Here is a 57,671-nt window from a genome sequence, read left to right on the forward strand (position 1 = left end):
CTTACCCAATGTTGGCCAGAAGCCGTTGAAGGCTTCCTCGAACAGGCCTCATACATAGATGCAACCGGGTAGCAGTGTTCAAAAAGCAGGTTGAACGTGGGGGCGAGTCCATACATAGCAGCTGGCGAAGCCTGCGTTCGGCTGCGCAGCAGTCGTAAAATCAGACGATGCGGTGTTTCAGACAAACCTCGCACTCAGGTTTTACGACTGCTGCGCAGCCGAACGCAGCCTTCGGCAGCTGCTACAAAGAATGCGTCGCGGCTGAAATTGTTTAAGTGAACAGCATTACGAACCAGTCGGGGCTTTTCCTTTCTCAGCCTTGCATCAGGCCTCGGTAGCGCAACCAATCATCAGAAAATGTTGATCGGGTAATCCACGAACACACGCACTTCGTTACCGCTGGAGTTGTACTCACTCGATTTCTGCGAGACACGCAGGATCGAGCTGCGCAGTTTCACGCTCAGGTCTTTGGCCGGGCCGCTTTGGACGACGTACTTGAACTGGTTGAAGATTTCGCGCTCGGTACCGCCTTCGCTGGTGGAGGTGGTGATGTTGTCGCCGCGCACGTAGGCGAAGTTATAGCTCAAGCCTGGAACACCGAAGGTGCTGAAGTCGAGGCCGTAGCCCAGCTGCCAGCTGCGTTCGTCTTCGGCGTTGAAGTCGGACCAGTACGAGTTCGCCAGGTAGATGGTGTTGCCGCCGTCGCCGACGCGACCTTGATCTTTCTGGTAGCCGCCGTAGGCGTAGCCCAGGTTGCTGTCGCCGGTGCTGCGCTGGTGGGCGAGCGTGAACGAGTGCGCGCCGGTGGCGAATGTGGCGGCCAGGCTCCAGATTTTGTTGTCGTCGCCGGTGGCACCGCTGTCGCGGACGTAGGAATCGTCCAGCTTGGTGCGGTAGCCGTTGAAGTCCAGGGTCAGGGACTGATCCTTGTCGATCGGGAACACGTAGTTGGCGTTCACGTATTGCTTCTTCAGCACGTCTTCGACGTCGGAGGCGTACAGCGCAGCCTTGAACTGTTCGGTGAACTGGTAACTACCGCCCAACACGTTGATCGACTTCAGGCCGCCGCTGTCACGGCCTTCAGCGCTTTTGCGCGATTCAGCGGTGAAGCGACCGGCGTTCAGCTCCAGGCCTTTGATCTCCCTGGAGGTGATCAGCGTGCCGGTGTAGCTTTCCGGCAGCAGACGCCCGTTGTCGTAGCTCAACACCGGCAGTACCGGCATCTGGTCGCCGTAAGTCAGAACGGTGCTGGACAGGCGGAATTTTACCGCGCCACCGGCTTTGGCCAGATCGCCGGCCGGGTTACCGCTGTCGCCTTCCTTGAAGAAGTCGATGCCTTGGCCGCCGCTATGGCTACCACGGTCCAGACGCAAGCCGTACAGACCGAAGGCATCAACGCCTACGCCGACGGTACCTTGGGTGAAGCCCGAGGTGTAGGTGCCGATGGCAGCCTGACCCCATTCACGCTGATCGTCGTTGCCGTCTTTTTTGTCGCGATTGATGTAGGCATTGCGCAGCAGCACTTTGAGGCTGCTGTCTTCAACAAAACCCTTGGATTCGGCCTGGTCGTTAGCCATGACCTGTGTAGCGCTCAACATCCCCAGAGCGATCAGGCTGATTCGCTTGTTCAACATTTTGTTCTTTTCCTTATGACCGTTGATACGCGCTGTGTCGAACGGCTGAAACGGCGCTATCGCACTCTTTTTTCACCCGAAACAAAAAGGCCCGCGCACGAAGAAATCGTGGCGGGCCTTTTTGTTATTTTATGGGTCATGGCGGTTAGCCACAGGCGTGGGGCGAATCCTAGCCGCGCCCTTAACGATGTGTCAATTTCATGAATCGTCTGTAAATAGGCGAAAAACGTCTAAGAAATCACTTGCCGCCGTCAATCGGCGCAGCCGTTCAGGCCACAGGCTTGAAGCTCCGATGATGACGCTTGTGCAGGAAGCGACTGACTCAGCCATGCCACGAAGGCTTGCGGCTTGCCGAGCCACGGGCTGATATCGATCAGGGTAAATTGGCCGTTGTGTTCCAGGGCGAAGGTCGGGAAACCCTGGCCGCCGACTTCGGCCAGGAATGTTCGACTGTCCTTGATGTGGCGATCGGTTTCAGCTGCTTTGAAAGCAGCCTGGAACGCTTGAGGTTCCAGACCGATGTCTATCGCGAGTTCTAACAACACAGCTTCATCGGCAATGCGTCGACCTTCCTCGTAGTGAGCACTCTGCAAACGTCCCAGTAACTCCAGTCCGCGACCGGCGATCTGCTCGGCTGCCAGCACCGCGGCAATCGGCGGTGCGGAATCGAAAACCGCCGTCTCATCGCGCAGCAATACTTCGAAATACGCCTCGCCAAACGGCTGACCGGTGTACTCGGCAATGCGACGGTCGTGGGGTATCACGTAGTTGCGCAGTTGTGGCGAGACGGTCTGGCGATTGGCGCCGGTCATCATGCCGCCGCCGTGGGCGATCACTGGCAACACAGCCTGGGCGGCTTGCACCAGCGGTTTTGCGCCGTAGCACCAGCCGCACAACGGGTCATAAATGTAGTGAAGGATCATGGGAAGACTCCGGCAAAAGCGTAGGAAAACGAGATGCCGGCAGATTAGTCCTCAGCCCGTTTCTGAAAAACGCTGGAATGGCTTTCAGTCTGTTTCATGAATCGGTCGAATGGCCTCACGGCCCACTGTAGCCATCTCGACACAATTCGAAATAATCAAACAGCGAAACCTTTCAAGAATAATTAACAGAAGTAAATAGCAAGCATTACCATTCGCACCCTCGAATTACTCCACCCTTCCGGATGCGCTTCAGATGCCTGCCCCCTTTCGCCTCACGCCCGTCACCCTTGGGCTTTCTGCATTTCTCTCTGCCGGTTTTGCCTGCGCCGCCACCACCGTTTTACCCGAGACGTCGATCAGCGCCGAAGCTGAAGCCGATGACCCGCGTGTGAAGGAAACCAGCACCGCGACCCGCACCGCCACGCCGGTGCGCTACGTTCCACAAGCCATCGACTCGATCAAAACCGCGAACGTCGTGGATTATGGCACCAACGATCTGGGCACCGCGCTGAGCGGCATCCCCAACGTCAGCAGCGGCGCCGACACGCGCTTCGACAGCCTGCGCATCCGCGGTTTCGACGCCAGCAACGACTTCTATCTCGACGGCATCCGTGACGACAGCCAATACGTGCGCGATTTGCACAACATCGAACGCATCGAAGTCCTCAAAGGCCCGGCCGCTGTTTTGTATGGCCGTGGCAGTCAGGGCGGGATCGTCAATCGGGTCAGCAAACTGCCTGAATTCGGTCGCCGCTCGACCCTCGAGGCCCAGGGCGGCAGCGATGATTTGCGCAGCCTCTACGCCGACCTCAGCACCGACCCGAGCGAGAACATCAACCTGCGCCTGAACATGGGCAACATGGATCAAAACAGCTTCCGCGATGGCGTGAGCGGCAATCGCCAACTGTTCGCTCCGTCGATGAGCTGGCAACTGACGCCGGACCTGAACTGGCTGGTGCAGTACGAATACAGCCGCTACAACCGTACGCCGGATCGCGGTATCCCCGGTGTAAACGGACGCCCGGCGGACGTAGGACGGGATACGACCTACGGCAGCGAACACGATTTCATCGACGACAAGTCGCAATCCCTGCGCTCGAAACTCAGTTATGAGCTCAGCGACAACTGGCAACTGCGCCACACCCTGGGCGTGTTCAAGCTCAACAGCGATTTCGACAACACCTACCTGACTGGCTACACCCCGGCGACCAACAAGGTCACGCGCCAGCACTGGCAACAGGACCTGACCACCCGCAACGTCTACAACAACGTCGAACTGGAAGGCGGTTTCGACACGTTCGGCCTTGAGCATCGTTTGCTGACCGGCATCGAAATCGGCAGCCAGCGGCGCGACCCTACGTTGTACAACGCGGCCACCGGGCGCGGGACTCAGCCTGTACCGGCACTGGACCTGTACAACCCCGACCGCAATTTGCGCCATACCGGACGGATGCAAGTGTCCAGCAGCACTCACACCGAAGTCGAAAGCCGTGCGGTGTACGTGCAGGATCAACTGCGTCTGAACGATCAATGGCAACTGCTGGCCGGCTTGCGTTACGACACCTTCGACATCGAGTCGACCAACAAGCTGCGGGACATTTCCGAAGATCGCGACAGCCATAGCACCAGCCCGCGTGTAGGACTGGTGTGGACGCCGCTGCAGAATCATTCCTTCTACGCCTCCTGGACCAAGACTTTTTCCCCGGTCGGCGGTGGTTTGATCGGTATCACCCCAGGCGCCGCCGGCAATAGCAACGACCTGAGTCCCGAGCTGACCAAGCAAAAGGAAATCGGCGTGAAGAGCGACTGGCTCGATGACCGCCTGAGCACCACGTTGGCGATCTACGAACTGGAACTCTACAACCGCCGTACCAGCGATCCGAATGATCCGAGCGTGACCTTGCTCACTGGCGTGCAACGTTCCCGCGGGATCGAGCTGACCGGGACCGGCAAGATTGCTGGCAACTGGTACGTGCGCGGTGGCGTGGGTGTGCAGGACGCGACGGTCGAAAAGGACAACAACGGCTTTGAAGGCAAACGTATCAGCAACGTGGCCAAGCATAACGGCAGCCTGTTCCTGACCTGGAAACCGGAAATGGGCTGGTACGCCGAAACCGGTCTGACCCTGGTGGGCCAGCGTTATGCCGACAACCTCAATACCACCGTGCTGCCGGGTTACGGTCGTTGGGATGCATTGGCCGGGTTCCGGCAGAAGGATTGGGATTTGCGCGCGGCGCTGAACAACATCAGCGACAAGACCTACTACTCGTCGGCCACCAGTGCGGCGCAGATTCAGCCGGGTGAACCGCGCAGCGTGGTCGTGACTGGCACCTACAGTTTCTAAATTCACTGCGATCCAGTGTGGGAGCGGCGGTGCGACGATTCGACTTGCTCGCGAAGGCGATCGATCATTCAACATTAATGTCGACTGACACACCGCCTTCGCGAGCAAGCCCGCTCCCACACTTTTGATCTCCAGTGATCACAAAAACCTTCGCCCATAAAAAAGCGCCGCCATCCCGGCAGCGCTTTTACCAATCCGTTGTTTTTTCTTCTTATCCTTCCATCACATCCCACAACGCTTCCAGCTCCGCTTCGCTGAATAAACCAGCGGGGTAGCGTTCGATCATCATCCGGCGCGGATCAGGTTCTCTGATCTGACGCGTTCCATTGGACTTCAACCAGTGCGCCAGGACCTGGAGCGATTCGCTGTTTACTGCCAGGGGATGCAACGCCCGCTCGCTCACAACATTCATTTCGGCGTTCATTTCCGCGCTCTCTCCTGGTTTGTGAGCGGCTAACTTATCCAAGGTTTATGACAGAACATCGCAGTTCTCCCCCTCCCTGTTTACACCATGAGAGATACAAGAGCTGTGCCAAGGTTTCGCAACTGTCGACAAGTGGATACAAAAAAGCCCGCAGTCCTGATGGACTGCGGGCTCTCTACAAGACAGGAAGGCAAAACGCTTGCCGAATCGATTCTGCAATCAACTCAAGCTGTTACAACCTCACTCACTCCTTGTGCGGTGCTGGCTGTTGTTGGGTAAGGCAGTGGATGTTACCGCCTCCCAGTAACAGTTCGCGGCCGGGCACCATCACCACTTCGTGCTGCGGGAACAGTGCCTGCAAAATCTCTTTTGCCGGGCCATCCAGCGGGTCGTCAAAGCTCGGCGCGATGATGCCGCCGTTAACGATCAGAAAGTTCACGTAGGAACCGGCCAGACGCACGGTCGGATTACGTTCCTGAGTCCCGTCCACCGGGTCAACACCCGCGCACTCTTCTTCGGTCGCATACAGCGGCCCCGGAATCGGCATCTTGTGCACCGTGAATGGGCGACCCTTGGCGTCGGTGCTGCTTTCCAGCACTTTCATAGCCGCCTGGCAGCGCGGGTAGTTCGGGTTCTGCGGGTCATCGGTCCAGGCCAGCAACACTTCGCCCGGACGCACGTAGCAGCAGAAGTTATCCACATGGCCGTCGGTTTCATCGTTGAACAAACCGTCCGGCAGCCAGATGATTTTATCCACAGCCAGATTCGCACTGAGCACCGCTTCGATCTCTGCACGGTTCATGTGCGGATTGCGATTGCGGTTAAGCAGGCACTCTTCGGTGGTGATCAGCGTGCCTTCGCCATCGACGTGGATCGAACCGCCTTCGAGCACAAAGCCCTCGGTGCGGTAGCGTTGACTGCGCTCGATCTCGAGGATCTTGCCGCCCACCTGCGAGTCGCGATTCCACGGCGAATACAGCCCCCCGTCGAAACCGCCCCACGAGTTGAAGTCCCAGTTCACACCACGGACTTCGCCACGGTTATTGATGACAAACGTCGGGCCGGTGTCGCGAACCCAGGCGTCGTCGCTGGACATTTCCACCACACGAATATTCGGCACGTCCAGACGGGCACGGGCGTTTTCGTATTGGCCGGCGGAAACCGCCACGGTCACCGGTTCGAAACGTGCAATGGCTTTAGCCACCGCGACGTGCGCGGCTTGCGCCGGTTTGCCGCCCAGGCGCCAGTTGTCCGGGCGCTCGGGCCAGATCATCCAGGTCTGGGTTTGCGGCGCCCATTCGGCCGGCATGTAAAAGCCGTCGGCGCGCGGCGTGCTGTGCAAAGTGGTCATAGCGATCAGGACTCCAGGGATCCGTCGAGGGTCTTTAGTGTGCCATACAGGTTCGGGCGACGATCACGGAACGAACCCCAGGCGCTGCGGATGTGTTCCAGTTCGTCCAGGTCGAAGCTTTGAACCAGCACACCTTCTTCGGTTTCATTGAGCTCTTGAACCTTCTCGCCGAACTGGTTGGCAATGAACGACGAGCCGTAGAACGTAATGTCGTAGCCGTCCTGCTCTTCGTTGCCGATGCGGTTGCTGGCGATCAGCGGCATCAGGTTGGCGCCAGCATGGCCTTGTTGCACGCGTTGCCAGTGATCGCGGGATGAAATGGTCTTGTCGTGTGGCTCGCTGCCGATCGCGGTCGGGTAGAACAGGATTTCCGCGCCCAGCAACGCCATGCTGCGCGCGCATTCCGGGAACCACTGGTCCCAGCAGATGCCCACGCCGATTTTCGCGTAACGGGTGTTCCAGACTTTGAAGCCGGTATCGCCCGGATTGAAGTAGTACTTTTCGTGGTAGCCAGGGCCGTCCGGGATATGGCTTTTACGATAAATCCCGAGGTTGCTGCCGTCGGCATCGATGATCGCGATGCTGTTGAAACGCGCGCGGCCCGCCAGTTCGTAGAAGCTGATCGGCAAAACGACTTGCAGTTCTTTGGCAATTTTCTGGAAGTGCTTGATGGCGACGTTGTCTTCAACGGTCGTGGCCAGCTGCAGGTAATCCGGGTTCGGCTTCTGGCAGAAGTACGGAGCCTCGAACAGTTCCTGGATCAGGATGATCTGCGCGCCTTTCGCCGCGGCCTCACGGACCAGCCGCTCAGCGGTCTCGATGTTGGCTTCAAGATCCCAGGAACAGGCCATCTGGGTGGCGGCGACGGTAACGATACGGCTCATGAATCATCTCCGGGGCAATTGCTTGAGGGTCGAGTGTGGCATCGACCAATGACAGAAATGGGAAGCTCCGGGTGTGGTGAGCCCACACCGGGGCAGTGGCGACTTTATAACCGATAAAAATCGGCTTTTAAAGCGACAAATACTCCACCCGTCTAAATTAACTCAATTAACCCAGATAATAATCGAACTTCAACGCTATCCCTGTGGGAGCGGGCTTGCTCGCGAAAGCGTCAGATCAGTCGACATCGATGTTGATGAGCGACCGCTTTCGCGAGCAAGCCCGCTCCCACAGGGGATGGGTGTTTACAGACCTTCTGCGAGAACCTTCGACAGCATATCCACGAAGAAATCCACGCTCTGACGCGAGGTCACCATCGGCGGTTTGATCTTGAGGATGTTCAGGTAATCGCCGGTCGGCTGCATGAAGATCCCCAGTTCGCGCAACCGATCACACAGCGCCGTGGTTTCTTCGGTCGCCGGTTCCAGGGTTTCGCGATTGCGGATCAACTCGACGCCCAGATAGAAACCGGAACCATGCACCGCGCCCATCAGCGGATGAATATCGATCAGCGCTTCAAGCCGTTCCTTGAAATACCCACCCACGACCTGAGCATTTTCCCAGAGCTTTTCTTCCTCCATCACATCCAGCACTGCCATGCCGATCTGGCAACTGACCGGGCTGCCGCCGGCCGACGAGAAGAAGTAACCCTCGGCTTCCAGCGCTTCGGCGATTTCCCGACGGGTGATCACCGCGCCCAACGGCTGGCCGTTGCCCATGCCTTTGGCCATGGTGATGATGTCCGGCACCACGCCTTGCTCTTCGAAGCCCCAGAAAAAGTTGCCCATGCGGCCGTAACCGACCTGCACTTCGTCGGCGATGCAGACACCGCCCTGGGCACGAACCAGCGCATAAACCTGCTTCAAATACCCTGGCGGCAGCGAGATACCGCCGGCATTGCCGTACACCGGCTCGCAGATGAAACCGGCCAGCTGACGCTTCTGCTCGGCAATTTTCGCCAGGTTGTGTTCGACGCTGCGCACGTAGTCCGGCGCGCTATCCGGTCCACGGAATTCGCCGCGATAGGTGTTCGGCGCGGTAACCGGATGCACCCAGTCCGGACGGCTGCTCAAGGCCTTCGGGTTGTCGGCAATCGAGGTCGAGACCGCGTCCGCGCCCACTGTCCAACCGTGATAGGCCTCCAGCACGCTGAGCATGTCGCGACCGCCGCTGTAGGCCCATGCCAGGCGGATTGCCAGGTCATTGGCCTCGCTACCACTGTTGACCAGAAACACTCGGTCCATGGAATCCGGCGACAGTTTCAGCAAACGCTCGGAGAACTCGGCAATCGCCGCGTAGTTGAAGCGCGAGTTGGTGTTGAGCAGCGACCACTGACGGCTGGCGACAGCAGCCATGCGCGGATGACCGTGGCCCAACACCGCGACGTTGTTGAGCATGTCGAGGTAGGAGCGACCCTGCATGTCGATCAAGTGATTGCGCCAGCCACGTTCGATGCGCGGCGGGTCGACGTAATAGTGCTTCTGGGTACGGGCGAAACTGGCGTCACGACGCGCCAGCAACGTCTGCGAATCGAGTTCTTCTTCGGCGTCACAGGCCAATCCCAGCAGCACCGCCGGTGACGGGCACAACGCTTGCCAGGCAGCCGCGCGGGACGGCGTGCAAAACAACGGCGCCGTGAACGAAGCGCCCCGGCACAACTGCACAATCAACGGCCCGCTGACGGAACCCAGCACCTGGCCTTTGACCAGCGCTGCGCCCGTGTGCAGCGACGGAGTCACGCCCCACAGGCGCACGCTCAATTGCGGGCCATCCAGTTGCAGCACGCCTGCCGCCGTCTGATGCAGCACCCCGGCAAATGGTGACTCGACCACCGTGCCGCGGGGCACTCGTAATTCGACGTGCAATGGGCAAGTGTCGGGTTCAGTGGCGCTGTCCGGTCGGGTGCGGGACAAGCGATATTGCCCATAACGACTGGCTGCCAGACCATGAGCCGCAGCAGCTTCGGTCAACAGACGTTGATCGATCCCCTCCTGCTCCCAGTTGCCGGCCTCAAAATGCGGACTGAGCACGCCCAGATCGATCAATGCAAACTCACGCCCCACCAAGCTCGGCAGCAGCGGCGCGAAGCCTTCGCTACCGATGCTCGGCAGACTCTGGCCGACCGAGGTAAGGATCGCCGCTTCCATCAACGCCAACGGCACCGATGTGGCGACACGGAAAATCTCCCATTCGTGGGTAAGATTGTCGCGGCTGTATTCATTGCCCGGATCAATGTTGACCTGCTGTTCGCCGCTGAGCACCAACACCGCCGCACGGGCGACGATCAGCGGCCAGAGCGCCAGTAGCTCTTCATGCGTGAGCGGATTGACAGCGTGATAGGCCTGGACCGCCGGCAAAATGTAGAAAGGATCGCCATCGGCGTGGTGCAGCAGCGCCGCACACGTCACCGACAGATCAGTGATGCGCCAGGTACGGACCAGGTCGCCGAAATCGATCACACCCTGCAATTGCCACTGGCGTTGCGAATCTCGCTGCCACACCACGTTGTCGTCGGTGATATCCATGTGAATGGCTTGCACCGGCAGCTTATCCACTAGCGGCTGCAAATGACGCTCGGCCTGTTCAGCCGCATCGGCAATCAGCCGGCGTTGCAGGTCGTCGTTGATGACCGGCAGCAAATGCGCGATCAGCGCGTTGGCGTGGCGGGCGTCCCATTGAAGGGTGCGCTCGAGGCCCGGATGGTCGAAGCCGGCCAGGGCCAGGTCCATTTCACCGCAGAGCCGACCGAAACCGGCCACCACTGAACCGGGCAGATGATCCAGGTGTGTGAGCGACCGGCCTTCGATGTAATCGAGCAGGCGCACATGCACCGGTTGGCCGCCGACTTCCAGGGAGAGAAGGTCTGCACCGTTTTTAGCGGGAATCACTCGCGGCACATGCACATCAGGGTGTTCACCCAAATGCTTGAGCCCGGCGTGCTGGGCGTGCAGCTCCTGCGCCGAGTAATCGCCACGGCAGATTTTCAGGACAAAACGCCCCTCGTCGCTGTCAACCAGATAGTTAAGATCCTGCTGGCTACCAAGGGCCTGCAACCTTCCACTCAGCCCGTAATGTCCCTTCAACAGCTCAAGCGCTTGCACCGCAGACACTTGCGGGCTGGGCAAACTGGCGCGATGAATCAACGTGGCGAGCGGCATACAACGACCCCTGAAGTTTTATTAGGCGCTTATATCGCCACTGCTTGGGGCGATACGCAACCCCCCTTCAAGCCTGCAACCTCTCTATTGAACTTTCCTAATCTCGGATTGCCTTCCACTGGGGGAAACAAGCTACATCGGCTGCACGAAAAGAATGCGCCCGGCAGATGATCAACGTAGCCTTCCTGACAAGGCCTTTTTTCATCGTGGATAATGAAATTTTATTCACGTCAATGAAAACGGACGGACAGTGCCTATAGTCCAAGCACTGGTACTTCGGCGAAGCGAATGTAGCGAACGATGGCTCGGATTAAGACCATTGGAGATACAAAACCTTCAGCACCTGAATCACGGCCCACTCGCGCCCGCCGCCACTTTGCGCAAGAATGACGCCCATCAACGCCAATTGCTGGAGAAAGACCATGAAAGTAGTCACCACCGATCTGCCCGGTGTTCTGATCATCGAACCCAAGGTATTTGGTGACGAGCGCGGTTTCTTCTATGAAAGCTTCAATGCCAAGGCTTTCAAAGAAATGACTGGCCTGGAGACGAATTTCGTTCAAGACAATCATTCCCGCTCGCAAAAAGGCGTATTGCGTGGCCTGCATTACCAACTGGAAAACACTCAGGGCAAATTGGTTCGCGTCACAGCCGGTGAAGTACTCGACGTGGTGGTGGACATTCGCCGCAGTTCGCCACATTTCGGCAAGTGGGTGGCCGTGCGTCTGTCCGCCGAGAACCATCGTCAAATGTGGGTCCCGGAGGGTTTCGCCCACGGTTTCGTGGTGCTGAGCGAGTTCGCCGAATTCCTCTACAAAACCACCGACTACTACACCCCGTCCGCCGAGCGCAGCATTCGCTGGGACGATCCGGACCTGGCCATCGATTGGCAACTGGATGAAGCACCGCAACTGTCCGGCAAAGATCAGGCTGCCGCGTTCTTCAAGGACGCTGAAGTCTTTTCCTGAAACACCGTCTGAATCTTCGCCGCACAGGCGTACCTGACCCACGGCGCGCAGACTGCGCCCGCAAGCCTAGGCATAATGCGCCTGTACCCACAGGCGCTCGATGCTCATGACTCCAACCCTCCCCCGCAGACCCCGCTGGCGCAGCCTGGCCCTGCTCGCACTGTGCCTTGCGCCGTTGCTGTGGCCGCTGGAGCATCTGGCCGAGCGTTACTACCGCAGCGAGCTGGCCGGGCAGAACCGTCAGACGCTCGACCTTTACGTCGCCAACCTGCTGGGCACCCTGCACCGTTATGAAGTGTTGCCGCAGATCCTCGGCGATCTGCCAGCCCTGCGAGCCGTCCTCGGCGCGCCCGACGATGGCGTCACCCAGGGCAACGCCAACCGTTTATTGAAAAACATCAGCGCCCAGACCGGCGCCGAAGTCATGTATCTGATGGACACCACGGGCAAGACCCTGGCCGCGTCCAATTGGGACAAACACGACAGTTTCGTCGGGCGTAATTTTTCTTTCCGGCCGTACTTCAGCGAAGCCATGGCCGGGCGACTTGGGCGTTTTTTCGGTTTGGGCACGACCTCGGCCAAGCGCGGCTATTTCTTCGCCGCCGCCGTGCGTAACGGCGAAAAGATCATCGGCGTGCTGGTGGTCAAGGTTGACCTGGACCACACCGAAAGCCTCTGGGGCAAAACCCCGGAACAACTGCTGCTGACCGACCATAACGGCGTGGTCATTCTCACGTCGCGGCCCGAGTGGCGATTCCGCTCGACCCGCCCGTTGGGCGAAGAGGAACGCAAGGCTATTACTGCGATTCAACCTTATCCGACCCGTGATCCCAAACCATTGCGGCTCAACCCCAACGCCTGGCTGACACAAACCCAGCCCATCGCAGAAACCGGTTGGAACGTCAGCATCCTCGCCCCACGCACTTTGATCGATCGCCCGGTACGCACGGTCGTCGCCATCGGCGGCGCGACGTTGTTGGTGTTGATGTTGCTGCTGGGTCTGATGATGCAGCGACGCCGTCATTACCTCGAACGAATCGCCTTCGAAGCCAAGGCCCGTCGCGAACTGGAAGGTCGGGTAGCCGAGCGGACCAGCGACCTCGAAGGCCTCAACCGTCGATTGAAACAGGAAGTGCTGGAGCGCGAACAGGCCCAGCAAGAGCTGGTTCGCGCTCAGGATGATCTGGTGCAGGCCGGCAAACTGTCGGCCCTTGGCACCATGTCGGCGAGCATCAGCCACGAACTCAATCAACCGCTGGCGGCGATCCGCAGCTACGCAGAAAACGCCGAAGTACTGCTCGATCATCAGCGCACCGATGATGCGCGCGGCAACCTCAAGCTGATCAGCGAACTGACCGGGCGCATGGCCTCGATCATCGCCCACCTGCGCGCCTTCGCCCGGCGCGATCGCCACGCCCCGGAAAGCGTCGCCCTGCAACCGGCGCTGGACGATGCGCTGGCGCTGCTGGCCAAGCGTCGACGCAGCATGGAGGTCGAGCTGATCCGCGACTTGCCGGCCGCCACCCTGTGGGTCGAGGCCGGGGAAACCCGTCTGCGTCAGGTGCTCGGCAATCTGCTGGCCAACGCCCTGGACGCCCTGACGGAAAAAGGCCCGCCGCGTAAGCTCTGGTTGAGTGCCCAATCCACTGCCGACGGCGTCAATCTGTACATTCGCGACAATGGCCCCGGGTTCTGCCTGGAGGCACTTGGCCGCGCCAGCGAGCCCTTCTACACCACCAAGACCCGCACTCAGGGGCTTGGGTTAGGGCTGGCGATTTGCGAAACCCTGATGCGCGCCTTCGGTGGTGAACTGTCGTTCTCCAACCACAAGGAAGGTGGCGCCCTGATTACCCTGAAGCTGCGTGCAGGCGCACCGGGTGTGAGCCTGCAACCGTCCGAGGACCGAAGTGCATGACCATCGACAACCGCATCCAGGTCGTGCTGATCGACGACGATCCGCACCTGCGTCAGGCCCTGGGCCAGACCCTGGACCTCGCCGGCCTGAAAATCCTGCCACTGGCCGAAGCCAAGGGCCTGGCCGCACAACTGGAGCGCGACTGGCCCGGCGTGGTGGTCAGTGACATCCGCATGCCGGGCATGGACGGTCTTGAACTGCTGACTGAACTGCATGCCCAGGACCCGGAACTGCCGGTGCTGCTGATCACCGGTCACGGCGATGTGCCGCTGGCGGTGCAGGCCATGCGCGCCGGGGCTTATGACTTTCTGGAAAAACCCTTCGCCAGCGACGCCCTGCTCGACAGTGTGCGCCGCGCCCTGGCCCTGCGCCGGCTGGTGCTGGACAACCGCAGCCTGCGTCTGGCCCTGAGCGATCGCAATGAACTGAGCACCCGATTGGTCGGGCAATCGGCGCCGATGCTGCGCCTGCGCGAGCAGATCGGTGCATTGGCGGCGACCAAGGCCGATGTGCTGATCCTTGGCGAAACCGGCGCTGGCAAAGAAGTTGTCGCACGTGCATTGCACGATCTGTCTAGCCGTCGTAACGGTCCGTTCGTGGCGATCAATGCCGGCGCCCTGGCCGAGTCGGTGGTAGAAAGCGAACTGTTCGGTCACGAGCCCGGCGCCTTTACCGGCGCGCAAAAGCGCCGCATCGGCAAGTTCGAATTCGCCAATGGCGGCACGTTGTTTCTTGATGAAATCGAAAGCATGAGCCTGGACGTGCAGGTGAAATTGCTGCGCTTGCTGCAAGAGCGGGTGGTCGAGCGCTTGGGCGGTAATCAGCTGATCCCGTTGGACATCCGCATCATCGCCGCAACCAAGGAAGACCTGCGTCAATCCGCCGATCAGGGCCGCTTCCGTGCCGACTTGTATTACCGTCTGAACGTCGCACCGCTACGTATTCCGCCGCTGCGTGAGCGCGGCGAAGATGCGCTGATGCTGTTCCAGCATTTCGCCGATGAAGCCAGCGCTCGTCACGGTCTGCCACCCCACGAGTTGCAACCGGGCCAACGCGCGCTGCTGCTGCGCCACACTTGGCCGGGTAACGTGCGGGAATTGCAGAACGCCGCCGAACGCTTTGCCTTGGGCCTGGAACTGGCATTGGACAATAACGCAGCGGATGGCGCTGTCGGCATGACGGTCGACGTGGTCAGCGGCGGTCTCAGCGAACAAGTGGAAAACTTCGAGAAGAGCTTGATCGCCGCCGAACTGGCACGCTCTCACAGCTCGGTGCGCAGCCTCGCCGAAGCTCTTGGCATCCCACGCAAGACCTTGCACGACAAACTGCGCAAGCACGGGCTGAACTTCGCCGACAGTGGCAGCAGCCACACCGACGAACCCGATTGAGCTACCGTCAAAACATCATCTTCAAAAAAGAGATCCGTGCATGAGCCGCGACAGCCGTCATCTGGAATCAGTCCTCCATCGCGACATTCCCCTTACGCGGGACATGGGCCTCAAAGTACTCGATTGGCACGACCAGCAACTGCGTTTGCACTTGCCGCTGGAGGCCAACGTCAATCATAAAAGCACGATGTTTGGCGGCAGCCTGTATTGCGGCGCGGTGCTGGCCGGTTGGGGTTGGCTGCATTTGCGTTTGCGTGAAGAAGGGGTTGAAGGCGGGCACATCGTGATTCAGGAAGGACAGATCAGCTATCCGCTGCCGGTGACCATGGACGCGACAGCGATTTGCCATGCGCCGAGTGCAGCGGTGTGGAAGAAGTTTTTGGCGATGTATAAGCGATATGGACGGGCGCGGTTGACACTGCATTCCCGGATCGTAAATACGGACAGTGATGACGATGCGGTGAAGTTTACGGGGCAGTACGTACTCCACCGCTAAAGCAAAAGATCGCAACCTCGTTTCACTCGACAGCTCCTACAGAGAAACGCGTCCCCCTGTAGCAGCTGTCGAGTGAAACGAGGCTGCGATCTTTTGATCTTTACGCCCGCGCCAACGCCAACAGTTTTTCCCGCCACGCAGCCTTCGCCGGCAGCGCCAGGAAAAACGCATTCAACAACGATTCCCGCGCCGGATAACTAAACGGCGCACCGCTTAAATCCAGCACCTCACCGCCAGCCCCTTCCAGCACGCCTTGCGCCGCCGCCGTGTCCCACTGCGAAGTCGGCGCCAAGCGCGGATAACAATCCGCCGCCCCTTCCGCCAACAAACAGAACTTCAGCGAACTGCCGATATTGGCCAATTGCAGTTCACCCAGACTGTCGCTCAACCCGGCCAGCAGGCGCTCCTGCTCAGGACTCGAATGCCGACGACTGGCAACCACCGTAAACGCCTCACCTGCGGCTGGCACGTCGCGAACCTGAATCGGCGAAGGCGCCGCGTCTTTATCGCCACGCCACGCCCCCAGCCCCGCACCACCGACGTAGAAGCGCCCGTTGGTCGGCATCGACACCACGCCAAACACCACACGCCCCTGCTCGATCAGCGCGATGTTGACGGTAAATTCTTCGCTGCCAGAGATGAATTCCTTGGTCCCGTCCAGCGGGTCCACCAGCCACCAACGCTGCCACCCAGCGCGCACGCTCTGGGGAATGTTGGCGTCTTCTTCGGACAGCACCGGGATGCTCGGGTCCAGCGCCGTCAACCCGGCCAGGATCACATGGTGAGCAGCCATGTCGGCGGCCGTCACCGGGGAATCATCGGATTTTGCAGTCACGGCGACGTTGGCACGCCAGAACGGCAAAATCGCTGCACCGGCTTTCAGCGCCAGTTCAACAACAGGCGCCATCAACGGATGGGGGAAAATCATGGCTGGAACACTCCACGCTGAGTCAGTAGATCACGGGCCAGATAAAGCGCTGCCAATGCACGACCCTCAGTGAATCGCGGGTTCTGGGCCAGGGCCGACAACTCTCGCAGGTTGATTTTGTCCACGCCCATCGGCTCGGGCTCATCGCCTTCAAGGCTTTCTTCATACAGATCGGTGGCCAACACCACCTGGATCTTCTGGCTCATGTAACCGGGCGACAACGACAACTCAGTCAGATGCTCCAGTTGCCGCGCGCCATACCCGGCCTCTTCCTTGAGCTCCCGCTCGGCCGCCGCCAGCACGTCCTCGCCCGGCTCGATCAAGCCTTTGGGCAAGGACAGCTCATATTCATCGGTGCCGCCGCAATACTCTTCAACCAGCACCGCGTGGTCCGCATCCAGCATCGCCACAATCATCACCGCGCCATAACCGGCGCCCTTGCCCACCAGTCGCTCATACGTGCGCTCCACGCCATTGGAAAAGCGCAACTTCAGCTCTTCGACGCAGAACAAACGGCTGGTGGCGACGATCTCGCGGGCGAGGATGGTGGGTTTCTGGCGCATGAAAAGCTCCTTGGCGTGAACGCGTTACTATACCCGGCCTATCCTGATTGTTTACCTCGGATATCTTTTTACCGCTGGAGAAGTTTTTTATGTCCCTGCTGCCCTGGCGCGACATCGACACCGTTCTGCTGGATATGGACGGCACGCTGCTGGACCTGCACTACGACAACCATTTCTGGATGGAGCACCTGCCCCAGCGTTACGCCGAATTGCACGGGGTGAGCCGGGCCATGGCCGAGATGGAATTGCAGCCGTTGTTCGAACGCAACGCCGGCCAGTTGCAGTGGTATTGCCTGGATTTCTGGAGCGCCGAGCTCAAACTGCCAGTGCGCGAACTGAAACTGGAAACCGCGCACCTGATCGCCTTGAGACCGGATGCGGACACCTTTTTGGCCGCCATCAAACAGGCGGGCAAGCGCGTGGTGCTGATCACCAATGCACACCGTGATTCGCTGTCATTGAAACTGGAAAGAATCGAACTGGCGCCGTACTTCGAGCGGTTGATCAGCTCGCATGATTACGGTTTCGCCAAGGAAAACCCACAGTTCTGGGATGCCTTGCAGGCGGACATCGGCTTTGATCCGGCACGCAGTCTGTTTATCGACGATACGTTGCCGATCCTGCGCAGCGCGCGGAATTTTGGGGTGGCGCATCTGTTGGCCGTGAGTGAGCCGGACAGCCGTAAAGGGCCGAAGGACACGGCCGAGTTTGCGGCGGTGGGGGATTATCGGGAGTTGATTGCAGGCCTTTGAGACCGAGGTGCCTGCTTCGCGAGCAAGTCGAATCGTCGCACCGCCGCTCCCACACGGATCTGCGTCGTACACAAATGATGTGTTCACTGGAGATCAAATGTGGGAGCGGCGGTGCGACGATTCGACTTGCTCGCGAAGGCCATCACACGGTCTTAAGGGTTATTCAGGAATACGCAACGACTGCCCCGGATAGATCTTGTCCGGGTGAGACAGCATCGGCTTGTTGGCCTCGAAGATTTTGTTGTACTTGTTGGCGTCGCCATACTCAGCCTTGGCAATCGCGCTGAGGGTGTCGCCCTTTTTCACGGTGACGAACCGCGCGGCCTGAGCAACCGGACCCGTTACGGTGATCTGGTCATCCACGCTACCGACACCGGCAATATTGCCCACCGCCAGCAGGATTTTTTCCTTCTCTTCCTGACTGCCGACTTCGCCGGTCACGGTGACTTTGTCGCCCTCCACCGTCGCCTGCACATTCGGGTTACCCAGGCCGACCTTGCTGATGTGTTCCTTCAACTGCTCGCTGGCATTTGCGTTGCCTGGCGTCAGCAGATCGATAAGTTTTTCACCTGCTTCTTTCACAAAGCTAAAAATACTCATGGTGCGCTCTCCTTGGGTTTTGGGTTCCAGACGCAAAAGCCTAGACCAAGGCTGTCACTTGCGGTTCCAACCCGACCAATGACGCCGCTTCCCCCCAAGCGCTAGAATCCGCACCTTCCCGCGCCCTGGAGCGAAGATGGACATCAAGCAACTGAAATTCCTCATCGCCCTCGACGAAACCCGGCATTTCGGCCAGGCCGCTGCGCGTTGTCACATCACCCAGCCGACCCTGTCCATGCGCCTGCGCAGCCTCGAAGAAGAACTCGAGCTGCCGCTGGTCAATCGCGGGCAGCGCTTCGAAAGTTTCACCGCACCGGGTGAGCGGGTGCTGGCGTGGGCGCGCACCGTGCTGGCGGCCTACGACGGCTTGCAGGCCGAAGCGGCTGCCTGTCGCGGCAATCTGGTCGGTACGTTGCGTCTGGGCGTGGTGCCGCTGTCGAGCTTCGATCCGCTGCCATTGATGCAACGCTTGCACGCCGAACACCCGAACCTGCGCTTCGAACTCTCGGCCCTGAGCTCTGAACAGATCCTGGAACAACTGGCAAACAATCGCCTGGACCTCGGCGTTTCGTACCTGGAGCGACTGGACGGCGAACGCTTCGACTCCCTGGCGTTCAGCGAAACCCGCATGGGCCTGCTCTACGATCAGCGCTTCTTCAGTTTCGGCGAAGCGCCGCTGAGTTGGGAGTCGCTGATCGAACTGCCGCTGGGCATGCTCACCAGCGGCATGCATTTTCGGCAGTCCATCGACCACAATTTCCACAGTCGCGGCCTCACCCCGCAGCCGTTGCTGCAGACCGATGCCGTCCACCAATTGTTACAAGCCGTGCACGGCGGATTCTGCTGCGCCGTGATGCCGCTGGACGGAGGCCTGGAAAAACTCACCGATCATTTGCGCCTGCACCCCATCGAAAATGCCCAGACCCTCGCCCGGCTGGGCCTGATCATGCGACGCAGCGCCCCGCGTTCGGCGCTCGCGGAAGCCTGTTTCGCAATTCTTCAGCAATCGCTGCCGAGCTCTTGATCGACGCCATCTATCGGTAGATCAGTATTAGCGATTAGACGCGACAAGTTGACGCGCCTAGGCTTAAAGCAGCCTAAACCGTCGGTGATGCCTCATGAACGCCAAGCACCCTGTCTGCGCGGCGCCAGCTCTCGAAACGCCAGCGCCCGCCGCAAGCCAGACGTACAGTTACTGCGACCTTCAAGACACCGAATCAGCCAGCACCGCGCTGGCCGAAGAAGTCGCGTTGGCGATCGCTTATAACGGTATCAGTCAGGCGGTCATGTTGGTGACGCCAACGGACCTCGAAGACTTCATCGTCGGCTTCAGCCTCGGCAGCGGCATCATCGAAGACGCCTGCGATATCTATGACCTGCAACTCAGCGGCTCGGGTTCAGCGCAATACGCGCAAGTGACCATCGCCAACCGCGCCTTCTGGAACCTCAAGCAACAGCGTCGGCAAATGGCTGGCACCAGCGGTTGCGGACTCTGCGGAGTGGAAGCGGTGGAGCAGGCATTGCCAGACCTCAAGGTGTTGCCCGGCGCACCCTTGCCGCCCGCCGAATGGCTCGATGGTTTGCGTCAGCGCATCGGTGCGTTCCAGCCTCTTGGCCAATACTCCGGCGCGGTGCACGCCGCCGTGTTCATGAACAGTCAGGGCCAATTGCTGATGGGTCGCGAAGACATTGGCCGACACAACGCACTCGACAAGCTGATTGGCGGACTGATCCGACAAAAGATCCCGACCACCGGCGGGCTGGTGATTGTCACCAGCCGTTGCAGTCTCGAATTGATCCAGAAAGTGTTGCGCGCAGGTATCCAGACCCTGGTCAGCCTGTCGTCGCCCACGGGCCTTGCCGTGCAATGGGCCCGTCGCCACAACCTCAATCTCATCCACCTGCCGCAGAAAAGTGCGCCGCGGGTCTACAGCCCTGCGACGGAGAACCAAGCGTGAGTCAACATCGTCAAGCCGACCAGAAACCCGTTCCGCGCTATAAGCCCTACAAAGGCCCGGCCGGTGGCTGGGGCGCGCTGGCCAGCGTCGCCCGGGCCTGGTTGACCAGCGACAACGCGCTGAAAAACCTGCGCATGATGCTTAAAACCAACAAGAACGGCGGGTTCGACTGCCCCGGCTGCGCCTGGGGCGATTCCAATGAGGCCGGCATGGTGGCGTTCTGCGAGAACGGCGCCAAAGCAGTGAACTGGGAAGCGACCAAACGCCGTGTCGACGGTGCGTTCTTTGCCAAACACAGCGTCAGTTCGTTGCTGGAGCAAAGTGACTATTGGCTGGAATATCAGGGTCGTCTGACCGAGCCATTAAGCTATGACGCCGAAACCGATCGCTACAAGCCGATCAGCTGGGAAGCTGCGTTCTCCTTGATCGCCAAACATTTGCAGGGCCTGTCGAGCCCGGATCAGGCCGAGTTCTACACCTCGGGCCGCGCCAGCAACGAAGCGGCGTACCTGTATCAATTGTTCGTGCGTGCCTATGGCACCAATAACTTCCCCGATTGCTCGAACATGTGCCACGAGGCCAGCGGTGTGGCCATGGCGCAAAGTGTCGGCGTCGGCAAAGGCACCGTCACCTTCGACGACTTCGAACACGCCGACGCGATTTTTGTCTGGGGTCAGAACCCTGGCACCAACCACCCACGGATGCTCGAACCGCTGCGCGAAGCGGTGAAACGCGGCGCTCAGGTGGTATGCATCAACCCTTTGAAGGAGCGCGGCCTGGAACGCTTCCAGCACCCGCAACACGCGATCGAAATGCTCACCAACGGCGACAAGCCGACCAACACCGCGTATTTCCGTCCGGCATTGGGCGGCGACATGGCGATCCTGCGCGGCATGGCCAAGTTCCTGCTGCAGTGGGAGCGTGACGCACAGAAGGCGGGTGAGCCTGCCGTATTCGACCACGACTTCCTCAATGAACACAGTGCCAACGTGCTGGAATACCTGGGTATCGTCGACGACACCTCGTGGGAGCAGATCGTCCATCAATCCGGACTGACGCTGGTTGAAATCGAGCAAGCGGCGCGGATGTACGCCAAAGGCAAGAACGTGATCATGTGCTGGGCGATGGGCATCACACAGCATCGCCATTCGGTGGCGACCATCCAGGAAATCGCCAATCTGATGTTGCTGCGCGGCAACATCGGCCGGCCCGGCGCCGGTCTGTGCCCGGTGCGCGGCCACAGTAACGTGCAGGGCGACCGGACCATGGGCATCAACGAACGTCCGCCGGCGGCGTTCCTCGATTCCCTGGAGCGTCGCTTCAAGTTCAAGGTGCCGCGTGAAAACGGTCACAACGTGGTCGAGGCGATCCATGCCATGGCCGACGGCCGCGCGAAAGTCTTTATCGGTCTGGGCGGCAATTTCGCCCAAGCCACCCCGGACAGCTCACGGACCTTCCAGGCCCTGAGCAACTGCGACCTGACCGTGCAAATCAGCACCAAGCTCAACCGTAGCCATTTGGCGCACGGTAAAGACGCGTTGATCCTGCCGTGCCTGGGTCGCACCGACATCGACATCCAGACCGAAGGCCCGCAAGCGGTGACCGTCGAAGACTCGTTCAGCATGGTTCACGCCTCCAACGGCCAGTTGCAGCCGCTGTCGAACCAGATGCGCTCTGAGCCGTCGATCATTGCCGGCATCGCCGCCGCGACCCTGGGCAGCAAACCGGTGGACTGGAACTGGCTGGTGGCCGATTACCGGCGCATCCGCGACCTGATCTCCGACACCGTTGTGGGTTTCCAGGACTTCAACGAGAAGATCCAGAACCCGGGCGGGTTCTACCTCGGCAACAGCGCCGGTGCTCGCCGCTGGAATACCGCGTCGGGGCGCGCCAATTTCCGTCCGAACATCCTGCCTGAAGACCTGGTGCACGAACGCACTCGCGCCACCGGCGTATTGCCGGACCTGATCATGCAGTCGATGCGCTCTCACGATCAGTACAACACCACGATTTATGGGCTTGATGACCGCTATCGCGGCGTGAAAGGTCAGCGTGATGTGTTGTTCGTCAACGAAGCCGACATCATTCGCCTGGGGTTCAAGCCGGGGCAGAAGGCTGACATCGTTTCGATCTGGGATGATGGCCGTGAGCGTCGGGTGAAGGGCTTTACGCTGCTGGCGTTTGATATTCCTGCCGGGCAAGCGGCGGCTTACTATCCGGAAGTGAATCCGCTGGTGCCGCTGGAAAGCACCGGGGATGGCAGCCATACACCGACGTCGAAGTTTGTGGCGATCCGGTTGGAAGCGGCGAGTGAAACCAGGTTGATCATGGCCAAGTCGGCTTGACGCGTCGTCTGATATGGCCTCTTCGCGAGCAAGCCCGCTCCCACATTCAATCTCAGTTGTACGCAAAATCTGTGTTCGCTGAAGATCGAGTGTGGGAGCGGGCTTGCTCGCGAAAGCGGTGGATCATTCAACGAAACTTCCTGAGCCAGAACTTTCCAAACGCCCACAAAAAAGGCCGTTTTGCATGAAAACGGCCTATCCGAAGTAGTTAAAGACCGGCGAAAAACACTTAAGTTCCGGCTAAAAAACAGTAACTTATAGAAATGTGCTCAAGTCGTGTTACTCGTCGGATTTCGATTGTCACGACCATGACACAGCCTCAGGATCGCGCCGTCATCCCCTTGAGGTTCCTCTAATGAAGTTCTCCTCGATTCTCTTGTTGTCCCTTGGCCTGGTCAGTGGCTTCGCTTCTGCTGGCGGCACCACCGAAGCAGGTGTGGGCGGCGCATTGGGCGGGGTTCTGGGCTCGGTCGTCGGTCAGTCATTAGGCGGCAGTACAGGTTCCACCATTGGCGCGGCCCTGGGCGGCGCGGGTGGTAGCGCAGTCGGCGCAGACAAACGCAGCCGTGGCGAAGCAGCCATTGGCGGTGCGTTGGGCGCAGCAGGCGGTAACGTGGTCGGCCGCAGCATGGGCGGCACCACCGGCAGCCTGATCGGCTCCGCAGCAGGCGGCGGTGCCGGTGGCGCGCTGGGTAACTACATGGGCAACAAGAGCGATGATGACGATGATGATGATCGTCGTTCCTATCGTGGCGGCCATGGTGATCGTCGTTACTACCGTGACGACCATCCAGGTCGTGGCCATGCCTACGGCCATCGCAAGCATCACCATCGCTATCGCGACTGAGGCTTGAATCGCCTCGTTTGCCGATGCATCAAAAAATCGCAGCCCAAGGGCTGCGATTTTTTTTGCCCGTCAAACCACCAACCGCTGCAGCGCCCCGCGCAACCCGGCAGGAATCGCCACCGGCTCATTAGAGACCCGATCCACAAACACATGCACAAAGCGCCCTGCCGCGCAGGCTTCGTCTTCCCCGGCCTTGAACACCGCCAGCTCGTATTGCACCGAACTGTTGCCCAACTTGCCCACCCGCAAACCGATTTCTATCCGGTCCGGGAAGGCAATGGACGCGAAATAATCGCAGGCCGAACTCACTACAAAGCCAACCACTTCGCCATCATGGATATCCAGACCGCCGACTTCGATCAGGTAGGTGTTCACTGCCGTGTCGAAGAAGCTGTAGTAGGTAACGTTGTTGACGTGACCATAAGCGTCGTTGTCGTGCCAGCGGGTGGTGATGGGTTGGAAGTGGGGGTAGTCGGTGCGTTGAGTCATGGGTTCTCGCCTTGAGGATCGATCGAACAGGTGAAGTTTACCGATCCGCAAACCCTTTACCCACCGCCGCCAGCTCCCCGATCAATCGAGCCGGTGCCCACTGATCACCCTGCTTGGTTTCCAGCTGCAACAATCGCTGATGAATATCCTCCAATCCTTGTTGGTCCGCCCAGGCCATCGGCCCGCCCTTGTCCGCTGGGAAGCCGTAGCCATTGAGGTACACCAGATCGATGTCGTGCGCCGATTCGGCAATCCCTTCCTGGAGAATCTTTGCACCCTCGTTGACCAATGCCAGCAAGCAGCGCTCCAGAATCTCCTCAGGCCCGATCTCGCGACGCTGGAAGCCCAACCCTTCGCTAACCTTCAACACCAGCGCATCGACTTCAACGTCGTGCTCAGCCTGGCGACTGCCCGGCTCATAGTGGTAATAGCCATTGCCACTCTTCTGGCCGAAACGACCCAATTCGCACAGACGATTGTCCACCTGAACCTCAGGCGCATCCTGCCCTTTGCCGGCCAACTGCCGAGCGCGCCACTCCAGATCGATGCCGACCACGTCGTACATGCGGAACGGCCCCATGGCGAAACCAAAACCTTGCAGTGCCGCATCGACCTGATAGGGATAAGCGCCTTCGAGCAACATCTTGCGCGCTTCGAGTACATACGGATGCAACATGCGGTTGCCGATGAAACCGTGGCAGTTGCCCGACACCACGCTGACCTTGCCCATGCGCTTGCCCAGTGCCAGAGCAGCCTCAAGCACCGCCGGTGAAGTCTGCGCACCCCGAACGATTTCCAGCAGCTTCATGATGTGCGCCGGGCTGAAGAAGTGCAGGCCCAGGACCTGTTGCGGACGGCGAGTGGCCGTGGCGATGGCATCGATATCCAGCGCCGAGGTATTGCTGGCCAGAATGGCTTCGGGTTTGAGCAGACCGTCCAGTTCACGGAAGATTTTCTGCTTGAGTTCGAGGTTTTCGTACACTGCTTCAATGACCAGATCGACATCGCAGATCGCCGCGTAGTCAGCAGCAGCCGTTACCCGCGCTATGCGAGCGTCCGCTTCGACCTGATCGATCCGTCCCTGACGCACGTTGTGGGCATAGGTGTCCGCCACGGTAGCCAGCGCCTGCTCAAGCATCTGTGGATTGTTATCGACCCACTGCACCGGGACGCCGGCGTTGGCCAGACACATGACAATGCCACGGCCCATGGTGCCGGCGCCAATGGCAGCGGCGCGCAGAATAGTGAACGTTGTCTGGCTCATAGTTGTTCTCTTGTTGGCGATCCAAAGACAGCCTTCACCATAGTCAGCTACCGCGCACTTTTGAAATTTATTCCTGTGATGAGCAACATTCAGCGGATGGATTTACGCCGGCAAATGCGCCTCGGCCCACGTCCGGACCTCGGCATATGGATAATCCTCCAGCGCCGCAAACCCGGGAATCGACCGTGCCTTGAGCTTGGTGAACAGCGGCACGCCGATGCCGCACAAAAACCGCGTCACGCGTTCCGCCGACGGAACGTTGCCGGTGTGCTGCTCATGCCTGTGGATAAAATCACCGCACAACACCTCGAAGTTTTTATCCACAAGCGCCGGAAATTCCGGTGGCGCGGGTAATCGCGCCACATCCCCGTGACACACCGAACAATGCCCGCACTGCTGTGGCGCGTTTTCATCGCCGAAGTACTCGGCCAGGCGATAACCCAGGCAATGGTCCGTGGCAAACAGATCCAGCATGGCGTGAATCCGCGCGATCTCGGTGTGCTCGTGCCGGGTGAAGTAGGCGTGTAGCTCTTCGCTTAGTGCTTGGGCATCAAAGTCCGTTTGCAGCAGGCTGTAGACCTCAGTCATCTGCTTGCTTTCGAGTTCGACCCAGCCCTTCTCCTGGAAATAATCCAGCGCCTTCACCACGCGATTACGCTCGGCCTGATGCTGTTCATACAGCGCGTCGAAATTCACCGTGGCCCAGGTCCGTGCGCGGCTCGAGGTCTGGATGATCGCCGCGACGAAGTCCTTGCGCTCACCCTCGAAGCGGGCCAGCAAAGCCTCGGGTTCCTGCAAGTATTTGAAGCGGTATTCGGCGTAATAGGCGTAACGCGGCGCGATAATTCCGCGCAGCTCCAATTGCACCAGTAAGGTCTTGAGCGGCAATTGGCGGATGTTGCTTTGGTCCGCCAACGGCCCCAACAGAAACTCCCACTGCCCCTCGGGCGCGGCGGCTTGCAACTCGTCGAGCACATAGCGGATGCCGTCCAGTTCGGGCGTGTCGCCGTAGACGAAATTTTCCAGCACGTTGAGGCTGTCGCGGTTGGCCAATACCAGGCAGTCGGATGGCTGCCCGTCACGCCCGGCGCGACCGATTTCCTGGCTGTAGTTCTCGATGGATTTGGGCAGATCGAAATGCACCACGTTGCGGATGTCGCTTTTGTCGATGCCCATGCCGAACGCGATGGTGGCAACGATGCAATTGGACTGCCCGCCCATGAACCGGCGCTGGATTGCTTCGCGCTGTTCGTGGGGCAGACCGGCGTGATAGGCCTCGGCCTGAATGCCGTTGCGGTTCAGGTGTTCGGCGATGTGCTCGGCAGTTTTCTGCAGGGTGACGTAGACAATGCTGGGCTGGTCAGGACGCTGACTCATCCACTCGACAAGGCGTCGGCGCTTGTCCTGACCACGCACCGGCTCGACCAACAGATTGAGGTTCGGCCGATAGAAACCGGTGGTCACCACATCGTCGGGGGCGATGGCGAACTTGGCCTCCATGTCAGCGATCACCTTGGGTGTCGCAGTGGCGGTCAGCAGTAGCGCCTGAGGGATGTTGAACTGGCGCTGATAGTCGGGGAGCTTGAGGTAGTCGGGGCGAAAGTTGTGGCCCCACTCCGAGATGCAGTGCGCCTCGTCCACCACCAGCAACGAGATCGGCACCTGCTGCAAGAAATTGCGGAAACGTTCGTTCTTCAAGCGCTCCACGGAGATCATCAAAATCTTCAGCTCCCCAGACTTGGCCCGAGCCATCACGTCGCTGGCGTCATCGCGGCTCTGGGCCGAATCGATACTGCCCGCCGCAATGCCATGGCGCTGCAAGAACGCCAGTTGGTCCTGCATCAACGCCAGCAGCGGCGAGACCACCAATGTCAGGTGCGGCAGCAGCAAGGCTGGCAATTGATAACAAAGGGACTTGCCCGAGCCGGTGGGGAAAATCGCCGCCGCCGAACGCCCGGCCAACACCGCGCTGACCGCCGCTTCCTGGCCGGGCCGAAACTGTGGATAACCGAAAACCTGTTCCAGGGTGTTGTGCATAAGCTGTCACTCCGTTGACCGCTGCGAAGCCCAAAGCCTAGCCGGCAAACGCAGCGAGTCGAGAAAAGGTCGGGGACCAAAACGATACGGGATGATACAGCGGATGGCGCGATGGAATTAGAAGGCTTGAGGAATGGGGCGGCTGTCAGATCGCTATCGCGAGCAAGCTCGCTCCCACAGTTGATCTTCGGTGAACTCAGGTTTTTTGTGCAACCCGGAACCATTGTGGGAGCGAGCTTGCTCCGGGCGGCGTTCCGACGAAGAGGCCAGAGAAATCAATGCAAAACTAAAAGCGAACTCACGGCACCAACACCGCCACGCGCAGCTGCTCATTCAGTGCCTGCTCGTGAAACACCTGGCTCTTGCTCGCCCAAATGGCATGCGCCGGGCTGATTTCGCCGGTGAAGGCCGCCGCCAACTGACGCAAATCAGCGACGCTTCGCACGCGGGGACAGAAAGGTTCACCGTCGCAGTTCTGGCTGGCGCTGCGGTAGGTGGTCAGCAGCCGGTCCCACAGCCCGTCACGCACCTGCCTGACCGACTTGAGCTTCACATCCTGCACGCCCAGTCGTTGTTTCAGGCTCTGCTCGTCCAGCGCTTCGCTGGCCAGCAATGCCTTGCCGAACATCAGCACTTCAGCACGGAAAGCAGTGTCCATGTTCGCCTGACTGGTCAGCGCATCCGGCCAACCGGTGCGGTCCATATTGGCCAGGACCATCGAGTTACCGGCGTCAGCAGCACCCGCCGCGCGACAAACCCCGGCCCACAGCAACAAAATCGAGGCCATACGTAGCCATTGCATACCTAATTCCCTTTAAGCGTTGGACGGACGTTTCGAAACGTCCTACTGATTCTGGCGCGCACCATACAGAGGTTTGCTGCGTTGCGCCTGACAAACCCGTAGGAAATTTGCCGTCTAAGGGTTTAGGCGTAAAAAGCCTCGGGAAAGGCGTAGGTTCGGTCCGAAAAGGCAGGTAAACCCCTACAAAACCTGTCCATCGGAGCCGTATTGCCGCGCGGCGCCGTGCCCTTCTATAGTCTGCGGCGCGGCTGAAAACAGTGTCTCGGCCTGCCGGGAGCCACCTCCCGATTTCGCACAGGACGAACCTCGATGTTTACAGAACGCTATCGCCCGCTTAAATCCCGCTACAGCGACACCCCCGTGCTGGTCATCGATACAGAAGCCGACCCCCACGAAATCCTCGACGCCGCCCGCCAACGCATCCGCGCCGCCAGTGAACTGCTCGAAACGCTGTATTGCCTGTGCTTCAAACAGGCGGATGCGAGTGATATTCCCAACATCGTCAACGCGCTGTATCTGCTGACTCAGGACGGTAATGAATTGCTCGACATCGCCCGCCAACGACTCCCAAAATTCACCGGCGCCTGACGCCCAGCCACAACCCCTGTAGGAGCAAGGCTTGCCCGCGAAGAACGATAACGCGGAGCACCTGATAACAATCAAACGAGAGAATTTTCGGCTGGGGATAAGTCCGTAGGCAACGCCCTATCAAAGCTTCATCCCGGTCCTACAACCGAAGACACCTTGTCGCCTATCGCCGGCCAGCGACTCGCACCTATAGTCGGACTGTCGCTGCCAAATCAGCGGCTCGGGCTTGGTCACTCGATGGAATACATAAACGCGTCCGTTGTATGCTGCCGGCACCTCAAGTGTCTGCACGCTATATGGTGGCTGTGTTTGGGACGCCTTATGGCGTGCCGGTCTTATGTATTCCTCCGGCTGACCAACCCGAACACAGTCCGCCTCCATCGCTTGGTCACGATGGTGGTGGTTTCATCTGATGCATTTGAGAATACATAAAATGAATAAATTGAACGCATTCCCCGATCGCTACCGCCCACTCCAAACCAACCTCACCGATTCCCCGCCCCTGCTCATCGACACAGAGGCCAATCCGCAAGACATCCTCGAAGCCGCTCTCCAGCGTATCCGAGCCTCCGGCGACCTACTCAAAACCCTACATTGCCAATGCTTCAAAAACGGTGACGTGGAAGACATCCCGCATATCACCCACGCCATCTACCTATTGACTCAGGACGGCTGCGACCTACTGAAAGTCGCCCAACAACGCTTGATGGGCTGGAAAGCACCAACCTGACGCCGAGCGAAGATCGTTCCCATGCTCTGCGTGGGAACGCCTCAAGGGACGCTCCGCGTTCCAGCTCTCGAAAGGGACGCAGAGCTTTGGAACGACCAAACCCGGGGATAACCGTGAGCACATTTTTTGATGAGCTGATGGAAAGCGTGCAACAAATGAACGAGATCGTACGGTGTGAGCGCCAGCCTTCCCACGAATTCCATGTTCGCAGCTCTGATCGACATCCAACGCATCGCAAAACCAGGCTTAATCCGTCTCACGAAATGGTCCTAAACAGAAGACGCCCCATGAACCTCGCCCCCAACTTCCCCGACGACCACGCCATGCACCTGCTCATGCAGTTGCTACACGAAGAACTCGGGCTGCCTGAACGCAAAACCATCAGCCTCACCACCTCGATCAACTTTGACCTGGGCTGCGACGGCGCTGATGCGCGGCATTTGATGGAAGCACTAGAAGAACAGTTCGGGATCGACTTCGTGGACTACGACGCCTATCGCTACTTTCAGCCCGAAGGGTTTGATGTGCATCTCAAGCGAAGGGCAAAGGGTCGCGGCGACAAAATCCCGCTGACCATCGGCATGCTCTATCGCGCCATCAAGGTCCAACGCTGGGATACGCAGGAACTGGAAAGCAAATAAAGCAGATGCCGCTTCTGAAACGGCACGCCGAACTGCAATTATTCTGGCGCTATCACCTCAGAAGTGAAGGAATATTAGCTACATGGCTAGAAAAACAGCGCCACTTCTCCCGCGTATTGCACGGCTGCTTACCGACCTCGGCGAACGCCTAAAACTGGCTCGTTTACGTCGAAGGCTGACAGCTAAACAAGTGGCAGAGCGAGCCGGCATGTCTGTCATGACGTTGCGCTCTCTGGAATCGGGTGGTGCGGGGGTGACGATGGGTGCTTACCTCTCTGTTTTGCACGTATTGGGTCTGGAGGACGACTTGAACAAGGTTGGCGAATCCGATGAAACGGGACGTCGATTACAGGACGCTCAGTTAAGTCGAACCCCAAGGGCCAAAAAAACCGGGCGCGAAAAAAAACCAACTGCCACCCAGGTAAGCAAACCATCCAGAACTCAGACAAGTAGCGTTATCCGTCAGCAGCATCTCAGCGAGAACGATCTTCGCGACTTCCCGCTGAATACCCACTCACTGTCCGCTTTATTTACGAGAAAAAAGAAGCCGGAATCCTGCTCATAGCGAGTTAGGTAGATTGTGGCGCGTGCATGGGTCCAACGCTGAGAAACCGCTCCCACCCACTACGGCAGGTATCACTATTTCCAACCCGAAGGCTACGATGTGTTCCTCAAACGCAGGGCCAAGCGATGTGTCGACAAACTGCCGCCAACCATCGGAATGCTCTACGAGGCGACCGAAGCCTTTAACAGTTACTAGCAGGCCGGCTTTTCCTTGCATTTGAACCTGATCCTTCCCTCTTTGAAATCGAGTGGAGGGTGGTCACGTTCAGATCTTCCAATCTTTTTTTTTGATCGTCTGGACATGCTCAGATAATCGCCTACGTTTCTGTAAATGATTCCTTCCCAGAATCCTTTCGATTGCAAAAATCAGATCACGAACGTTACCCATACGAAAGTCTTAAGGAATCTGACGCAAAAATGATGGCACAGTAACCTCTATGGACAATCGCCCTCTGTCAGATTCGTGATACGGCGGTAAAAAGCTTTCCCTTAAGGTGGATGCGATGAATGCCAAGGATATGGAAAACCTAGTTTTGAGTGCCTGCAAAAATAGAAAAAACCCCAATTTAATTGATCGCAACCGCTCTTTTCATCACGCCGCACTTATGTGTACTTCCAGCAACAATCCTCTCACAACCCAAAAAATCAAAGAGACTTGATCAATGACTCGTGTCGCCGATAGCACGATTAAGGGTTTCCTCTATCAATTCAACAAAACCCTAATAGAAATTTTAGATGCCGAGCAGGACAAAGAAGTAACGATAGAAGGAGTAATCGAAGATATAGACATAAAGTCCGACTCTGGAGAAACAACTGCCATTCAATGTAAATACCATGAGTCAGTCGCAAACTTCACAACGAGCTTAATTTACAAACCATTATTACAGATGGCAGAAGCCTACTCAAAGCAAAGTGCGCCAAAAAACATAGGATACAAAATATTTGTACACGTTCCAAGCGAAGTAGAATCAATCAGAAAAATCACAACGATAGAGATTGATGCCGCTCTGGCAACTCAGGATTTAAATCACGTAAAAATTGTACAACGGATTGTCCAGCCATTTTCTTCAGCAGATTTTGCCGCAATGGTGGATTTAGAATTCGGTCCTTCTCTAGACACTATCGAAGACAATGTCAAAGAGAAACTGGAACTTCTTAACATAAAGTCGTCAGACACACCCTGCATACTTTATCCGAACGCCCTAAGTCACATCGCAAAAAAATCCAGCCTGTCGGACGAAGCAGATAGAAAAATCACGAAATTAGAACTACTACGATATTTGTTGGGGATTACCAACACAGTCATCACCAAATGGACACTAGCACTAAAGAACAAAAAAGAAATACTTCAAACAATGCGCAAGCAATTGAAAACGAATCTGAACACCAACTCTCAAAACCGCTATTTCTATTTCGAACAAAATAGCATCAGCGACTTTTCAAGCAACATAGTAACCTTTATTAGTAATTTTGTTTCAATTTACCATTACAAACCAACGCATATAAAGCCTCCTTTGTTCGCGATTGATTGCACCAGAGAAGTTCTACAAGAAATCCAATACCGTCTATACACCAAAGGTATAAAGTCAAACACAGGGTTGATAGGAAACAACTTTATCCCTGAGGAGTTCTATAAAGAACCAATCTTGAAGAAAACCAATAACAAAATTGAAGACAGGGAGTTTCACGTAAGATTACTCGCATTTATTGATTACCCGGAGGGACTGGGTTACAAAAAAGGTGATGAGTTCTTTTTCATTTGCAACGAAATCCCCGTCAGCATTGATGTAAGCGATACAAATATACATCTAATAGGCGTGAACAATTTTCACGAGCTCGAATACATTATTCATCTGAGGGAAACATATGAGTAGCATAGGTTATGTTGTATCAAGCTCACCGACATCTATAACAATAGAAATAAATGGGCTTGAAGATTTTGAGAAATTCAAGTCCGAGCTTCAAGTTGGGAAATTTTTAAAAATCGAAGACGGCAACCATAACTTCGCAGTAGCCTCAATAAAAAACATTAGTGGTCAACACGTTGATAAAGATGGGAAGCTCGAATGGAAGTTTATCATTGAGTCTGCTCCAGCAGGAGCTCTAATGAAAAACGATAACGGAGAGTACGTATTCAGCCGAGGCACTCAAGTACTGCCGGTACCAACCGAAAAAGTTCATGTATTCGAAGCAGTCGATCTTGATATAATTTTTTCCAGAACAGGTAACTACAACTACAAAGTAGGCACCCTATCAAACAACAAGGCCATTGAATTCCATGTAGATGGCGATAAATTTTTTGGAAAACATATTGGTATTGTAGGATCAACAGGCTCCGGAAAATCATGCACTGTCGCTAGAATTCTTCATAATGCCATAGGCATCAACAACAATGAAAATTTAAACCAAGAAATCCAAAAAAACTCACACATCATAATATTTGACATGCACTCTGAATATGCATCGGCATTCACAATGCATGAGTCTCAAAAATTCAACCTTAACTTACTAAACGTAGATGGCCTTAAACTTCCATACTGGTTAATGAACTCTGAGGAACTTGAATCATTATTTATTGAAGGGAGCGAACAGGGTGCTCACAACCAAATCTCTCAGTTTAAGAAGGCCGTAATATTAAACAAGGAAAAATATAACACAGGACTAACCTCAATCACTTACGACACACCTGTATATTTTAGCATCACCGAAGTATTCAACTACATAAACAATAAAAACAATCTCACCACATATGAAAAAGACGGAAACACTTACTTAGCAACTCTTGCCACACCAAAACAGGTATATTCAGAAGAGTGCCTATGGGACAGCATTGAATTCGAGCAATCATCTGGAAATGGAAAACATGCAACAATAGGAGAAAAAGTTTCCAAAGACGGAGGTTTCAATGGCGAATTTGACAGATTCGTTTCTAGATTGGAAACCAAACTTCATGACAAAAGACTAGAATTTTTACTTAAGCCTACAAAAGCTACCGGTGCCGAATACGAAACTAAGGATTTCGAAGATATTCTTAAGCAATTCCTAGGTTACTTAGAAAAATCAAACGTCACGATTGTTGATCTAAGCGGAATCCCCTTCGAGGTGCTGAGCATAACCGTAAGCCTTATTTCTAGACTTGTTTTTGACTTCGCATTTCATTATTCAAAATTGAAACATAAGCTTGAAGAAACCAACAATGTCCCATTCATGATAGTTTGTGAAGAGGCGCACAATTACATTCCGCGCTCTAACAATGCAGAGTTCAAAGCATCTAAAAAATCAATTGAACGAATAGCTAAAGAGGGGCGAAAGTACGGATTAAGCCTAATGGTAGTCAGTCAACGCCCTTCAGAAGTGTCAGATACAATATTCTCTCAATGCAGCAACTTCATATCTTTAAGACTCACGAACACCATTGACCAAGGTTATATAAAGGCACTTCTTCCAGACAGCGCCAATGGTTTAGTTGACCTTCTTCCAAGTCTAGCCCAAGGTGAAGCTTTAATCGTAGGTGACGCAGTTCTAATGCCAAGTTTGGTTCGCTTGAAAAAACCAAGTCCTGAACCAAAATCTGCAAGCGTAAATGTCTTCACAGAATGGAATACAAACTGGCAAGAAGTCGTTTTCGAGACAGTTATAGAACGATGGCAAAAACAAGACACTAGTGCTTCTTGATTTAAAAAGTTATAAAAAAACCGCCCCGAAGGGCGGCTTTTTCATTCGCTAAATCCAAGCCTTACAACTTCGGCCCAGCAGCCTTGATCGCGTCGCTCACTTCAAACTTCTTGAAGTTCTCAACAAACAACCCAGCCAATGCCTTAGCGGCTTCATCGTAAGCAGCCTTGTCAGCCCAGGTGTTACGTGGGTTCAACAGGCCAGTTTCAACGCCCGGTACGGCCAGTGGCACGTCGAGGTTGATGGTGTCGAGGTGTTCGGTTTCAGCACCGATCAACGCGCCGCTCTGGATGGCTGCGATCACGCCACGAGTGGTCGGGATGTTGAAGCGTTTACCGACGCCGTAGCCGCCGCCGGTCCAGCCGGTGTTGACCAGGTAGACCTTGGAGCCGAAACCGCGGATGCGCTTGATCAGCAGTTCTGCGTATTCGCCGGCCGGACGCGGGAAGAACGGTGCGCCGAAGCAGGTGGAGAAAGTCGACTTGATGCCGCTGCCGGAACCCATTTCGGTCGAGCCCACCAGTGCGGTGTAGCCGGACAGGAAGTGGTAGGCCGCTTGTTCTTCGCTGAGGATCGAGACTGGCGGCAGTACGCCGGTCAGGTCGCAGGTCAGGAAGATCACAGCGTTTGGCTCGCCACCGAGGTTTTTCTCGGAACGCTTGGCGACGTGCTCCAGCGGGTAGGCGGCGCGGCTGTTCTGGGTCAGGCTGACATCAGCGTAATCGGCGTGCTTGGCGTCATCGATAACGACGTTTTCCAGGACTGCGCCGTGCTTGATGGCTTTCCAGATGACCGGCTCGTTCTTCTCGGAGAGGTCGATGCACTTGGCGTAGCAGCCGCCTTCGATGTTGAAGACAACGCCTTCACCCCAGCCGTGCTCGTCGTCACCGATCAGGTAACGGCTTTCATCGGCGGACAGGGTGGTCTTGCCGGTGCCGGACAGACCGAAGAACAGGGTCACATCGCCCGCTTCGCCGATGTTGGCGGCGCAGTGCATTGGCAGCACGTCGGCAGCCGGCAGCAGGAAGTTCTGCACCGAGAACATGGCTTTCTTCATTTCACCGGCGTAACGCATGCCGGCGATCAGCACTTTCTTCTGAGCGAAGTTGAGGATCACGCAACCGTCGGAGTTGGTGCCGTCACGCTCTGGCACGCACTCGAAGTTGGCAACGTTGAGCACTTGCCACTCATCACGGCCAGCCGGATTGTACTTTTCCGGGTTGATGAACAGGCAACGGCCGAACAGGTTCTGCCAGGCAGTCTGAGTGGTCATCTTCACGGCCAGGTAGTGGTCTTCAGCCGCACCTACATGCACGTGGGAAACGAAATGTTCTTGCGCGTTGTTGAACGCTTCAACGCGGTCCCACAGGGCATCGAACTTGTCGGCCGGGAACTTGCGGTTGATTGGGCCCCAGGCGATGGAAGCCGAAGTGGACGGCTCGTCAACGATGAAACGATCGACTGGTGAGCGGCCGGTGCGGTGACCGGTGCGAACAACCAGCGCGCCGGTATCGGCAAGCTCGCCTTCACCGCGATTCAGGGCTTCTTTGACCAGATCATCAACACTCAGATCGGTGTACACGGCGTTATTGGCTTGCGTCATGAGGTTCCCCGTCGGCCATTGGCCGAGTGCTCCAAACGTTTTGTAGTAGAAAGTCGTGCACTACTACCGCGAAAAAAGTGGGCCGGATTATGCCAGAAAAGCCCAAAAATAGTAGGGCCCTCCCGTCGTAACGGCGTTATTCCGGCACTAACCAGTGAATTTACCTGCGCTGAACCGTTTTAGTGACGGGTATCTGACGGCGTATCAACACCCGCACCAGCGAACAATTGAGCGATATCGGCGGCGTCGAACAGGTAGCGCTCGTTGCAAAACTGACAGTCAATTTCAATATTGCCGCCGTGCTCAACCACGAGCGACTGGGCATCTTCCAGACCCAAACTGACCAGCGCATTGGCAGAACGTTCACGGGAGCAGCTGCAACGGAAGCGCAGACTCTGCACATCGAACAGACGAACCTGCTCTTCGTGGTAGAGGCGATGGAGGACGGTTTCGTTGTCCAGGCTCAGCAATTCATCGGCGGTCAGGGTGCTGCCCAGCGCGGTGATGTGCTGCCAGCTGGCGGCGCGTTCTTCTTCGTCTTTCAATCGATCAGCAGGCAGTTGCTGCAGCAACAGGCCACGGGCGCGACGGCCATCGGCGTACAACCAGAAACGCGTACCGACTTGTTGGGACATCACGAAGTAATTAGTGAAGCACTCCGACAGGGTTTCGCCATCGAGGTCGACGATGCCCTGGTAACGCTGGCCCTGGGTCGGGTCGACGGTCAGCGCCAATACGCCATTGGGCATCAGGTCGGCGAGGGTCGCATCCGGCGCGATCTGCTCGGCTTCGTATCGGGCCAGGCCACGGATTTCGCGCTCGCTGGAACACTCGATCATCAGAAGCGGGATCGGGCCTTCGGAACGGGCCTGGAGAATCAGCAAGCCATCGAACTTCAAGGTGCCGACCAACAACGATGCCGCCGCCATCAGTTCGCCGAGCAGTTGTGCAACCGGCTCCGGGTACGGGTGTTTAGCGAGGACTTCGGCGTAGCTACGCTCCAACGCAACCAGCTCGCCGCGGGTGTCGCTGTCATCGAAGATGAAGCGTTGGGTGTAGTCGGTATCCGGTAAATCGGTCATAGGTCTGGGTATCTGAAGTAATGACAAAATGATTTCAAACAGTGAGGAATTGCGCCTCTGCGGCACCATTTGGGTGCGCGATGTTCAGCCGTGAGCGGCATTTTATGAACAATCCGGGTTTGTTCCAAGCAAGGTGGAACCTCCGCCGGTTGGCTTGATGCAATTTCTTACCTCTGGCGCTGCTGGCCCTTCTGGTTATGGCCTACGGGTCAGGGGCTGTGTGTGGTTTTCGACGAGTGGCACTTTCACTGGCTTACTCGTCGTTACTGCTTCCACGAAACTTGAACAAATCCCGTCGCTGCTTCTTGCTCGGTTTGCCATCGGTGCTCACGCCCAACGCCCCAGCCTTACGCATGGCCGCAGCCGCCTCGCGCTTGGCGATGCTGGCGTCGGTTTCGGCGTAGAGCGCCTGAGCCTCTGGCGCGCCTCGGCGTACGATCGACAGCGCCTGAACCACCACCGTGCGCTCCTCGAACCCTGCGCGAATCTGAAACTCGTCGCCGATCCTCGGCTCCTTGCCCGGTTTGCAGCGCTCGCCCCGGCAATGCACCTTGCCGCTTTCAATCGCCGCCTTGGCCAAGGCGCGTGTTTTATAAAAACGCGCGGCCCACAACCACTTATCGAGACGGACTTTGTCGTCCTCTTCGCTTTTTTGTGCCATGGAATTTCCTCATTCTGAAATATTGCTGAACTGTACTACCGTTTCTGTCGTGCCATGAATTACACCGACTCGGATTACAATGCACACGTTCCAGTGCCTCCCTTGAGGGCTGGAAATCCGGGCCGTAGATATCTGTCGCCTTTTACCCATTATTCTGCGTGAATACCGCGAATTCGGCCGCGTGCGGCCTGAGCGGTTTCTACCGGTTGAGCACCTTTGAAGACATTTGACCATTTGACCGTTGTCGGTCTGCGCGAGTGGGTGGCGCTTCCGGATTTGGGAGTCGCGGGCCTGCGCGCAAAAATCGACACCGGCGCCAGCACCTCCAGCCTGCATGCCACCGATATCGAACCGTTCGAGCGCGACGGGGAACAGTGGGTGCGCTTTACTGCTCACTTAGGCACGGTTGTGCAACTGCGTCACCGGCGCTGCGAAGCACCGCTGGTGACGATGAAAACCATCAAAAGCTCCAACGGCCACGCACAGATGCGTTACGTGGTCAGCACCACCCTGGCCCTCGGTGATCGGGTCTGGCGGGTCGAATTCACCCTCGCCTGCCGCAAGTCCATGCGTTATCGCCTGTTACTCGGTTCCAAAGCCTTGATCGACGGCCAGTTGGTGGTCAATCCGGGCATTAAATACGTACAAGACAAGCCGGTGTTCCCGGTATCTACCTCCTCCACAGGTGTTGCATGAAGATCGCTGTGCTGTCGCGGAACCCGCGTCTGTATTCCACCCGTCGCCTGGTCGAAGCCGGTACCGAGCGTGGCCATGAAATGGTGGTGATCGACACCCTGCGCGCCTACATGAACATCGCCAGCCACAAGCCGCAGATCCACTACCGCGGCAAGCCGCTGGAAGGTTTCGATGCGGTGATCCCGCGGATTGGCGCGTCGGTGACGTTTTATGGCTGCGCGGTGTTGCGTCAATTCGAAATGATGGGCGTTTTTCCACTCAATGAATCGGTGGCCATCGCCCGCTCGCGGGACAAACTGCGCTCGCTGCAATTGCTGTCGCGCCGAGGAATCGGTTTGCCGGTCACCGGGTTTGCGCACTCCCCGGATGACATTCCCGACTTGATCGAGATGGTCAACGGTGCGCCGCTGGTGATCAAGGTGCTGGAAGGCACTCAGGGCATCGGCGTCGTGCTGTGTGAAACGGCGACGGCGGCGGAGTCGGTGATCGAGGCGTTCATGGGCCTGAAGCAGAACATCATGGTTCAGGAATACATCAAGGAAGCCGGCGGGGCGGACATTCGCTGCTTCGTGGTGGGCGACAAGGTGATAGCGGCGATGAAACGCCAGGCGAAGCCGGGGGAGTTTCGCTCCAACCTGCATCGCGGCGGCAGTGCCAGCCTGATCAAGATCACGCCGGAAGAACGCATGACGGCGTTGCGCGCGGCGAAGGTCATGGGATTGGCGGTCGCTGGTGTGGATATCCTGCGCTCCAATCACGGGCCGTTGGTGATGGAAGTGAATTCGTCGCCGGGGTTGGAAGGAATTGAAACCACCACCAGCAAGAACGTGGCGGGGATCATCATTGAGCATCTGGAGAAGAATGGTGGGCCGAATATGACGCGCACCAAAGGCAAGGGTTAAGGGTACAAAGCCGGCTTTTGTGGTGACGGGCAGGCCGCCTTCGCGAGCAAGCCCGCTCCCACATTTGATCTGCGGCGAACACAATATCAGTGTCTGACACGATCTACTGTGGGAGCGGGCTTGCTCGCGAAGAGGCCTTGAGCCCCAACGACAATGCTGATCTCTTAAACCGCATCCCGCGGCAACATCAGTCCCAACGGCAACCGCACCCGCGCTTCCAGCCCGCCACCGGACCGATTGCGCAACTCAACATTCCCACCATGCATCGAAGCAATCCGCTTCACGATAGCCAAACCCAACCCGGTCCCCTTCCCGCCCCGGGCTCGATCACCCCGAGTAAACGGGTTGAAAATCGCTTCCAGCTCGGACGGATCAATCCCCGCCCCACGGTCCATGACACTCAGCACCACATACGGCGCGCTGGTATCACCGGACACATAAGCCGCCACCTCAACCCCGCTGCCAGCGTGATGCAAGGCGTTGCCAATCAGGTTGTTCAGCAGACGCTTCATCGACACCCGACGCAACGGAAACGGCTGAATCGGTTCCAGGCGCAGGCGCACTTTCTCTTCATTCTGGTTGTACGGCGCCGCGACTTCGCGCACCAGATCGCTCAGGTCCACCTCTTCCACCGACTCGTCACGACCATCGCGAATGAACGCCAGGAACTGATCGAGAATCGCGTCCATGTCTTCGATGTCGCGGACCATGTCATCCGTCAGGTCACTGTGGTCGCCCATGAGCTCCAGAGACAACCGCAAACGGGTCAACGGTGTGCGCAGGTCGTGGGACACCCCGGCCAGCATCAATTCGCGCTCACGCCCCGCCTGTTCGACGTCTTCCGCCATCTGGTTGAAGGCGCGGTAAACCTCGGTCATTTCACTTGGCGTGTCGCTGATAGGCAGGCGCACACTGCGGCCCTGGCCGAGTTGCCTCGCGGCATAGACCAGACGTTTCAATGGCTGATTGAGTTGGCTGACGAAGATCCACGCCGAAGCGGTGGACAGCAGACCGATAGCGAGGAACCAGCCGAGTACGTTCCAGATTTTCTGGCCGCGCAACGGATGTGGGTAAAGCGGCACTTTCAGCCAGCCATCACCCAGGCTTGGCGCCCGCACCCACAGGGCCGGCGGTGAGTGCATGCGCAATCGGACTTCGGTGTCGGCACCCAGCTCCGCCTGCATCTGCCGCTGATAGATCTCGCTGTAAGGCCAGTGCTGCTCACCTTCCGGCACGCCAGCGCCCACTACCCGGATCAGGGTCGCGGCATCGGCAATCTTCGTGCGGTTTTCTTCATCGGCCGCCCAATAGGCGCGTAGCGTCAGGGCGACGCCGTGGCTGTATTGGCGGTCCACCAGCACGTCTTCGTTCATCAACAGATAAACCAGGGTCAGCGCCTTGGAGAACAGGACGACGATAAGCACCAGCCAAAGGGTGCGGGAGAAGAAACTCTGGGGGAACCAAACGGGGGTTTTCATGGATAACCGCTACACACTTGCAGGAGCGAGCGATGCTCGCATATTGCGGATCGCGAGTCTGCGAGCAAGGTCATCTGACCCGTTGCCCGCAAGACCCGCTCCTACAAATCACCGATCACTTGGTGGCGGCGCCATCCGGAACGAACACGTAACCCACGCCCCAGACTGTCTGGATGTAACGCGGTTTGGAAGGATCGGGTTCGATCATCCGGCGCAGACGGGAAATCTGCACGTCGATGGAACGCTCCAGGGCATCCCACTCGCGGCCACGGGCCAGGTTCATCAGCTTGTCGCGGGTCAGTGGCTGACGGGCGTTCATGACCAATGCCTTGAGCACCGCAAACTCACCGGTGGTAAGCATGTGCACTTCGTCGCCGCGCTTGAGTTCGCGGGTGGCCAGGGACAGTTCGTAGTCACCGAAGGTCACGCTTTCGTCTTCGCTGCCCGGAGCGCCCGGAACAGGAGCCGACTGACGACGCAGGACCGCTTTGACGCGAGCCATCAGCTCGTCCGGGTTGAACGGCTTGGCCAGGTAATCGTCCGCGCCCAGTTCCAGGCCCTTGATGCGGCTCAGCTCATCGCCCTTGGCGGTGAGCATGATGATCGGGATCTGGTTGTTCGCGGTGCGCAGGCGGCGGCAAGCGGTCAAGCCGTCTTCGCCGGGCAGCATCAGGTCGAGGACGACCAGGTTGAACACTTCACGCGCCAGCAGGCGATCCATTTGTTCCGTGTTCGGTACGGCGCGGGCGCGGTAGCCCTTGCTGACGAAAAACCGTTCCAGCAGGCTGCTCAGCCCTGGATCGTCGTCAACAATAAGAATTTTTTCGCCTTCAGCAATGTTTGCAGTGCTGCTCATTAGATGCTCCTTTGATCTCGGCGCGCATTATGGCGTAGCTGCCGTTATACGCACCGTGTGCATTGTTAGCAGATTTTTCCTTGATCGCCAGAAATCGGGACTTTATGCCTACAGCCTGCGATGCCCCCGAATGACAGAACGCTGGTTATAATGCGCGGCCTTTTGTGTCAGGCAACGTCTGATCATTACTGTAGGTGGCCGTTTTTTATTTTCATGGCGCCGGCAGTAATTGTTCGATTTCACGGGTCAACGGGATACCTGTTGATCCAGGTAGCGGCGCAGGCCAGGCCGCTCAACCAGACTCGCCGAGCCTTTATCTCTGCGCCTGCGAGCCTGCTTTCACAATTTGTCAGGTGGTTTTATGGACAGCATCAACAGCCGCATCGCCGAGGAACTCGGTGTACGCCCACAACAGGTCGAAGCGGCCGTCGCGCTACTCGATGAAGGCTCCACGGTGCCCTTCATCGCCCGCTACCGGAAAGAAGTGACCGGCAGCCTCGATGACATCCAGTTGCGTCATCTGGAAGAGCGTCTGCGCTACCTGCGAGAACTCGACGAACGGCGTATCAGCATCCTTGCCAGCATCCAGGAGCAAGGCAAGCTGACCCCGCAACTTGAACGCGACATTAAACTCGCCGACACCAAAACCCGCCTCGAAGACTTGTACCTTCCGTACAAGCAGAAGCGCCGCACCAAGGGCCAGATCGCCCTGGAAGCCGGCCTCGGCGAGCTGGCCGACGGCCTGTTCAACGACCCGACCCTGACGCCAGACGCTGAAGCCGCGCGCTTCATCGATGCCGAAAAAGGCGTCGCCGATGTGAAGGCTGCCCTTGAAGGCGCCAAGTACATCCTGATGGAACGCTTCGCCGAAGACGCCGGCCTGCTGGACAAGCTGCGCAGCTACCTCAAGCAGGAAGCCACCCTCAGCGCCCGCGTGATCGCCGGAAAAGAAGAGGAAGGCTCCAAGTTCCGCGACTACTTCGAACACGACGAACCGCTGAAAAGCATGCCGTCGCACCGCGCGCTGGCGATTTTCCGTGGCCGCAACGAAGGCATTCTGAGTTCGGCGCTGAAAGTCGGCGACGAACTGCCGGGCGCCATGCACCCGTGCGAAGGCATGATCGGCCAGCAATTCGGCATCCAGAACCAGAACCGCGCCGCCGACAAATGGCTGGGCGAAGTGGTGCGCTGGACCTGGAAGGTCAAGCTCTACACCCACCTCGAAACCGACCTGCTGGGCGAACTGCGCGATGGCGCGGAAACCGAAGCGATCAACGTGTTCGCTCACAACCTGCATGACTTGCTGCTGTCGGCGCCGGCTGGCCCGCGTGCCACATTGGGCCTCGACCCGGGCCTGCGTACCGGTTGCAAGGTGGCCGTGGTCGATTCCACCGGCAAATTGCTGGATCACGCCACGGTTTACCCGCACGTGCCGCACAACAAGTGGGATCAGACCATCGCGATTCTGGCTGCCCTGTGCGCCAAGCATGCAGTGGACCTGATCGCCATCGGCAACGGCACCGCCAGCCGTGAAACCGACAAGCTGGCCGCTGAACTGATCAAAAAATACCCAGCCATGAAGATGACCAAAGTCATGGTCTCCGAGGCCGGCGCATCGGTTTACTCGGCGTCGGAACTGGCTTCCAAGGAATTCCCGGACCTCGACGTGTCGATCCGTGGCGCAGTGTCGATTGCCCGTCGCCTGCAGGATCCACTGGCCGAACTGGTGAAGATCGATCCGAAATCCATCGGCGTCGGCCAGTACCAGCACGACGTGTCGCAGCTGAAACTGGCGCGCGGCCTGGACGCTGTGGTCGAAGACTGCGTGAACGCCGTGGGCGTGGACGTGAACACCGCCTCCGTGGCGCTGCTGGCCCGCATCTCCGGCCTCAACGCGACCCTGGCGCAAAACATCGTCAGCCACCGCGACGAGCACGGCGCGTTCAAAACCCGTGCGGCATTGAAGAAAGTTGCTCGTCTGGGCGAGAAAACCTTCGAACAGGCCGCTGGCTTCCTGCGCGTCATGAACGGCGATAACCCGCTGGATTCATCTGCGGTTCACCCGGAAGCCTATCCGCTGGTCCAGCGCATCGCCGCTGAGACCGACCGCGACATTCGCTCGCTGATCGGCGACGCCAGCTTCCTCAAGCGTCTTGATCCGAAAAAGTACACCGACGAAACTTTCGGTCTGCCAACGGTCACCGACATTCTGCAAGAGCTGGAAAAACCTGGCCGCGATCCACGTCCCGAATTCAAGACCGCCGAGTTCCAGGAAGGCGTCGAAGACCTCAAGGACCTGCAATTGGGCATGATCCTCGAAGGCGTGGTAACCAACGTGACCAACTTCGGTGCGTTCGTCGATATCGGCGTGCATCAGGACGGTTTGGTGCACATTTCTGCGCTTTCGGAGAAGTTCATCAAGGATCCGCGTGAAGCGGTGAAGGCCGGTGACGTGGTGAAAGTGAAGGTCATGGAAGTCGACATCCCGCGCAAACGCGTGGGTCTGTCGATGCGCATGAGCGACACCCCGGGCGAGAAAATCGACGGTGCCCGTGGTGCACGTCCGGGTTCGGCGCCACGCCAGTCCCAGAACACCGCACCGCGTAAAGAAACCACGGCGGCGGCTCCGGCCAACAACGCCATGGCTTCGCTGTTCGCCAACGCCAAGCAGTTGAAGAAACGCTGATGGACATCCCGGCCGGGCTGACCGAAAGCGCTTTTTTCAAGTTGCTGGGGTGTCGCTTGCACAATCTGGAGGCCGGGGTGGCGCAAGTCGCCCTGGCGCTGGAACCAGAACTGCGCAATCGCGGCGGCAAGCTGCACGGCGGGGCCTTGTTCAGCCTGGTGGACATTGCCATGGGGCTGGCCTGTTCCAGCACCCACGGCTTTGACCAGCAGAGCGCGACCATCGAATGCAAGATCAATTACATTCGCGCCGTCGCCGACGGTGAAGTGATGTGCACGGCGCGGGTGATCCACCCGGGCCGGCGCACGCTGGTGGTCGAAGCCGACGTGATGCAAGGCGACAAACTCGTCGCAAAAGCACAAGGCACGTTCGCTGTCCTGTAGCTAGTGATCATCAATTTGAGTTAATTTCGGCGCTATGACCGCAGCGTCGGAGTTTCCTGTGGGAGCGCCTGTGGCGAGGGGGCTTGCCCCCGTTTGAGTGCGTAGCACTCACAATATCTTGGAACATCAGAGATTTTGGGGCTGCTTCGCAACCCAACGGGGGCAAGCCCCCTCGCCACAGGCCCGCTCCCACAGGGATTGTGGCGATCCAAAACCAGGCGACAACGCCAGTTTCAACTTCACCCTTGTAGACCGTCTTGCCCACCCCCATATTGGGGCGACTGACGCGTGAAGGAATCCAACTTGAGCGAACTTCTCAACCGCCGCCTGGCTCTGCTCGGCGAGCGCGCTAACCTCTCTCTGCTCGAACAGTGCCTTCACGGCATCGAACGTGAATGCCTGCGCGTGACCGGCGAAGGTCGCCTGGCGCAAACGCCGCACCCGGAAGAATTGGGTTCCGCGCTGACCAACGAACAAATCACCACCGACTATTCCGAGTCGCTGCTGGAGTTCATCACGCCCGCCCTGCCCGACCCGGCGGATACGCTGGCGAGCCTGGACAAGATCCACCGTTTTGCCTACAGCAAGCTCGGCAACGAGTACCTGTGGAGTCCATCGATGCCGTGCCCGTTGCCGGCCGAGGAAGACATCCCGATTGCCTATTACGGCACCTCCAACATCGGTCAGCTCAAGTACGTCTACCGCAAGGGCCTGGCTCTGCGGTACGGCAAGACCATGCAGTGCATCGCCGGGATTCACTACAACTTTTCCCTGCCGGAAAAGCTCTGGCCGCTGCTTAAAGAGGCTGAAGGCTTTGTCGGGACCGACCGCGACTATCAATCGTCGGCCTACATCGCCCTGATCCGTAACTTCCGTCGCTACAGCTGGCTGCTGATGTACCTGTTCGGTGCTTCGCCAGCGCTGGACGCCGGTTTCCTGCGTGGCCGCTCGCATCAGTTGGAACAACTGGACCCGGACACTTTGTATCTGCCGTACGCCACCAGCCTGCGCATGAGCGATCTGGGTTACCAGAGCAACGCCCAGGCCGGTTTGACGCCTTGCTACAACGATCTGGCCAGCTACACCGACAGCCTGCGCAAAGCGGTCGCAACGCCTTACGCGCCGTACGTCGAAATCGGCACGCATCAGGACGGCGAGTGGGTTCAGCTCAACACCAACATCCTGCAGATCGAAAACGAGTACTACTCCAACATCCGCCCGAAACGCGTGACCTACACCGGCGAACGGCCGATTCAGGCGCTGGTGGCTCGCGGCATTCAGTACGTCGAAGTGCGTTGCCTGGACATCAACCCGTTCCTGCCGATGGGCATCGACCTGCCGGAGTCGCGGTTCCTTGATGCGTTCCTGCTGTATTGCGCGCTAAACGACAGCCCGCTGCTGACCAATACCTCGTGCGGCAACGCGACCTCGAACTTCCTCAGTGTGGTCAAGGAAGGTCGCCGTCCGGGCCTGCAACTGCAACGCGACGGTCATCCGGTGGACCTGAAAGAGTGGGCCAGCGAGTTGCTGGAGAAGATTGCACCGCTGGCGGCGATGCTGGATCAGAGTCATGGCGGCGATGCACATAGCAAGGCACTGGATGCGCAGCTGGCCAAGGTCAAGGATCCATCGCTGACGCCATCGGCCCAGGTGCTGGCGGCGATGGCTGAGTACAAGGAGAGCTTTGCTCAGTTCTCCCTGCGTCAAAGCCAGGCACATGCGGAGTTTTTCCGTAGCGAGCCGCTTTCAAGCGAAGATCAGGCGAAATTTGAAGACCGGGCGCGTTCGTCGCTGGCCGAGCAGATTGAGCTGGAGCAGAACGAAGTCGGCGATTTCGATGTGTTTGTCGGGTCGTATCAGGCGAGCATTTTGGCGATCAGCAACTGACCTCAAGATCCACCCCTCACCCTAACCCTCTCCCCAATGGGTAGAGGGGACTGACCGAGGTGTCTCACGTCATACATCGACCTGAAATCCCGAGTCGAACTCAGGGTCTGAAAAGCATGAAGATCGGCCCCCTTTCCCCTCTCCCCCGTGGGGAGAGGGCTGGGGTGAGGGGTCGATCCACCTGACTGCACACAATCGCAAAATCTACTACCCTCTCACCCGTCCCTTAGAATTTTCCGCTCATAAGCTCATTCTAAAAAGTTATTTATTTTCGGATTCTTATATCATTTAGTCTCCTTTTCACGCCGACTCTCGGTCGCCTGACAAGGAGCTTCTCAATGAAACTGACTTTCCCCCTTCGCCTGCTGGCAGCCGCGTCTCTGGCTGCGGTGAGTTTCTTTGCCCAGGCGGCTGACGTCACCGTCGCCTACCAGACCACCGTAGACCCGGCAAAAGTCGCCCAGGCCGACGGCGCGTACGAAAAAGCCACCAACGCCAAGATCGACTGGCGCAAATTCGACAATGGCGCCGACATCATCGCCGCCATCGCTTCCGGCGACGTGCAGATCGGTTACCTCGGTTCCAGCCCCCTGACGGCGGCAATCACCCGCAAAGTCCCGGTAGAAACGTTCCTCATCGCCACGCAGATCGGCGCCGCGGAAGCACTGGTTGCTCGCGACGGTTCCGGGATCAAAACCCCACAAGACCTGATCGGCAAGAAAATCGCCGTGCCGTTCGTTTCCACTGGCCACTACAGCCTGCTGGCCGCGCTGAAGCACTGGAACATCGATCCGTCGAAAGTCACCGTCCTCAACCTCGCTCCGCCAGCCATCATTGCCGCGTGGAAGCGCGGTGACATCGACGCCACTTACGTGTGGGACCCAGCCCTCGGTGTTGCCAAGGAGAATGGCAAAGTACTGATCACCTCCGGTGAACTGGCCAAGTTCGGCGCGCCGACCTTTGATGCCTGGATCGTGCGTAAAGACTTCGCCGAGAAGCACCCGGAAATCGTCACCGCGTTCGCCAAAGTGACCCTCGATGCCTACGCCGATTACCGCAAAGACCCGAAAGCCTGGCTCGCCAACCAATCCAATGTCGACAAGCTGGTAAAACTCTCCGGCGCCAAGGCCAGCGACATTCCATTGCTGTTGCAAGGCAACGTCTTCCCGCTGGCGGCTGATCAGGTGATCACCCTCGGCGCGCCGACCACCAAGGCCATCACCGACACCGCTGCGTTCCTCAAGGAACAAGGCAAGGTTGAAGCCGTGCTGCCGGATTACGCCCCCTACGTCAGCGCCAAGTACATCACCAACTGATCGGAGTTAACCGCGATGGCTTTGCTTCAGCTGGAGCGCATCAGCGCACAGTACCCCGGCGCCGCCGAACCGGTACTGGCGGATATTTCCCTGAGCCTTGGGCCCCAGCAATTGCTGGTCGCCCTCGGTCCGTCCGGCAGTGGCAAGACCTCGCTGTTGAACCTGATTGCCGGTTTCGTCGAGCCCAGCGCCGGGCGCATCACCCTTGATGGCGTGCCGGTCAAAGGTCCGAGCGCCGAACGCGGCGTGGTGTTCCAGGACGATGCCCTGCTGCCTTGGCAGGACGTGCTGGCCAACGTCGGTTTCGGCCTGGAACTGGCCGGCATTGCGCGGGAAAAACGTGAACTGCGCGCCCGGGAAATGCTCGCCTTGGTGGACCTTTCCGGTTTCGAAAACCGTCGAATCTGGCAACTCTCGGGCGGCCAGAAGCAACGAGTCGGTCTGGCCCGTGCGCTCGCTGCTGATCCGCGTGTTTTGCTGATGGACGAACCCTTCGGCGCCCTCGACGCCTTCACTCGCGAACAAATGCAGGAGTTGCTGCTGCAAGTCTGGCAGCGCACCGCAAAACCGGTATTTCTGATTACTCACGACATCGAAGAAGCGGTGTTTCTCGCCACGGACCTGATTCTGCTGGCACCAAACCCTGGGCAAATCGTTGAGCGCCTGAGCCTGGATTTCGGTCAGCGTTATGCCGCCGGTGAGTCCGCTCGATCAATCAAGTCCGACCCGCGCTTTATCGAAACCCGCGAACACGTGCTCGCCAAAGTGTTCTCCCAACGCAGCGCCGTCCAGCGGCAGGAGCGCGCATGAGCACCTATGAAATTCCCGCCGCGACGGTGAAGTCGAGTTCGACGGTAATTGCGCTACGTCGCAGTTTGAACACGCGCTGGATCAGCGTACTGACGCTGGTCGCTCTCGTTGCTATTTGGTGGGCCGTCACCGCCACTGGAATGATCGAACCGCTGTTCCTGCCGCCACCGTCCGCGGTGCTGCAAAAAGGCTGGCTGCTGGTGACCACCGGCTACATGGATTCAACGTTGTGGCAGCACTTGGGCGCGAGTCTCAGCCGAATCGGTCTGGGCCTGGGCTTCGCGGTGCTGACTGCCGTGCCCGTTGGAATCGCCATCGGCCACAACCGCATCGCTCGCGGCATTCTCGATCCGCTGATCGAGTTCTACCGCCCTATTCCACCGCTGGCTTATCTGCCGCTGATCGTGATCTGGTGCGGCATCGGTGAGCTGTCGAAAGTCTTGTTGATCTACCTCGCGATCTTCGCCCCGATCGCCATCGCTACCGCGACCGGGGTGCGTACCGTTGACCCGGCCAAATTGCGCGCCGCGCAGTCGTTGGGCGCGACCCGGGCGCAGTTGATTCGCCATGTGATTCTGCCGAGCGCGTTGCCGGACATTTTGACCGGTGTGCGCATTGGCCTGGGTGTGGGTTGGTCGACGCTGGTCGCCGCCGAATTGATCGCCGCCACCAGTGGTTTGGGTTTCATGGTGCAGTCGGCCGCGCAGTTCCTGGTCACCGATGTGGTGGTGCTGGGGATTCTGGTGATCGCATTGATTGCCTTCGCCATGGAGATGGGCTTGCGCGCCCTGCAACGCAAACTGGTGCCGTGGCATGGCATGGCTCACTAAATATTTTTGGATCGGCGCCCCGGATTGAAGAGAACACCATGAGCAACCTGACCATCGTCCCCTTAAGCTACGCCCTCGGCGCACACATCAGCGGCGTCGACATCAGCCAACCACTGAATCTGGAGCAGCGCGACGCCATCGAGCAGGCGCTGCTCAAGCATCAAGTGTTGTTCTTCCGCGATCAGCCGATCACACCGCAGCAACAGGCGCGTTTCGCCGCCAATTTCGGCGACCTGCACATTCATCCGATCTACCCGAATGTGCCGGAACAACCCGAAGTGCTGATCCTCGACACCGCCGTCACCGACGTGCGCGACAACGCGATCTGGCACACCGACGTGACCTTCCTGCCGACCCCGGCCCTGGGCGCGGTGCTCAGCGCCAAATTGTTGCCGGAGTTTGGTGGCGACACGCTGTGGGCCAGCGGTATCGCGGCGTATGAAGCGCTTTCGGCGCCGATGAAAAACTTGCTCGAAGGGCTGACCGCCACCCACGATTTCACTCGTTCGTTCCCGCTGGAACGCTATGGCAACACGCCGGAAGCCTTGGCCCAGTGGGAAGAAGCGCGCAGGAAAAACCCGCCGCTTTCACACCCGGTGATTCGCACCCATCCGGTGAGCGGACGTCGGTCGTTGTTCGTCAATGAAGGCTTCACGTCGAAGATCAATGAGCTGTCGGAGACCGAAAGTGAGGTGATTCTGAAGTTTCTGTTTGCCCACGCGACACGGCCGGAATTTACCATTCGCTGGCGTTGGCAGAAGGACGACGTGGCGTTTTGGGATAACCGCGTGACACAGCATTACGCCGTGGATGATTACCGACCCGCGCGGCGGGTGATGCAGCGGGCGACGGTGTTGGGGGATGTGCCGTTCTTCCGGTAACCCCGGATTCTTTACTTTTTGTTCTGGCCCCTTCGCGAGCAAGCCCGCTCCCACATGAGAACGCAATCTAATGTGGGAGCGGGCTTGCTCGCGAAGGCAATCTGACAGGCGCCAAAGGTTCTGGCGCCGAATACTTACTCAGCTGTAGAGGGCTTCTCCCAAAGATTGACCCCACCCTCTTGGGCAAACCGGTCAATCTCCGCCAATTCCTCCGAGCTAAAGCTCAAATTCTTCAACGCCCCGACGTTCTCGATAATTTGCTCCGGCCGGCTTGCACCGATCAGCGCCGACGTCACGCGCGGATCGCGTAACGTCCACGCCAATGCCAGCTGCGCCAGGCTCTGACCGCGACGCTTGGCGATCTCATTCAGCGCACGCACATGAGCGATGTTGGCTTCGGACAGATGCGCCGCCTGCAACGAACCACCGCCCGGACGATTGACCCGCGCGTCCGCCGGCACGCCATTGAGGTACTTGTCGGTCAACAAACCCTGAGCCAGCGGCGTAAACGCAATCACGCCCGTACCGAGTTCGTCCGTCGTATCCAACAGGTCTTTTTCCACCCAACGATTGAGCAGGTTGTAAGCCGGTTGGTGAATCAGCAACGGGACTTTCCACTCTTTCAGCAGTGCGGCCATTTCACGGGTTTTAACGCCAGAGTAGGAGGAGATGCCGATATACAACGCCTTGCCCTGTTGCACGGCGGTGGCCAGTGCGCTGGCGGTTTCTTCCAGCGGCGTGTCCGGGTCGAAGCGGTGAGAATAGAAGATGTCCACGTAGTCCAGGCCCAGGCGCTGCAGGCTCTGATCAAGGCTGGCCAGCACGTATTTGCGCGAACCGCCGCCCTGACCATAAGGGCCGGCCCACATGTCCCAACCGGCCTTGCTCGAGATGATCAGCTCGTCGCGATACTGCTTGAAGTCTTCACGCAGCAAACGACCGAAATTGATCTCGGCGCTGCCATACGGCGGGCCGTAGTTGTTGGCCAGGTCGAAATGATTGATGCCGAGATCAAACGCAGTACGCAACAACGCGCGCTGGGTGTCGATCGGCGTGCTGTCGCCGAAGTTGTGCCACAGGCCCAGGGACAGCGCCGGCAGCACCAGCCCGCTGCGCCCCACGCGGCGGTAAGGGATGGAGTCGTAGCGGTTTTCGGCAGCGGTGTAGGTCATCGAATCCTCTCTTGTCTGTCTTGAAGTTGGTATCGACTGTTTCGCAAGTTGCCCAGCATACGCCCAGACAAACGCCGATAAACCCGGACTCGAGAAAATGCTGAAACGTTTCACATATTTCATCTTTGCCGCCCGTTGATCTTTGGAACCGCGGCTACTGTGCCCTCGCAAACACTTCTCCCAGCCAATCCACAAAGACCCGAACCCGTGGCGACATGTGTCGGTTGTGCGGATACAACACCGAAACCGGCATCGGCGGTGGTGGCGTGTCGATCAGGACTTCCTGCACCAGGCCTTGGGAAATCTGCGTTTCCATTCGGTAATGCGGGCACTGGATCAGGCCCAGCCCGGCAATCGCCGATGCCGCATAAATTTCCGCGCCGAACACTGAAAGCGCGCCATCGATAGCCACTTCCTTCAGTTCGCCATCCGCCATGAATTCGAAGGGAAATAACTTGGCAGTCGTGCGCGAAACGTAGTTCACGGCGCGATGATGTTTAAGGTCGTCGAGGCTTTTCGGTTCGCCGTATTTGCGCAGGTACGCGGGGCTGGCGCAGGTAATTTGGCGCAAGTTGGCGATGCGGCGGCCGATCAGCGCGGAGTCGCCCAACGTGCCGGCGCGCAGCACGCAGTCGACGCCTTCAGCGATCAGGTCGACAAAGCGGTCGGCCTCGCTGATGGACAGTTCGATGTCCGGGTAACGCGCCATGAACTTTGGCAATGCCGGAATGACGAAGTGTTTGGCCAGCGTGCCGTGCAAATCCACGCGCAACCGGCCCTTCGGGGCGACGCTACGGAATGCCAGTTCGGCTTCTTCCAGTTCCGCCAGCAGCTGCACGCAACGCAGGTAGTACGCCTCGCCGTCCAGCGTAGGACGCACCTTTCGAGTGCTTCGCTCCAATAAACGTGTACCGAGCCAGGCTTCGAATTGATTCAGCGTGTGGGTCAGCGTCGCCCGCGGCAGGTTCAGGTCGTCTGCAGCCAGCGTGAAGCTGCTGCGCTCGTAGATCCGCACGAAAACCTTCATCGCTTTGACTTGATCCACGCGGGTCTCCTGGCGGTCGATTGTTGGCGATTACTGAACAGTCAAGGCAACTCTCGTGCATTTATCAGCCTGAGTAAACATGTGAATCTGGCTTCACCCCAAGCCATTAACTTCAAAGGAATCACCGCCATGACTACTCAAACTTCGAAAGTTGCCATCGTGACCGGCGCCTCCCGCGGCATCGGCGCGGTGATCGCCAAACAACTGGCCAAACAAGGTTTCGCCGTCGCCATCAACTACGCCAGCAGTGCCACCGAAGCTTCAAAACTGGTGGTCGAATTGCGTCAGGCCGGCCACCAGGCCATAGCGATCAAGGCGGATGTAGCGAACGCCGACGACGTACGCCGGATGTTCGACGAGACCGAAACGCAACTGGGCAAAGTCGATGTGCTGGTGAACAACGCCGGTATCCTCAAAGTCCTGCCGCTGGCGCAACACACGGATGAGCTTTTCGATCAGAACTTCAACATTCACGCTCGCGGCACGTTCAACACCCTGCGTGAAGCCGCTACTCGCCTGAACGCTGGCGGGCGGATCATCAACTTCTCCAGCAGCACCGTCGGCATGAACCTGCCGGGCTACGCGGTGTACATCGCCAGCAAAGCGGCAGTGGAATCCCTGACCCAGGTGTTCGCCAAAGAAATGCGCGGGCGTGACATCACCGTCAATGCCGTGGCCCCCGGTCCGGTCGCAACCGACCTGTTCCTGCATGGCAAGAGCGAAGAGCAGATCCAGACCTTCGCCAAGATGGCCCCGCTGGAACGTCTGGCTCAGCCAGAAGACATCGCCCGCGTTGTGTCTTTCCTGGTCGGTCCTGATTCGGCGTGGGTCAACGGGCAAATCCTGCGCGTCAACGGCGGGCTGGTTTAACTATGCTCACTTGACACCGCAGCGCCCCTATCGCGAGCAGGCTCGCTCCCACAGGATTGCTACGACCTTGTGGGAGCGAGCCTGCTCGCGAAGGCGGCGCCAAAAGCAACACACATTCGAAGGGCGGAACACATCATGCACACCACGATCATCATCACCTTCGGCCTGATCCTCCTGGCGCTGATGCTGTTCATCGGCGAGAAAATCGGCTTCAGTCGCCAAGTCCTGGCCTTCAGTTTTGTCGTACTGTGGCTGGCGCTGACCTTGATCAACGGCGCGGTCGGCATGGTCAATGCCGGCCAGCTGTTCAGCACGGAACTGGTGGTCGGCAGCGCCGTGTTCGGTGTACCGGTGGCGGCGCTGGTGTTGTTCATGGTGTTGACCACCGAGACGTGAGTGTTCGATCAACGCACCAAATGCAAGAACTGCAGGTGCCGTTCGTACTGATCGAGGATGTCGTTGATGACCTGCTCCTTGCTGTAACCCACCAGATCGTAATCCTGACTGCCCTCGCTCAAATGCACTTCGGCCCGGTAATAACGACGGTTATTGAGTTCCTTGGAACCCATGCCGCCACGGGCAAACGACGGTGTGAAGTAGCCACGCATCTGCACCTGATAAATGAACGGATGCTCCTCGCCATGACCGATTTCCAGGCTGACGTTGTCGTTGGTCGGGTCTGGCTGAGTGACCACCTTCAAACCCTTCTCGACGAACACCGCCGAGACTTCTTCAATCGCCGGGCGCACCGTCGTATCGAGGAAGCGATAGACCTCATCCCGTGACGGGAAATGCACGGCCTGACTCAGGCGCTGACGCCAGCCGCCACGCCGCGATCCGGACACCGGCGCCAGCGAATGCAGTTGCGCGATCTGCTTCTGCGACTCCAGGTAGAACGCCTTGTGCAGCCCCCACATCATCAACAGCAAGATCATCGAGAACGGCAACGAGGTCAGCACCACCGCTGACTTCAGCGCATCGATGCTGCCGGAAAACAGCAGCGCACTGGTCACCAGCGCGGTCATTGCGCCCCAGAACACTCGCAGCCATTTCGGTCCGTCTTCATCGGGATTGCCGCCCTTGGCGGACAGTGTCGACAGCACCACGGTACCGGAATCGGCAGACGTCACGAAGAACACGAAGCTGATGAACACCGTGACCGCGATGACGGTTTTGCTCCACGGATAGGTTTCCAGCAGCAGGTAAAGGGTCATCGATGGGTTATCGATGGCCGACATACCGAGCGCGCTCATGCCATGGTTGAGGACTTGATCGATGGCGCTGTTGCCGAAGATCGACATCCACGCAAGGGTGAAACCGAGCGGAATCAACAGCACGCCGAAGACGAATTCACGGATGGTTCGGCCACGGGAAATCCGTGCGATGAACAGACCCACGAACGGAGACCATGCGATCCACCAGGCCCAATAGAACACCGTCCAGCCGCCCAGCCAGTCACTGGGTTTGTCGTAGGCGTACAGGTCGAAACTCTTCATCGGCAAGGCGCCGAGGTAGTCGCCGATGTTCTGGATCAAGGTGTTGAGCAAATGCTGGGTCGGGCCGGCGAACAACACGAACAGCAGCAGCGCGCAGGCCAGCAGCATGTTGATGTCGGACATTACGCGCACACCTTTATCGACGCCGGACACGGCGACGATGATCGCCGCGCCCATCATCAGCGTGATCAGGCCGACCTGAATCCACTGGGTGTGAGCGATGCCAAACAGATAGTCCAGACCCGAGTTGAGGTGCAACACGCCAAAGCCCATGTCGGCACCGAGGCCGAACACCGTGGCGATGATGCCGAAGCCGTCCACCGCGTAACCGATGGGGCCGTTGATGCGCTTGCCGATCAGCGGATAGAGCGCCGAACGCAGGGCCAGCGGCAGGTTGTGTCGATAAGCGAAGTAGGCCAGCGCCATGCCGACAAAGGCGAACACACCCCAGCCGTGCAGACCCCAGTGCAGAAACAGAATCTGCATCGCCTGACGCGCTGCATCCGCCGTGCCGGCTTCACCTTGCGGCGGTTGCGCCAAATGGGTCAGCGGTTCGGACACGCAAAAGAAAAACAGCGTGATGCTGATGCCGGCAGCGAACAGCATGCCGGCCCAGGACAGGTAACTGAATTCGGGTTCGTCGTGGTCGGCACCGAGCTTGATCTTGCCGTAGCCAGACAAGGCGGTGACCACCACGAAGACCAGATACAGGGTCATCGCGAGCATGTAGTACCAGCCGACCGTGTTGGCCGCCCAGTTTTGCGCTTCCAGAAGCCAGGCGCCGGCTTGTTCAGGCATGGCGATGACGATGATGCCGAACAGCAAAATGAACGTCGCCGAGAAGTAAAACACCGGCGGATTCATGCGGACCTGGCCGCTGGCGGGGGTGGGCGATGCACTCATGAAAGGTGCACCTCGAGGGGGTGAAACAGGGCAATCAGTAACGGACTCGGCAAAGGCAAGCCTCCTGTTGTGAGCGGGCAGCAAACCGACGGTTTAACTTGAATGAGCGTTCAAGTTAAACATGAATAGGGTGCTAAGGACTAATCGCAAGGCTCGGCGGCACTGTTCGTACGCTAGCTCAAGGATGGGATGTGGCGAGGGGGTTTGCCCCCGTTGGGCCACGAAGTGGCCCCAAAATGGGTGATCCGGATTCCTGACACAGGCTATTGGCTAGCTTTGCGGCTGCTGCGCAGCCGAACGGGGCGATGCGGCGTTCCGACAAGCCCCCTCGCCACAGGGATATCGTCAACCGGGCTTACTTCTGCGTCCCGTCATCATGCTGCAGATTTGCCTGGGTCAGGTTGCTCCCCGCCGGCACGCTGCGGGTCAGCCAGACATTGCCGCCAATGGTCGAGCCCTTGCCGATGGTGATCCGGCCCAGAATTGTCGCACCGGCATAGATCACTACGTCATCCTCGACAATCGGATGTCGCGGCTGCCCCTTCTGTAACTGACCGTCTTCATCCGCCGGGAAGCGCTTGGCGCCCAACGTCACGGCCTGATAAATCCGCACACGCTCGCCGATGATGGCGGTCTCGCCGATCACCACACCCGTCCCGTGATCGATGAAGAAGCTGCGGCCAATCTGCGCGCCAGGGTGAATGTCGATGCCGGTAGCCGAGTGCGCGATTTCCGCGCTGATCCGTGCCAGCAGCGGCAATCCGGCGCGGTACAAGTGATGAGCCAGGCGATGGTGAATCACCGCCAGAATCCCCGGATAGCACAGCAACACTTCATCGACACTACGAGCCGCCGGATCGCCGTGATAGGCCGCCAGCACATCGGTGTCGAGCAGACTGCGCAGCCCCGGCAATGCGAGGGCGAAGTCCTGAATGATCTGAATGGTCTTGGCCTCTACTTCGGTGTCGGCCTGGGCACTGTGGCGAGCGGCGTAGCGCAATTCGAGTCGCGCCTGAGCCAGCAACGCGTTCAATGCAACGTCCAGCGTGTGGCCGACGTAGAAGTCTTCACTCTCCTCGCGTAAATCCACCGGTCCCAGGCGCATCGGGAACAACGCGCCGCAGAGGGCTTCGAGAATCTCTGCCATAGCCGCTCGGGAAGGCAACTCGCGACCGCCCTGTTCGGTGCTGGCGCGGCCATTTTGTAGACGCCACTGGTCACGCGCCGTGCGCAGTTGGCTGACGATGGTCTGCAGTTGCCAATGACTGGAACGCTCGCTCACGGTAAAAACTCCTCACGGGCGGCCGGACTGTCTGGCCGCGTCAACGGCGATTACTTTACGGCATGGTCTGGAAGCCGAATTAAGAACTGATTGTGCTGTGCTCAGCACTTTTTGGCATAAGGCCGATTGGCAGTTGCCCCGCTAAATAGGCGTGCCTATAGTCCTGTCATCTCCCTCCGCCAGTACGGACCCATGATCAAACAACAGCTTGCCCGCTTTAACCGCCTCGACCTGCTCGGTCATCCTACCGCCCTGGAAAAACTCGAACGCCTGTCGGCCTGGTTGGGCCGCGATGTGTACGTCAAGCGTGATGACCTGACGCCGCTGGCGATGGGCGGCAACAAGCTGCGCAAGCTCGAATATCTGGCGGCCGATGCACTGGCACAAGGCGCCGACACCTTGATCACCGCTGGCGCGCTTCAGTCCAACCACGTGCGCCAGACTGCCGCCATTGCAGCCAAGCTCGGCCTGGGCTGCGTAGCCCTGCTGGAAAACCCCTTGGGTAC

51 protein-coding genes and 1 pseudogene (1 of these 52 running past the window's edge) are annotated in these 57,671 nt (G+C 58.3%); 30 read left to right on the top strand and 22 right to left on the bottom strand.

Translation table 11 applies throughout. The annotated features are described in order from the left end of the window. Positions 1-350: 350 nt before the first annotated feature. A complete protein-coding gene (locus tag KGB23_RS22195) occupies positions 351-1,634 on the bottom strand; it encodes an OprD family porin (protein WP_223432598.1) in 1,284 nt (427 codons plus the stop codon). Positions 1,635-1,885: 251 nt separating this feature from the next. Next, a complete protein-coding gene (locus tag KGB23_RS22200; protein WP_223432599.1) occupies positions 1,886-2,557 on the bottom strand; it encodes a DsbA family protein in 672 nt (223 codons plus the stop codon). 253 nt (positions 2,558-2,810) lie between these two features. Here KGB23_RS22200 and KGB23_RS22205 point away from each other — a divergent pair, with 253 nt between their 5' ends. Next, positions 2,811-4,901 carry a TonB-dependent receptor gene (locus tag KGB23_RS22205; protein WP_223432600.1) on the top strand — a complete coding sequence of 697 codons (2,091 nt, stop codon included), beginning with the start codon at positions 2,811-2,813 and terminating at the stop codon, positions 4,899-4,901. Between the two features lie 211 nt (positions 4,902-5,112). Here KGB23_RS22205 and KGB23_RS22210 read toward each other — a convergent pair whose 3' ends face one another. The 4 genes from KGB23_RS22210 to KGB23_RS22225 form a co-directional block, all read right to left on the bottom strand. Continuing rightward, positions 5,113-5,325 (bottom strand): hypothetical protein, encoded by a 213-nt coding sequence (locus KGB23_RS22210; RefSeq protein ID WP_046045525.1) that lies wholly within the window; start codon positions 5,323-5,325, stop codon positions 5,113-5,115. 244 nt (positions 5,326-5,569) lie between these two features. Further along, a complete protein-coding gene (gene aguA / locus KGB23_RS22215) occupies positions 5,570-6,676 on the bottom strand; it encodes an agmatine deiminase (RefSeq protein WP_223432601.1) in 1,107 nt (368 codons plus the stop codon). Positions 6,677-6,681: 5 nt separating this feature from the next. Next, positions 6,682-7,560: an N-carbamoylputrescine amidase gene (gene aguB / locus KGB23_RS22220; RefSeq protein WP_223432602.1), complete on the bottom strand. Its 879-nt coding sequence runs from the start codon at positions 7,558-7,560 to the stop codon at positions 6,682-6,684. Positions 7,561-7,863: 303 nt separating this feature from the next. Continuing rightward, the gene (locus tag KGB23_RS22225; protein ID WP_223432603.1) at positions 7,864-10,776 is read right to left on the bottom strand and encodes an aminotransferase; all 2,913 of its coding nucleotides are present in this window, start codon (positions 10,774-10,776) and stop codon (positions 7,864-7,866) included. Between the two features lie 422 nt (positions 10,777-11,198). Here KGB23_RS22225 and rfbC point away from each other — a divergent pair, with 422 nt between their 5' ends. The 4 genes from rfbC (at position 11,199) to KGB23_RS22245 (ending at position 15,543) form a co-directional block, all read left to right on the top strand. Beyond that, positions 11,199-11,744: a dTDP-4-dehydrorhamnose 3,5-epimerase gene (gene rfbC, locus KGB23_RS22230; RefSeq protein ID WP_223432604.1), complete on the top strand. Its 546-nt coding sequence runs from the start codon at positions 11,199-11,201 to the stop codon at positions 11,742-11,744. Positions 11,745-11,850: 106 nt separating this feature from the next. Continuing rightward, the gene (locus tag KGB23_RS22235) at positions 11,851-13,659 is read left to right on the top strand and encodes an ATP-binding protein (RefSeq protein WP_223432605.1); all 1,809 of its coding nucleotides are present in this window, start codon (positions 11,851-11,853) and stop codon (positions 13,657-13,659) included. Beyond that, a complete protein-coding gene (locus tag KGB23_RS22240; RefSeq protein WP_223432606.1) occupies positions 13,656-15,047 on the top strand; it encodes a sigma-54-dependent transcriptional regulator in 1,392 nt (463 codons plus the stop codon). The genes KGB23_RS22235 and KGB23_RS22240 overlap by 4 nt, the downstream gene beginning before the upstream one ends. Positions 15,048-15,087: 40 nt before the next feature. Next, positions 15,088-15,543, top strand: a complete 456-nt coding sequence (locus KGB23_RS22245; RefSeq protein WP_223432607.1) for a thioesterase domain-containing protein — start codon at positions 15,088-15,090, stop codon at positions 15,541-15,543. Positions 15,544-15,643: 100 nt separating this feature from the next. Here KGB23_RS22245 and cysQ read toward each other — a convergent pair whose 3' ends face one another. Continuing rightward, complete coding sequence (cysQ, locus tag KGB23_RS22250) at positions 15,644-16,471, bottom strand: 3'(2'),5'-bisphosphate nucleotidase CysQ (RefSeq protein ID WP_223432608.1); 828 nt, start codon at positions 16,469-16,471, stop codon at positions 15,644-15,646. Further along, entirely contained in the window at positions 16,468-17,034 is a 567-nt protein-coding gene (gene nudE / locus KGB23_RS22255) for an ADP compounds hydrolase NudE (protein WP_033058385.1), read from the bottom strand. The genes cysQ and nudE overlap by 4 nt, the downstream gene beginning before the upstream one ends. Positions 17,035-17,123: 89 nt before the next feature. Between nudE and yrfG the strand changes: the two genes are divergently transcribed. Then, positions 17,124-17,786: a GMP/IMP nucleotidase gene (gene yrfG, locus KGB23_RS22260; RefSeq protein WP_076029028.1), complete on the top strand. Its 663-nt coding sequence runs from the start codon at positions 17,124-17,126 to the stop codon at positions 17,784-17,786. Between the two features lie 159 nt (positions 17,787-17,945). Here yrfG and lysM read toward each other — a convergent pair whose 3' ends face one another. Beyond that, the gene (gene lysM, locus KGB23_RS22265) at positions 17,946-18,386 is read right to left on the bottom strand and encodes a peptidoglycan-binding protein LysM (RefSeq protein ID WP_223432609.1); all 441 of its coding nucleotides are present in this window, start codon (positions 18,384-18,386) and stop codon (positions 17,946-17,948) included. A 136-nt stretch (positions 18,387-18,522) separates the two neighbouring features. On the opposite strand from lysM, the gene KGB23_RS22270 reads away from it, so the two are divergent. The 4 genes from KGB23_RS22270 (at position 18,523) to KGB23_RS22285 (ending at position 23,536) form a co-directional block, all read left to right on the top strand. After that, complete coding sequence (locus tag KGB23_RS22270; protein WP_223432610.1) at positions 18,523-19,410, top strand: LysR family transcriptional regulator; 888 nt, start codon at positions 18,523-18,525, stop codon at positions 19,408-19,410. Between the two features lie 94 nt (positions 19,411-19,504). Further along, on the top strand, positions 19,505-20,344 hold the full coding sequence (gene fdhD / locus KGB23_RS22275; RefSeq protein ID WP_223432611.1) for a formate dehydrogenase accessory sulfurtransferase FdhD: 840 nt from the start codon (positions 19,505-19,507) through the stop codon (positions 20,342-20,344). Next, positions 20,341-22,689, top strand: a complete 2,349-nt coding sequence (locus KGB23_RS22280; protein WP_223432612.1) for an FdhF/YdeP family oxidoreductase — start codon at positions 20,341-20,343, stop codon at positions 22,687-22,689. Before fdhD ends, KGB23_RS22280 begins: the two co-directional genes overlap by 4 nt. A gap of 355 nt (positions 22,690-23,044) precedes the next feature. After that, entirely contained in the window at positions 23,045-23,536 is a 492-nt protein-coding gene (locus KGB23_RS22285; protein WP_223432613.1) for a glycine zipper domain-containing protein, read from the top strand. Positions 23,537-23,605: 69 nt separating this feature from the next. On the opposite strand, the gene KGB23_RS22290 is transcribed toward KGB23_RS22285, so the two are convergent. From KGB23_RS22290 to KGB23_RS22305, 4 genes are all read right to left on the bottom strand, one after another. Next, positions 23,606-24,025, bottom strand: a complete 420-nt coding sequence (locus tag KGB23_RS22290) for an acyl-CoA thioesterase (RefSeq protein ID WP_150656818.1) — start codon at positions 24,023-24,025, stop codon at positions 23,606-23,608. A gap of 37 nt (positions 24,026-24,062) precedes the next feature. After that, entirely contained in the window at positions 24,063-25,289 is a 1,227-nt protein-coding gene (locus KGB23_RS22295) for a 3-hydroxyacyl-CoA dehydrogenase (protein ID WP_223432614.1), read from the bottom strand. Positions 25,290-25,391: 102 nt separating this feature from the next. After that, a complete protein-coding gene (locus KGB23_RS22300; protein WP_223432615.1) occupies positions 25,392-27,326 on the bottom strand; it encodes an ATP-dependent DNA helicase RecQ in 1,935 nt (644 codons plus the stop codon). A 298-nt stretch (positions 27,327-27,624) separates the two neighbouring features. Then, on the bottom strand, positions 27,625-28,128 hold the full coding sequence (locus KGB23_RS22305; RefSeq protein WP_223432616.1) for a polysaccharide deacetylase: 504 nt from the start codon (positions 28,126-28,128) through the stop codon (positions 27,625-27,627). Positions 28,129-28,437: 309 nt separating this feature from the next. On the opposite strand from KGB23_RS22305, the gene KGB23_RS22310 reads away from it, so the two are divergent. The 7 genes from KGB23_RS22310 (at position 28,438) to KGB23_RS22340 (ending at position 34,326) form a co-directional block, all read left to right on the top strand. Then, entirely contained in the window at positions 28,438-28,716 is a 279-nt protein-coding gene (locus tag KGB23_RS22310) for a hypothetical protein (protein ID WP_223432617.1), read from the top strand. Between the two features lie 433 nt (positions 28,717-29,149). Beyond that, positions 29,150-29,446: a type I-C CRISPR-associated protein Cas8c/Csd1 gene (locus KGB23_RS22315; RefSeq protein ID WP_223432618.1), complete on the top strand. Its 297-nt coding sequence runs from the start codon at positions 29,150-29,152 to the stop codon at positions 29,444-29,446. Between the two features lie 287 nt (positions 29,447-29,733). Further along, a complete protein-coding gene (locus KGB23_RS22320) occupies positions 29,734-30,087 on the top strand; it encodes a DUF1493 family protein (RefSeq protein ID WP_223432619.1) in 354 nt (117 codons plus the stop codon). An 82-nt stretch (positions 30,088-30,169) separates the two neighbouring features. Further along, entirely contained in the window at positions 30,170-30,652 is a 483-nt protein-coding gene (locus KGB23_RS22325; RefSeq protein ID WP_223432620.1) for a helix-turn-helix domain-containing protein, read from the top strand. A 502-nt stretch (positions 30,653-31,154) separates the two neighbouring features. Beyond that, positions 31,155-31,310 carry a hypothetical protein gene (locus tag KGB23_RS22330; RefSeq protein ID WP_223432621.1) on the top strand — a complete coding sequence of 52 codons (156 nt, stop codon included), beginning with the start codon at positions 31,155-31,157 and terminating at the stop codon, positions 31,308-31,310. Positions 31,311-31,313: 3 nt separating this feature from the next. Continuing rightward, positions 31,314-32,525, top strand: coding sequence for a hypothetical protein (locus tag KGB23_RS22335; protein ID WP_223432622.1), 1,212 nt, complete (start codon positions 31,314-31,316; stop codon positions 32,523-32,525). Continuing rightward, positions 32,518-34,326, top strand: coding sequence for an ATP-binding protein (locus KGB23_RS22340; RefSeq protein ID WP_223432623.1), 1,809 nt, complete (start codon positions 32,518-32,520; stop codon positions 34,324-34,326). The genes KGB23_RS22335 and KGB23_RS22340 overlap by 8 nt, the downstream gene beginning before the upstream one ends. Before the next feature lie 61 nt (positions 34,327-34,387). On the opposite strand, the gene KGB23_RS22345 is transcribed toward KGB23_RS22340, so the two are convergent. Beyond that, entirely contained in the window at positions 34,388-35,929 is a 1,542-nt protein-coding gene (locus KGB23_RS22345) for a phosphoenolpyruvate carboxykinase (RefSeq protein WP_150656829.1), read from the bottom strand. 179 nt (positions 35,930-36,108) lie between these two features. Further along, complete coding sequence (gene hslO, locus KGB23_RS22350) at positions 36,109-37,011, bottom strand: Hsp33 family molecular chaperone HslO (RefSeq protein ID WP_223432624.1); 903 nt, start codon at positions 37,009-37,011, stop codon at positions 36,109-36,111. Between the two features lie 104 nt (positions 37,012-37,115). Between hslO and KGB23_RS22355 the strand changes: the two are divergent. Next, positions 37,116-37,266: pseudogene (locus KGB23_RS22355) on the top strand (phosphoesterase); the annotation flags it as partial. On the opposite strand, the gene KGB23_RS22360 reads toward KGB23_RS22355, so the two are convergent. Beyond that, on the bottom strand, positions 37,265-37,672 hold the full coding sequence (locus KGB23_RS22360; RefSeq protein ID WP_223432625.1) for an RNA-binding S4 domain-containing protein: 408 nt from the start codon (positions 37,670-37,672) through the stop codon (positions 37,265-37,267). The pseudogene KGB23_RS22355 and the gene KGB23_RS22360 sit on opposite strands and share 2 nt — an antisense overlap. A gap of 234 nt (positions 37,673-37,906) precedes the next feature. Here KGB23_RS22360 and KGB23_RS22365 point away from each other — a divergent pair, with 234 nt between their 5' ends. Beyond that, positions 37,907-38,368, top strand: a complete 462-nt coding sequence (locus tag KGB23_RS22365; protein WP_176471525.1) for an ATP-dependent zinc protease — start codon at positions 37,907-37,909, stop codon at positions 38,366-38,368. After that, positions 38,365-39,270 (top strand): 30S ribosomal protein S6--L-glutamate ligase, encoded by a 906-nt coding sequence (rimK, locus tag KGB23_RS22370; RefSeq protein WP_008149287.1) that lies wholly within the window; start codon positions 38,365-38,367, stop codon positions 39,268-39,270. Before KGB23_RS22365 ends, rimK begins: the two co-directional genes overlap by 4 nt. A gap of 164 nt (positions 39,271-39,434) precedes the next feature. On the opposite strand, the gene KGB23_RS22375 is transcribed toward rimK, so the two are convergent. Both KGB23_RS22375 and ompR read right to left on the bottom strand, forming a co-directional pair. Continuing rightward, positions 39,435-40,748: an ATP-binding protein gene (locus KGB23_RS22375; RefSeq protein WP_008149285.1), complete on the bottom strand. Its 1,314-nt coding sequence runs from the start codon at positions 40,746-40,748 to the stop codon at positions 39,435-39,437. A gap of 115 nt (positions 40,749-40,863) precedes the next feature. Then, positions 40,864-41,604 carry a two-component system response regulator OmpR gene (gene ompR, locus KGB23_RS22380; RefSeq protein WP_008149284.1) on the bottom strand — a complete coding sequence of 247 codons (741 nt, stop codon included), beginning with the start codon at positions 41,602-41,604 and terminating at the stop codon, positions 40,864-40,866. A 361-nt stretch (positions 41,605-41,965) separates the two neighbouring features. Between ompR and KGB23_RS22385 the strand changes: the two genes are divergently transcribed. From KGB23_RS22385 to tauD, 7 genes are all read left to right on the top strand, one after another. Then, a complete protein-coding gene (locus KGB23_RS22385; protein WP_056745608.1) occupies positions 41,966-44,290 on the top strand; it encodes a Tex family protein in 2,325 nt (774 codons plus the stop codon). Continuing rightward, entirely contained in the window at positions 44,290-44,673 is a 384-nt protein-coding gene (locus tag KGB23_RS22390) for a PaaI family thioesterase (protein ID WP_223432626.1), read from the top strand. The genes KGB23_RS22385 and KGB23_RS22390 overlap by 1 nt, the downstream gene beginning before the upstream one ends. A 303-nt stretch (positions 44,674-44,976) precedes the next feature. Beyond that, complete coding sequence (gene gshA, locus KGB23_RS22395; protein ID WP_223432627.1) at positions 44,977-46,560, top strand: glutamate--cysteine ligase; 1,584 nt, start codon at positions 44,977-44,979, stop codon at positions 46,558-46,560. Between the two features lie 338 nt (positions 46,561-46,898). Then, positions 46,899-47,876 carry a taurine ABC transporter substrate-binding protein gene (gene tauA, locus KGB23_RS22400; RefSeq protein WP_008149275.1) on the top strand — a complete coding sequence of 326 codons (978 nt, stop codon included), beginning with the start codon at positions 46,899-46,901 and terminating at the stop codon, positions 47,874-47,876. Between the two features lie 15 nt (positions 47,877-47,891). Further along, positions 47,892-48,686, top strand: coding sequence for a taurine ABC transporter ATP-binding subunit (gene tauB, locus KGB23_RS22405; RefSeq protein WP_046045496.1), 795 nt, complete (start codon positions 47,892-47,894; stop codon positions 48,684-48,686). Beyond that, positions 48,683-49,516: a taurine ABC transporter permease TauC gene (gene tauC, locus KGB23_RS22410; RefSeq protein WP_223432628.1), complete on the top strand. Its 834-nt coding sequence runs from the start codon at positions 48,683-48,685 to the stop codon at positions 49,514-49,516. Before tauB ends, tauC begins: the two co-directional genes overlap by 4 nt. Positions 49,517-49,554: 38 nt before the next feature. Further along, on the top strand, positions 49,555-50,397 hold the full coding sequence (gene tauD / locus KGB23_RS22415; RefSeq protein ID WP_201184233.1) for a taurine dioxygenase: 843 nt from the start codon (positions 49,555-49,557) through the stop codon (positions 50,395-50,397). A gap of 134 nt (positions 50,398-50,531) precedes the next feature. Here the strand turns inward: tauD and mgrA are convergent, their stop codons facing one another. Both mgrA and KGB23_RS22425 read right to left on the bottom strand, forming a co-directional pair. After that, a complete protein-coding gene (mgrA, locus tag KGB23_RS22420) occupies positions 50,532-51,569 on the bottom strand; it encodes an L-glyceraldehyde 3-phosphate reductase (RefSeq protein ID WP_223432629.1) in 1,038 nt (345 codons plus the stop codon). Positions 51,570-51,723: 154 nt separating this feature from the next. Beyond that, the gene (locus KGB23_RS22425; RefSeq protein ID WP_223432630.1) at positions 51,724-52,614 is read right to left on the bottom strand and encodes a LysR family transcriptional regulator; all 891 of its coding nucleotides are present in this window, start codon (positions 52,612-52,614) and stop codon (positions 51,724-51,726) included. A 129-nt stretch (positions 52,615-52,743) separates the two neighbouring features. On the opposite strand from KGB23_RS22425, the gene KGB23_RS22430 reads away from it, so the two are divergent. Further along, positions 52,744-53,484, top strand: a complete 741-nt coding sequence (locus tag KGB23_RS22430) for an SDR family oxidoreductase (RefSeq protein WP_223432631.1) — start codon at positions 52,744-52,746, stop codon at positions 53,482-53,484. Positions 53,485-53,619: 135 nt separating this feature from the next. Continuing rightward, a complete protein-coding gene (locus tag KGB23_RS22435; protein WP_223432632.1) occupies positions 53,620-53,880 on the top strand; it encodes a hypothetical protein in 261 nt (86 codons plus the stop codon). Between the two features lie 8 nt (positions 53,881-53,888). Here the strand turns inward: KGB23_RS22435 and betT are convergent, their stop codons facing one another. Beyond that, complete coding sequence (betT, locus tag KGB23_RS22440; RefSeq protein WP_223432635.1) at positions 53,889-55,844, bottom strand: choline transporter BetT; 1,956 nt, start codon at positions 55,842-55,844, stop codon at positions 53,889-53,891. 394 nt (positions 55,845-56,238) lie between these two features. After that, on the bottom strand, positions 56,239-57,165 hold the full coding sequence (gene epsC, locus KGB23_RS22445; protein WP_033058482.1) for a serine O-acetyltransferase EpsC: 927 nt from the start codon (positions 57,163-57,165) through the stop codon (positions 56,239-56,241). Positions 57,166-57,357: 192 nt separating this feature from the next. Between epsC and KGB23_RS22450 the strand changes: the two genes are divergently transcribed. After that, positions 57,358-57,671: the 5' end (the start) of a D-cysteine desulfhydrase gene (locus tag KGB23_RS22450; protein ID WP_223432633.1), read on the top strand. The gene runs 679 nt beyond the window's last position; the window shows 314 of its 993 coding nt (coding positions 1-314); its start codon is at positions 57,358-57,360; its stop codon lies off the right edge, out of view.

It is taken from the genome of Pseudomonas sp. GL-B-26, from assembly GCF_019947405.1.
Taxonomy (GTDB): domain Bacteria; phylum Pseudomonadota; class Gammaproteobacteria; order Pseudomonadales; family Pseudomonadaceae; genus Aquipseudomonas.

What these genes read in the sequence shown, in the direction of transcription:
- KGB23_RS22195 (WP_223432598.1), bottom strand. Translation starts at nt 1,634, where the DNA reads ATGTTGAACAAGCGAATCAGCCTGATCGCTCTGGGGATGTTGAGCGCT.
- KGB23_RS22200 (WP_223432599.1), bottom strand. Translation starts at nt 2,557, where the DNA reads ATGATCCTTCACTACATTTATGACCCGTTGTGCGGCTGGTGCTACGGC.
- KGB23_RS22205 (WP_223432600.1), top strand. Translation starts at nt 2,811, where the DNA reads ATGCCTGCCCCCTTTCGCCTCACGCCCGTCACCCTTGGGCTTTCTGCA.
- KGB23_RS22210 (WP_046045525.1), bottom strand. Translation starts at nt 5,325, where the DNA reads ATGAACGCCGAAATGAATGTTGTGAGCGAGCGGGCGTTGCATCCCCTG.
- aguA (WP_223432601.1), bottom strand. Translation starts at nt 6,676, where the DNA reads ATGACCACTTTGCACAGCACGCCGCGCGCCGACGGCTTTTACATGCCG.
- aguB (WP_223432602.1), bottom strand. Translation starts at nt 7,560, where the DNA reads ATGAGCCGTATCGTTACCGTCGCCGCCACCCAGATGGCCTGTTCCTGG.
- KGB23_RS22225 (WP_223432603.1), bottom strand. Translation starts at nt 10,776, where the DNA reads ATGCCGCTCGCCACGTTGATTCATCGCGCCAGTTTGCCCAGCCCGCAA.
- rfbC (WP_223432604.1), top strand. Translation starts at nt 11,199, where the DNA reads ATGAAAGTAGTCACCACCGATCTGCCCGGTGTTCTGATCATCGAACCC.
- KGB23_RS22235 (WP_223432605.1), top strand. Translation starts at nt 11,851, where the DNA reads ATGACTCCAACCCTCCCCCGCAGACCCCGCTGGCGCAGCCTGGCCCTG.
- KGB23_RS22240 (WP_223432606.1), top strand. Translation starts at nt 13,656, where the DNA reads ATGACCATCGACAACCGCATCCAGGTCGTGCTGATCGACGACGATCCG.
- KGB23_RS22245 (WP_223432607.1), top strand. Translation starts at nt 15,088, where the DNA reads ATGAGCCGCGACAGCCGTCATCTGGAATCAGTCCTCCATCGCGACATT.
- cysQ (WP_223432608.1), bottom strand. Translation starts at nt 16,471, where the DNA reads ATGATTTTCCCCCATCCGTTGATGGCGCCTGTTGTTGAACTGGCGCTG.
- nudE (WP_033058385.1), bottom strand. Translation starts at nt 17,034, where the DNA reads ATGCGCCAGAAACCCACCATCCTCGCCCGCGAGATCGTCGCCACCAGC.
- yrfG (WP_076029028.1), top strand. Translation starts at nt 17,124, where the DNA reads ATGTCCCTGCTGCCCTGGCGCGACATCGACACCGTTCTGCTGGATATG.
- lysM (WP_223432609.1), bottom strand. Translation starts at nt 18,386, where the DNA reads ATGAGTATTTTTAGCTTTGTGAAAGAAGCAGGTGAAAAACTTATCGAT.
- KGB23_RS22270 (WP_223432610.1), top strand. Translation starts at nt 18,523, where the DNA reads ATGGACATCAAGCAACTGAAATTCCTCATCGCCCTCGACGAAACCCGG.
- fdhD (WP_223432611.1), top strand. Translation starts at nt 19,505, where the DNA reads ATGAACGCCAAGCACCCTGTCTGCGCGGCGCCAGCTCTCGAAACGCCA.
- KGB23_RS22285 (WP_223432613.1), top strand. Translation starts at nt 23,045, where the DNA reads ATGAAGTTCTCCTCGATTCTCTTGTTGTCCCTTGGCCTGGTCAGTGGC.
- KGB23_RS22290 (WP_150656818.1), bottom strand. Translation starts at nt 24,025, where the DNA reads ATGACTCAACGCACCGACTACCCCCACTTCCAACCCATCACCACCCGC.
- KGB23_RS22295 (WP_223432614.1), bottom strand. Translation starts at nt 25,289, where the DNA reads ATGAGCCAGACAACGTTCACTATTCTGCGCGCCGCTGCCATTGGCGCC.
- KGB23_RS22300 (WP_223432615.1), bottom strand. Translation starts at nt 27,326, where the DNA reads ATGCACAACACCCTGGAACAGGTTTTCGGTTATCCACAGTTTCGGCCC.
- KGB23_RS22305 (WP_223432616.1), bottom strand. Translation starts at nt 28,128, where the DNA reads ATGCAATGGCTACGTATGGCCTCGATTTTGTTGCTGTGGGCCGGGGTT.
- KGB23_RS22310 (WP_223432617.1), top strand. Translation starts at nt 28,438, where the DNA reads ATGTTTACAGAACGCTATCGCCCGCTTAAATCCCGCTACAGCGACACC.
- KGB23_RS22315 (WP_223432618.1), top strand. Translation starts at nt 29,150, where the DNA reads ATGAATAAATTGAACGCATTCCCCGATCGCTACCGCCCACTCCAAACC.
- KGB23_RS22320 (WP_223432619.1), top strand. Translation starts at nt 29,734, where the DNA reads ATGAACCTCGCCCCCAACTTCCCCGACGACCACGCCATGCACCTGCTC.
- KGB23_RS22325 (WP_223432620.1), top strand. Translation starts at nt 30,170, where the DNA reads ATGGCTAGAAAAACAGCGCCACTTCTCCCGCGTATTGCACGGCTGCTT.
- KGB23_RS22330 (WP_223432621.1), top strand. Translation starts at nt 31,155, where the DNA reads ATGAATGCCAAGGATATGGAAAACCTAGTTTTGAGTGCCTGCAAAAAT.
- KGB23_RS22335 (WP_223432622.1), top strand. Translation starts at nt 31,314, where the DNA reads ATGACTCGTGTCGCCGATAGCACGATTAAGGGTTTCCTCTATCAATTC.
- KGB23_RS22340 (WP_223432623.1), top strand. Translation starts at nt 32,518, where the DNA reads ATGAGTAGCATAGGTTATGTTGTATCAAGCTCACCGACATCTATAACA.
- KGB23_RS22345 (WP_150656829.1), bottom strand. Translation starts at nt 35,929, where the DNA reads ATGACGCAAGCCAATAACGCCGTGTACACCGATCTGAGTGTTGATGAT.
- hslO (WP_223432624.1), bottom strand. Translation starts at nt 37,011, where the DNA reads ATGACCGATTTACCGGATACCGACTACACCCAACGCTTCATCTTCGAT.
- KGB23_RS22360 (WP_223432625.1), bottom strand. Translation starts at nt 37,672, where the DNA reads ATGGCACAAAAAAGCGAAGAGGACGACAAAGTCCGTCTCGATAAGTGG.
- rimK (WP_008149287.1), top strand. Translation starts at nt 38,365, where the DNA reads ATGAAGATCGCTGTGCTGTCGCGGAACCCGCGTCTGTATTCCACCCGT.
- KGB23_RS22375 (WP_008149285.1), bottom strand. Translation starts at nt 40,748, where the DNA reads ATGAAAACCCCCGTTTGGTTCCCCCAGAGTTTCTTCTCCCGCACCCTT.
- ompR (WP_008149284.1), bottom strand. Translation starts at nt 41,604, where the DNA reads ATGAGCAGCACTGCAAACATTGCTGAAGGCGAAAAAATTCTTATTGTT.
- KGB23_RS22385 (WP_056745608.1), top strand. Translation starts at nt 41,966, where the DNA reads ATGGACAGCATCAACAGCCGCATCGCCGAGGAACTCGGTGTACGCCCA.
- KGB23_RS22390 (WP_223432626.1), top strand. Translation starts at nt 44,290, where the DNA reads ATGGACATCCCGGCCGGGCTGACCGAAAGCGCTTTTTTCAAGTTGCTG.
- tauA (WP_008149275.1), top strand. Translation starts at nt 46,899, where the DNA reads ATGAAACTGACTTTCCCCCTTCGCCTGCTGGCAGCCGCGTCTCTGGCT.
- tauB (WP_046045496.1), top strand. Translation starts at nt 47,892, where the DNA reads ATGGCTTTGCTTCAGCTGGAGCGCATCAGCGCACAGTACCCCGGCGCC.
- tauC (WP_223432628.1), top strand. Translation starts at nt 48,683, where the DNA reads ATGAGCACCTATGAAATTCCCGCCGCGACGGTGAAGTCGAGTTCGACG.
- tauD (WP_201184233.1), top strand. Translation starts at nt 49,555, where the DNA reads ATGAGCAACCTGACCATCGTCCCCTTAAGCTACGCCCTCGGCGCACAC.
- mgrA (WP_223432629.1), bottom strand. Translation starts at nt 51,569, where the DNA reads ATGACCTACACCGCTGCCGAAAACCGCTACGACTCCATCCCTTACCGC.
- KGB23_RS22430 (WP_223432631.1), top strand. Translation starts at nt 52,744, where the DNA reads ATGACTACTCAAACTTCGAAAGTTGCCATCGTGACCGGCGCCTCCCGC.
- KGB23_RS22435 (WP_223432632.1), top strand. Translation starts at nt 53,620, where the DNA reads ATGCACACCACGATCATCATCACCTTCGGCCTGATCCTCCTGGCGCTG.
- betT (WP_223432635.1), bottom strand. Translation starts at nt 55,844, where the DNA reads ATGAATCCGCCGGTGTTTTACTTCTCGGCGACGTTCATTTTGCTGTTC.